Raw genomic sequence first — 57,671 nt, 5'->3', positions numbered from 1 at the left:
GTCAGCTGGATGTGGTCATGCACAGCGAAGAATTCTAGGCGGTGGAGAGCCTGTGGCGCGGCGTGAAATCCCTGGTCGACAAAACTGATTTTCGCCAGAACGTGAAGGTTGAGTTGCTGGATATGTCAAAAGAAGACCTGCGTCAGGACTTCGAAGACAGTCCGGAAATCATTCAGAGTGGACTGTATAAACATACATATATTGATGAGTATGACACCCCGGGCGGTGAGCCGATTGCCGCACTGATTTCCGCTTACGAATTTAATGCGTCAGCGCAGGATGTTGCTCTGCTGCGCAACATTTCAAAAGTGTCTGCCGCAGCGCACATGCCGTTTATCGGCTCTGCCGGCCCGAAATTTTTCCTCAAGGATTCGATGGAGGAAGTTGCGGCCATTAAGGACATTGGTAACTACTTCGACCGTGCGGAGTACATCAAGTGGAAATCCTTCCGTGAGACGGACGATGCCCGTTATATCGGTCTGGTGATGCCGCGCGTGCTGGGTCGCCTGCCGTATGGCCCGGATACTGTGCCGGTTCGTAGCTTCAACTACGTGGAAGAAGTGAAAGGCCCCGATCACGATAAATACCTGTGGACCAACGCATCCTTCGCCTTTGCATCCAACATGGTTCGTAGCTTCATCAACAACGGCTGGTGTGTACAAATTCGTGGCCCGCAGGCCGGTGGGGCCGTGCAGGATCTGCCTATTCATCTGTACGATCTGGGAACCGGTAATCAGGTTAAGATCCCGTCAGAAGTGATGATCCCGGAAACCCGTGAGTTTGAGTTTGCGAACCTGGGCTTTATTCCGCTTTCCTACTACAAGAACCGCGATTACGCGTGCTTCTTCTCGGCAAACTCCACCCAGAAGCCGGCCCTGTATGACACTGCAGACGCAACGGCGAACAGCCGCATCAACGCGCGTCTGCCGTACATTTTCCTGCTGTCGCGTATTGCGCACTACCTGAAGCTGATTCAGCGTGAAAATATCGGCACAACCAAAGACCGTCGTCTGCTGGAGCTTGAGCTCAATACCTGGGTGCGCAGTCTGGTGACCGAAATGACCGATCCCGGTGATGAGCTGCAGGCTTCTCACCCGCTGCGTGACGCCAAAGTGGTTGTCGAAGACATTGAAGACAATCCGGGCTTCTTCCGCGTTCGCCTGTACGCCGTGCCGCACTTCCAGGTGGAAGGCATGGACGTCAACCTGTCGCTGGTTTCTCAGATGCCGAAGGCGAAATCGTAAGGCGAGGGGAAATCAGGGATGAAAATTCATCGTCCGTTATGGAATGAAGGGGCGCTTCTGGCCCCTCAGCAGTTCCAGCAGCAGTCTGAGTGGGAGGCGCTCTCCCGCGCTGGTGTTGCCGCACGCGGCAGCGCCTTTCCCTGGGGCGTCGGTCATGTTGAACTGGATGAGGCCATGCTGGCATCAGGACGTGTACAGGCGCAGTCACTGCGCCTGTGGCTCCCGGATGACACGCTGATAGATACCCGTCACAGCGATCTGCCCCCTGCGCCTCGCGAGGTTGAGGTGTCTGCCTCCGCCGGCAATGCTCCGGTCACTGTTTACGTTGCGCTGCCGGTCATGCAGGCAGGGATCGTCAATGTCCAGACCGATACGCAGCCGGCAGAACGTCCGTTACGCTATGCAGAGGCTTGGGAGACCATCGCTGACCGCTTCGGCCAGGATGAAGAGTCGATGGCGGTGGCCCGTTTTAATCTGGCCTTCCGCTTTGAACATGAAGACAAAAGCGCCTGGGAAACCTGCGCGGTTGCCCGTCTCCTACGGGACGGGCAGGGGAGATGGCATCAGGATCCGGACTTTATCCCGCCTATGGCCCTGTTCTCGGCCAGCCGCGGGCTTTGTGAGCGTCTTGCGCTGCTGAATCGCCAGCTCCGCTCCCGTCGCCAGCGCCTGATGTCCATGCGCCGTGAAAGTAATGACCGGATGGCTGACTTTGCAGTTGCTGACGTGTCGCTGTTCTGGCTGCTGAATGCCCTTAACTCCCATGCCCGGGTTCTCTCCGAATTTGAGCGTTTCCCGGACCGGCATCCTGAACAGATCTGGGCGGAACTGGCGCGTCTGGCCGGCAGCATGCTGACCTTCTCGCTGGAGCACGATCTGGAAGCCATTCCGGGGTATGACCACTGTGCACCGGAAAACACCTTCCCGCCGTTATTCGATCTCATCAGTGAGCTGCTGGAAGCCAGCCTGCCGTCACGTGTGGTAGCGGTCAGGATGGATCGTCTGGATCCGGAAACCTGGAAAGCGGTACTGCATGATATTCGTCTGCGTGATGAAGCGGATTTCTACCTCTCCGTGCGGGCCAGTCAGCCGGCATGGCAGATTGCTGAACGGTTCGCAGAGATGTGTATTGCCGGTGCGCCAGCCAATGTCGGCGAAGTGTCCGGCGTGGCTGTCGAGGGAATTGGTCTCATTGCCCTGAGCCGCGTGCCTGCTGCGCTGCCAGTGCGTCTGGAGAACCAGTACTTCGTGCTGGATATGGAAAGCCCGGCTGCCCGCGAAATGCTCGATCAGGGTGTGTGCGTATTCTACGTGCCGTCTCTGCTTGGCGAGCTGGAGCTTGAACTCTTTGCGGTGCTGCGCTCATGAATAAGGTTATCGACATTGATGCCCTGATGGCACAGACCTGGCTGATCGTTGCGCAGCTCCGCCATGGCGGGCTGGTGACGGATGGTCCTGCGCTGTATGCGGCGTGTAAAGCACAGGTGGAGAGCGTACGCGAGGCGCTGGAGCACGCGGGGCTGGGTGCTGAAAGTATTGATCACATCACTTATGCCCAGTGCGCCCTGCTGGATGAAACCGTCATGAACCGTAAGCCGGTGGGGTTGCGAGCAGAAAATACGGAGGAGACTGTTTCTGCTGACAGCGCACCCGATGCGCTGAATATGACCCTTGACGCCGGGCAACGCGCCTGGCGTTCTGCGCCACTGCAGGCGGTTTACTTCGGATCCCTGCGAGCGGGCGGGGCTTTGTACGATCGTATCGCGGAGGTGCTGCGTCAGCCCGCGCCGGAGCCTGCGGTGCTAACCTGCTACCAGCGGGTGCTGGCGCTGGGGTTTCAGGGGCAATACAGCCTCTCCGGAGTGGGACAGTCACAGCGCGATGAAGTGATCGCCGCGTTGAATGAGCGTGTGCCACCGCTGGAAAGCGAGGCATCACTGGTGGTTCAGAAGACCGGACGCCGTCGTTACAACCTGCTGCGGTCCGTCGGGTTCTGGATTGTGCTGGCGGTGCTCCTGACCGGTGCTGTGTGGCTGGGTGGTCATTTGTGGTTGCAGGATCTGCTGCACCAGCAACTGCCGGAGCAGTCCTGATGCGTGGAAAAAACGTCGTCCGTGCTGCCCTGCTGATAGTGCTCTGCCTTGCCGCCGTGCTGTGGCTGGTATGGGGATTCCTGGCCTGGCCGGTTGCCGGGAAAGCCTTCCTGTCCCTGGTGGCCTTGCTGGTTGCGGGCATGCTTGTCCATCGCCGTTACCGTCAACAGCGACCGGTACAGCTGGCTGATGAGGCCGGAATTTTCCCGCCCGACAGTCATACCGGACCGGTGGTGCTGGTCTGCGGGGATGTGGACGATAACATGTTCGCAGCAGGGCAGACACGTGGCACGGCGCAGGGCTGGTATCTGCGGATAACGGAACTAATCGGACTCACTCCTTTTACAGAGCGTCTGCTGGCCCGTACGCCGACGATGGCAGGCCAGCTCACGGTGACGTACCGTTGTTTGCCGGACCAGCATGAAGATGAGGCATTGTTGCGCGCCTCCCTGAAAGCGCTGCGCGTGCAGATGAAGCAGCTGCGGGACCTGACCGGCTTTAGCGTGCCGGTGGTCCTGAGTGCCGAATTCAGTGGTCCGGAAACGCCCTGGATAGTGGTACGGGGAAATACGACCCAGGTATCTCCTGAAGAAGAATCTGCCGTCATCCTCAGCGAATGGCAGCAGTCCCCGAAGATGGCTCTTATTCAGCCATACCTGACCCAGGCGACATCGCTGCTTCACGCCGTGATGCTGGATGAACTGGGCAAAGCGGACAGGCTGTGTCCGGCCATACGACCATTTGCTGTCACCCTGCGTCTGGGGCCGGTATCCACCTCGACAGCCGCGCTGTGGCCACAGTTATTGTTCCGTCAGACCCGCATTGCCCCTGCCGGCCATGTCACTGCCTGTGAACCGCGCTGGCATTTTGCCGATGCGGTACTTCCTCTGTTGGCTCCTTATACCACCCCATTGCAGGGTGGCAAAACCGGGCGTCGGGTGGTGATAGTTCTGCTGTTATGTGCCCTGAGTGCCATTTCCCTGTCCGTGCGACATAACCAGTCGCTTATCCGCACGGTCAGCGCCGATCTCCAGCGCTGGCAGGCTATCCCGATGAACCTCTATGCCCCGAAAGCGCAGGCTCTGCATGCCCTGCAGCAGGATGCATTGTTGCTGGAGCGCTGGCAGCGTCAGGGAGAACCTTATCGCTACGGACTCGGGCTGTATCCGGGCACCCGCCTGTGGCTGGCCGTGCAGCAGGCCATTGATACGTATGTGCCTCCGCCGCCACCGCCAAAACCGAAGCCAGAGCCGGTACCGAAAATTATCCGTCTCGACAGTATGTCGCTGTTTGACTCCGGCAAATCGGCGCTGAAAGTCGGCTCCACCAGAATGCTGGTCAATTCTCTGGTCGGCATTAAGGCCAAACCGGGCTGGCTGATTGTGGTCGCGGGTCACACGGATAACACCGGTAATGCACAGCTGAACCAGACGCTGTCGCTTGAGCGTGCCGCTGCGGTACGTGACTGGATGCGGGACACCGGTGACGTGCCGGAAAGCTGTTTTGCGGTGCAGGGCTATGGCGCAAGCCGTCCGATCGCAACCAATGACACTCCGGATGGGCGCGCGCTCAACCGCCGTGTCGAAATCAGTCTGGTACCGCAGGCGAACGCCTGTCAGATACCGGACCACACCCAGGCGTCATCGCAGGATGATGGCGCATCACAACACAATGGAGAGTAATTCCATGGCAATTCCTGTTTATCTCTGGCTGAAAGACGACGGCGGTGCGGACATCAAAGGTTCTGTGGATGTTCAGGATCGTGACGGTAGCATCGAAGTGGTTGCGCAGGAGCATAACCTGTACATCCCGACCGACAACAACACCGGCAAGCTGACCGGTACCCGTATCCATACCCCGTTCCTGTTCACCAAGGAAATCGACTCGTCCAGCCCGTACCTGTACAAGGCGGTGACCACCGGTCAGACCCTGAAATCCGCTGAGTTCAAGTGGTACAAAATCAACGACGCGGGTCAGGAAGTGGAGTACTTCAACACCAGGCTTGAGAACGTGAAAGTGGTGAAGGTGAATCCGGTGATGCACGACATCAAGGATCCTTCTTTCGAGAAGCATAACCACCTTGAGCAGATCGAGCTGCGCTACGAAAAAATCACCTGGACCTACAAAGACGGCAACATCATTCATTCCGATTCCTGGAACGAACGCGCCACCGCGTAAGCCACGAGCGGGCAGAGCTTGTCTGTCCGCTTTTTCGTTTTGCTGAGCGTCTGCCTGTGCGGGCGTTGAGCAAAAACATCACATCCCGGAAACAGACCTTATGGGCCTCGGTAACGGCCAGGGGCGGTAGCGTGCCTGAATGGTCCTCAACAGTGAGCAAGCAAACATGGAAAACCCGGCAATCCTTCTTCGACGTCTCAACCCTTACTGCGCCCGCGCGATGGAAGGGGCGGCCTCTCTGTGTCAGACCCGCGCCCACGCGGAAATTCTGCCGGAGCACTGGCTGCTGAAACTGCTGGAGCAGGGGGAAGGCGACCTGACGGTGCTGGCCCGCCGCTACGAGTGGGACATGGATGCCATCTGGCAGGATTTGCTGGGCTGGCTGGATAACCAACCGCGCTCGGTACGCCAGCGTCCTCAACTTTCTGACACCATTCAGACGTTGATACAGCAAGCCTGGCTGATTGCCTCGCTTAACGGGGAAGAGCAAATCCGGAGCCAGCACCTGTTGATGGCCCTGGTGGAAAAGCAGAACCTGGTGCGCTGCGATGGCCTATGGCCGCTGCTGACGCTCGGTCAGAGCCAGCTGGAGCGCCTGCGTCCTCTGCTCGACACACAGTCTGACGAACGTCCGGACGTGCAGCAGGAAGCCGAGCTGGCGCAGAGCCACGGTGGTGAGGTGGAGTTTGTGGGCCGTCCGGTGGGTGCAGAGCTGAAAAAAGGCGAACTGAACCCGGCGCTGCAGAACGCGCTGGATAAATTCACCCTCGATGTTACCGCCAAAGCGAAAGAGGGCATAATCGACCCGGTCTTTGGTCGTGATACTGAAATCCGCCAGATGGTGGACATTCTCTCGCGCCGTCGCAAGAACAACCCGATTCTGGTGGGTGAACCAGGCGTCGGCAAAACGGCGCTGGTGGAAGGTCTGGCTTTACGTATCGCTGAAGGCAACGTTCCGGAAAGCCTGAAACCGGTTATTCTGCGCACCCTCGACCTCGGCCTGTTGCAGGCAGGTGCAGGAGTGAAAGGTGAGTTTGAACAGCGCCTGAAAAACGTCATCGATGCTGTACAGCAGTCGCCCACCCCAATTTTGCTGTTTATTGACGAAGCCCACACCATCATCGGTGCCGGTAATCAGGCGGGTGGCGCAGATGCGGCCAATCTGCTGAAACCGGCACTGGCGCGTGGCGAACTTCGCACTATCGCCGCCGCCACATGGTCTGAATATAAACAATATTTTGAGCGCGATGCTGCCCTGGAGCGTCGCTTCCAGATGGTGAAGGTGGACGAGCCGGACGATGAGACGGCGTGCCTGATGCTCAGAGGTCTGAAATCCCGCTATGCCGGACACCATAACGTGCACATCACCGACGACGCCGTCCGTGCGGCCGTTACGCTCTCCCGTCGCTACCTGACCGGCCGTCAGCTGCCGGACAAGGCTGTTGATTTGCTGGATACCGCCGCCGCGCGCGTGCGCATGAGCCTCGATACTGTACCTGAACAGATTGTGCGCCTGAAAGCGCAACTGATCGCGCTGGAACTGGAAGAGCAGGCGCTGCTGGAAGACATTGCGGCCGGCAGTAACCGACATGGTGACCGCCTGGGGGCTATTGAGCAGCAGCGGACTGAACTGGAAGCGCGCATTGCGGAGCAGGAAGCGTGTTTCAGCAATGAAAAGGCGCTGGCACAGCAACTGATGGCCAGCCGCCAGGACATCAGCCAGCAGGCCAAAATTTCCGACCTGCAACAGCAGCTCGGACAGGCACAACAGGGCGACGTGCTGGTTCAGGTGGATGTGGACACCCGCACGGTCGCGAATGTGATTGCCGACTGGACAGGCGCACCGCTCTCTTCCCTGATGAAAGACGAGCAGACCGAACTGCTGACCCAGGAAAAGGAAATCGGCAAGCGGGTGGTCGGGCAGGAAGTCGCGCTGACAGCCATCGCCCGGCGCCTGCGCGCGGCAAAAACCGGGCTGACGCCAGAAAACGGCCCACAGGGCGTTTTCCTGCTGGTCGGCCCGAGTGGTGTCGGCAAGACTGAAACCGCACTGGCGCTGGCGGACGTGCTGTACGGCGGCGAGAAGTCACTCATCACCATCAACCTTTCCGAGTACCAGGAGCCGCACACCGTTTCCCAGTTGAAAGGCTCACCGCCGGGCTACGTGGGTTACGGTCAGGGCGGCATTCTCACCGAAGCGGTGCGCAAGCGCCCGTATAGCGTGGTGCTGCTTGATGAGGTGGAAAAAGCACACCGTGACGTGATGAACCTGTTCTATCAGGTGTTTGACCGCGGCTTTATGCGCGACGGCGAAGGGCGTGAAATCGACTTCCGCAACACCGTTATCCTGATGACCTCGAACCTCGGCAGCGACCACCTGATGCAGCTGCTTGACGAACAGCCGGACGCCACCGAAGGCGACCTGCACGAACTGCTGCGCCCAATCTTGCGTGACCATTTCCAGCCGGCACTGCTGGCGCGTTTCCAGACGGTGATTTACCGTCCGCTGGCGGAAGCGGCAATGCGTACCATCGTGGAAATGAAGCTCGACCAGGTCAGCAAGCGCCTGAACCATCACTACGGCCTGACCACGCATATTGATGGCAGCCTGTATGACGCGCTGACCGCCGCCTGCCTGCTGCCGGACACTGGCGCACGTAACGTCGACAGTCTGCTCAACCAGCAAATCCTGCCGGTGCTGAGTCAACAACTGCTGACCCACATGGCCGCGAAACAGAAACCGGACTCCCTGACGCTCGGCTGGAATGACGAAGAGGGAATAGTGCTTGAATTTAATGCCGCGAAATCATAACGCAGAACGGAATTATTTATTATTAGCAACGGAATGTTGCTGTTACTGCCAATAAAAAGGAAGAAACATATGACGTTTAAAAAATTTGTCCCGGCGGCTATTGCTCTGACCTTTACAGCAAATGCTTATGCGGGATTGTTTAGTTCATCCGATGATTTTAAATGTGGCAGAGAAGACGCCGTTAAAGCTCTTTCGGATTCTTTTCGCAGTGATGCTTCAGGCCTGTTGCAAAGTGATTACCTGACAAAATCCAGATATAGTTATGATAAACCCGTTGCTGACTATCAGAATAAGCTTAATAGCCTGGTGGTTGGCGTCAGTAATGTCTCTACGTCTGGTAATGGAAGCTATGGTCTGAATTGTAGCGCAACTATCTCAGTGAAGGTGCCACAGGAAACACTGGATGTGGTGAGTAGCGAACCAGACTATTTGCATTCCATTACAGGGAACTATGGCAAACTGAATAATGGAAGCGTGGTCTGGAGTGATGTCAGTTACAGCACTAAGCTTGCAGACAACGGTAAGGATGTCATCTTCAGCCAGTTTAACCGTACTGATTTGTCTGATGCCCTTTTCAATATCAGTGTATTGTCCATTAATAAAAGCCAGATTATTCATGCTCAGTTTAAAGGTGCGCTGGATTCTGCTAAGGCCGAATATAAAATTTCAGACCGCAACCTGAATTCCGTTTGGCGAGAACTTCCGGACTCTTCGCGAAATGCGTTAAAAAAAGAACAGCTGGCATGGGTAAATGAAAAAGTTACTAAATGCGGCAAATTGTCGGACGCAGAATCGAACAATGTCGATATTAAACAGCGTATCGAAATTTATCAGTGCCAGATAAGAATGACTAATGATCGCATTGCTTTCCTCAGTGGCGAGAATTAATTGACGGTGGCAGGTGTTCCGTAAGGGAGATAAAGGATGAATAGTGATGTTACCAGTCTGGCACAGAAGAAATTTGATGAAGCGCTGGGGCTGTCCCGTTATCGTGTGGATATTAATGACTGTTCACACTTTCTGGACGTGCTGCGATTTCGCGCCAGTGAAACCCTGAGCCAACCGTGGTACTACGATGTCACCTTCACCTGTGCGGCGAGCATTGCCAGCAATGAGGTGATGCTGAAACCGGCATCCTTCACCTTTCAGACGCCATTGTTTGATGGCACGCCGGCTTCGCCGGTGCGCACGGTATACGGCGTGGTGGATACATTCCGTCGGATCTCTGGCTCAGGGGATGAAATCACCTACGCCCTGCGACTCGTGCCACGTATTACCCTGATGCAGCACACCGAGCGATGCGCGGTATATCTCAATCAGTCCGTACCGGAGGTGGTGGAGCAAATCCTGCGTTCCCATGGGCTGGAAGGGGCGGATTTTGAATTCCGTCTGTCGCAGGCCTACCCGGCCCGGGAGCTTATCACCCAGTGGCGTGAGACAGACCTGGCCTTTGTTCAGCGCCTGCTGGCTGAGGTGGGTATCTTCTGGCGCTTTGAGATGGACGGCCGCATTGAACAGGATGTGGTGATTTTCCAGGACAGTCAGATGCAGTATCAGTTTGGCGTGAAGCTGCCCATTATTCCACCGTCACGCACCAGTGATAACGGCCAGGAGAGCGTCTGGGATATTCGACCAACAGACCGCGTGGTCACCGGTAGTGTGGCTAGCCGCGACTATAACTACCGTGATGCACTGACCCCACAGGACAGTTCGGTGATGGTTCGTCAGGAGGATGGGGCCACCATCGGTGAGGTGTATCACTATGCTGAGCCGTTCCTGAGTCAGGGGGATGAGCATACTCCAGAGAGCGGTGCCTGGTATGCCCGCCTGCGCCATGAGCGCTACCTCAATGCTCAGCAAACAGTAGCGGGGCGAGCAAGCAGGCCGGTTCTGGCTCCGGGCGAAGTGCTGGAGCCACAGGGCAGTGGGCTGCCTGACTCGCTGAAGAACGGCATTGTTATCACCGGTATTCACACCTCAGGTGCTCGTGACAAAGGCTTTCAACTGCGCTTTACGGGCATTCCTTACAGCGAAACGGTCTGTTTTCGTCCAGCTCTGTTGGACCGCCCGGTGGTGGCTGGCTCCCTGCCTGCCCGGGTGGAAAGTGATGAAAAGCATGACAGCTACGCGTATCTCGACAACCAGGGGCGTTATCGCGTCCGGCTCGATTTTGACCGTAACAGCACCGAGCAGGGCTATGCCTACCTCTGGCTGCGCATGGCAAAACCGTACGCAGGGGATACCTACGGCTTCCACTCCCCGCTGCTTGATGGCACTGAAGTCTCGGTGATGTTCGACGGGGGTGACCCAGACCGCCCGTACATTGCCCACGCTCAGCACGATTCAGAACACCCGGACCATGTCACCCGTGATAATCACACGCGCAACATCTGGCGTACGGCCGGAGACAACAAACTCCGTCTGGAAGACAAGCATCAGGAAGAGCATTTCAAGCTGGCGACGCCGTTTGGCAAGACGCATCTCAACGGCGGTCATGTTGTAGATAGTGAGCGTGAACCCCGCGGAACCGGTTTTGAACTGCGCACCGATGAATACGGGGCGCTGCGTGCCGGACGGGGGATGTTGCTGACTGCTGATGCACAACCGGCGGCACAGGGCAAAATGCTGGATATGGCGCCGGCTATTGAACGCCTGAATCAGTCAGCGGCCGAAATGAAGCGGCTCAATCTGCTTGCGCAGCAGGCTCAGGCACTCACCTGTGACCTTGAAAGCCAGAACAGACTGCTGGAAAACCGCCTGAGAGACCTTCAGTCCGCGGCCCTGCTGGGCACCGCACCGCAGGGCGTGGCGTTCACGTCGGGTGAGCATCTTCAGATGACCAGCAAGCAGAACACCATCCTGAGTGCAGGTCAGCATCTGGATATGGGAGCAATGAAGAACATCACGCTGGCTGCCAGTGAGTCTGTCGGGCTGTTTGCTCATCAGTCCGGGGCGAAGATGATTGCTAATCAGGGTGATGTTGAGATCCGCGCTGAAGCGAGTTCGATGGAGATGACATCTGAGCTGCTGTTTACCATCAGCAGTAACAAGGATGAACTGCTCATCAGTGCGCCTAAACTGCGACTTAACGGCGGCGGCTCCAGTATAACGCTGGACAACGGCGGCATTCTGGAAGAAACCCCGGGGGATTACCTGGTCAAATCCGCGCATTACCGCTCACCGATGGCGGGTGGCAGCATGGACATTACGCCGCCCAGGTTTAGCCAGACAAACGCCAGCGTGACGCCGCCCAAAACACGTAATATCCCTTCACGTTAAGGATAACCGGAATGAAAATCTGTTTTCCTGCCCGGAAAGCGAATGGCGAACAGTACGCCACTGTGGATGAGCTGATGCAGCTACTCTGTCAGGAGCCACACGGCGCCTGGCTGGCCGGAACGAATAACATGTGGCACGGCGGGATCCACATCACCGGTAAGAGTGCCCCCGGTTCCGTGCTGACAAACGAGACGGCAGACACGGCGGTGCCGCTTCAGTTTATGGCGGGCGGCGAAGTGGTGGCCTGGCGCATTAATCAGGACTATCTGACCGGTAAATACATCAGTAACCCGCTTCAGTATTCCAGTACGTTTGTGCTGGTCAAATCGACCTGTACCCCCGATCCCGAAAAGAAGGACAACAGCCTCGATTTTTACTCGCTGTATACCGGGCTTGCTCCGCTGTCAGCATTTCCCAAACACAGGCTGTATCAGGTCACAAAGAAGGGCGACGGGCTGCGTAAGCGTGAATATACCGGCAAAGAAAAAGACGGAGATAAGGCGCCGGTCGCGAAGAAGAATAAATTAAAAACGGGCGACAGTGTCATTGTGTTGCGTGAGACCACCTTCGACCTGGAGGGTCAGGCGCAGACGTTCGGGCTTGCCCGGGCGCTGAACAGCAAATCCGAAATGACCGGCGGGGCGTTCTGGGTATCGCTCGATTCGCAGTTTGTGACCCCCGTGGGTGAGCAGAGGGCACACCTGCCAGCCTGGATGCAACTGGCTGTAGCGCAGGGCACGTCTGATACTGTCGTTAAACCGGCAACCAGACTTGAGGTGGCGGCAGGTGATGCGGTGGGCTATCTGGCGGAAGACATTGCTCCCTGCGACTTACACGGTGTGGAGAAAAGTGCGTTCGCACACATTGAAGTGCTCAGCACCGACAGCCGGATGATCGATTTTCTGAGCAATAAGGCACAGGTGCAGAGCGGCCCGAAATATATTCATATCCACCCGGAAAGTTCCGTCTATGCCCGTGCCGGGGATAACTTCACCAAAACTGAAGGTAAGGTAAAGAAAGATATTCACAAAATCATGCTGCAGGACAAATGCCATCCGTTCAAAGACAGCAGCGGCAAGCGCTGGTTTGATATCGGAGACGGGGCCTGGGTAAGCGAAGACGATGTCGATGCGGATATCGGCCAGTACGACCTGGATAAACTGGGTTTTAAAGCATTTGAAGAGCCGTCCACGTCCGATATGACGAAATCTTTGCGTGAGGGGTGGATCAAGGACGGGTTCACCAGGATGGCGGAATGGGTACGCCCTGAACGCGGTATCCGGGAAAAACAGGTCTCTGACTACTACAAAGCCCTGCTGCTGAAAATGGACAGCGATAACAGTGGTGACCTGTCAGGCGAAGAACTGCGTCACGCGGTGAATTACGCGGAGCTGGATGTCAGGGATATCGCAGCGCGAATGGTGGTCAGGCACGACAGTGAGTGGTTTGGCGGCAGCAGCCATCACCGGTGGACAACATTTTTAAAGCAGCTGGATCCGCTGTGCATCAGCTATGTCAGAAAGTGGTTTGACGACATGGAATGGATGAGCAGGGTGGAGGGATTCAGCAGTGGGGAGCCTGTCTGGCATATGCATCCGGTGGTGTTTTTGGAAGCATTATCTGATTCAGCAGAGTTAATTAATGTAGACGCATTTATGTCTCTATACGAGAAGGAACATATTTCGTTTGCCCCAGGAACCGCAGCGTTGTCATCTGCATCAAAGAGTAACTTACGTAAAGTCTTGAAAAGTTTAAATAGTTACTATGCTACTTCTGTGGAGTACAAACATAACTTATATAAGTTAGCATATATGCTGGCAACGATTAGGCATGAGACATATCACTATACAACTGCTGAGTTTTTTAGTGAGAAGCCTGAAATCGGTGGTGTGAGCTATTTTAATAAATATGACCCCGTACTAGCTGATACACCAAAAAGAAGAGAGAGAGCGATCAAGAATGGCAATACAGCACAAGGTGATGGTTTTAAATACCGAGGCCGTGGTTGCGTGCATTTAACATGGAAAAGTAATTATAAGAAAGCTCAAGATAAATTTGGTGTGAATTTTGTTGACTCACCTGACTTGGCAGGCGACTTCAAATATGCACTTCATATTATGGTTTGGGGGATGGAGGAAGGCATGTTTAGTGGTAAAAAATTAAATGACTATATTAATACTGGTGAGGTTGATTATGTCGGATCGCGGTATATCATTAATGGTCAGGATCAGGCTCCCCTGATTGCATCATATGCAAAGCGATTTGAAGCAATTCTGGAACAAACCTCATCAGCTTCTAAAGGGTTTTGATATGAAAAAAAACAGTGCATTTATTATTGGCTTCTTTTTTTTTAGCACAAGTGTATCATTTGCAGCCAATGATACAGCTTCTAAATTATCTTACGATAAAGGTTTGCAGCAAATAAAGTCAGATGATGGTCGGTCATTTCTTAATTTTGAAGAGCGGGATGAAGGGAATACAGCGTATTATTTTGACTACTTTGGAGGAAACTCTGCTGTTGTGCATGATAGTGATTCTTTAGATTCTTACTCTGTGTTCTCAGTAATCGAATCGGATAATATTAACTTTAGGATTAACTGTATTTATGCGGATTTTAAAAGCGGCAAGAATGGAATTGTGTCCAAAGAGGGGCTTTGTGGATTAGATAAGAAAATTGATAATGAATCATCTGTTTCAGGGGGTGAGGGAGACGATTTCATCAATGGAATCATTAATCACAATGACAAAATTCAGACATCGTACTTTATGAGCGGCAAGGTTAAATACTTGCCAATAATCATATTTCAGAGTGAAAAACGATATGCATATAAATTATATGAAAGCAAAGGCGACTTAGAAAATGGGAACTATAAAATAATTTCTTGTGAAAATAATAGCGGCACTTGTGAGTTATATGGAAGTGATACCTGGGTGGTAATTCAGGATGTGCCAAACCCATCGATAGAGTTTAATGTCATAATGAGTTTAAATGGTCAGTCTGCTTTTGAAAAGGCAAATAGTAAAAAAGTTAACTTGGTCGTGGGTGGAAATTCACCGTTTGAAGTTAAATCCTCAAAATCTTATTTTCAGGCATCGGCTGGGAAGAAGATGAAATCATATTTGGTTAAAGGTGATAAAATAACTCTCTTGAATCTCGATGAGGATAGGTGTTTGATTGAATATACTAATGCTAAAAATAAAATTATTGATGGCTACATTTCTTGCCAGGACTTGAATATTTTTAACTAATCCGTCTTCAGATGCTAACGCTTTAATTTTCTGATTTGTAGAGAATAGGTGTGAATATGCAAGGAATTATTCGTCTCGGTGACAAAACCACACATGGTGGTGCAGTGTTGTCTTGCTCAACAACCATGCTTTTTGGTGATATTGGTGTGGCCCGTAAAGGTGATCGTGTTTCCTGCCCTGAGCATGGTGATACCACTATTGTCGAAGGTAACCCAAATTATCGCGATCGGGGTGTTCCTGTGGCATTCCATGGCCACAAGTGTGGTTGTGGCTGCACGCTTATCAGCTCACTGCCCAATGCTCTGGTGGGGTAAACGTGCCGGTTGAACTTGAGCGTATTCCCGCGCAGGAAAAACTGCCGCCCCGTCCGCGTTTTAAACGCTGGCTCCTCCTGGGCATTGTGATGTTGTTGGCAGGGGTTGCGACCACATTCCTGTTCTGGAAGGGCGAGCGCTCAGGTGCCGCTTTCTGGGGGCTGGCAACAGGATTGCCTGTCGTGTTGTGGGGCCTGCTGGTTGTCGGACGCTATCTGGGATATGCCCTTCTTTGCGGGCGCTGCGACCAGAAAAATGCCACGACTGCCGCACGCTACCGTGCAGACGTTGCGCGTGGTCAGCGCTTTGCCTGGCTTATCGGTGAAGTCCTGATTAACGGGCTGGGGTCTGCCAGCCCGATGACACACGAGGCCGTGTTAGCCAAAAAGCCCCTGATGATGCTCCGTGAGCCCGCTAATGGTGGCAATCCGGTTCGTCACCGGGCGCTGTCGGTCGCCGGGGAAATGGCTGACCGGGAAGCGCACTATTTTCAGGAGGTAATCGCCCACGTCCGGAATCTGGTGTCGTTGCTCCCGCCTACGCTGACCTGCTATCTGGCGGTGGATACCGGTGAACAGTTTTCGACACTGCCATCGCTCCTGCAAAAAAGCGTTATGCACCCGCTGGTACGCATTCACGACCTGACGGGGCTGGAAATCCTGGACTACTGGCTGGACTGCCATTATGACCGCGCTGCTGCGTTACTGGTGGTCAGCGCTCAGCTTTACGAACACCCGCCAGAGGACAGTGGCGAGGCCATTTCCATGTTACTGCTGACCAACTGCCGCCTGAAGGACATCCCGAATGTATCGGTCAAAGTTCACCGGCCGCAAATGTGTTGCGATGGCAATCTCGACCGGGCATTTGAACGCATCATGATGTGGTCAGGGCTGGAAAAAACAACACTGAAGCAGGCATGGACTAGCGGTGGCCAGATGGCCTCCGGCGATATATTCAGCAAGGCCCGGGAGGCACATGCTCCGGCGCTTAAGGCCGATAAAATTACCCATATTGATACGGTTGTCGGGTTTGCGGGCGTTGCCGCTCCCTGGCAGGCGTTACAGCTGGCGGCCCGTCAGTGTTTGAGCGACAGCCAGGCCCAGCTAATTGTCACCGAACTTTCAGAAGACAACCGACAACTCTGTATTGTCACCCCGGAATAACTCTCAAGGGATTGCTCTCCTCCGTTATGAAAATCGCATCCACTTTTCTGCTTGCGCTGCTTCTGGGCGCACTGTCTGTCTGCCTCATTGGCGGCGCACTCTGGTTCTGGCCGGAGTGGGTTAAGGACACCTTCAACATCGGGCCATTCAGTACGACCGGCATAGTGATAATCAGCCTGCTGCTGATGCTGGCTGCATTGATTATCGGCTGGGTGCTTGAAACCGTATTCGCTAAGAACGGTGAGAAACAAGGAAAGCTGGATGTGGTCGCCTCCGGACAGCAGGCTGCTGCATCCCAGCCGGAAGCAAAACATACCGACGCGGATACCTCCCGGTTTGTGGCTGAGGCGCTGGTCGATCACCTGCACCTGCGTTACCGCCGCCGCTGGAAAGCCAAAGTACGCCTGCTGCTGGTACAGGGTACCGACAGCGATATCGAAAAGGTGGTGCCGGGACTGAAGCGGGACCACTGGCAGGAGAGTGACGGGATTGTGCTGATCCACGGCAGCCTGTCGGAAAGTGTGCCGGATGATGAGTTCCTGTCCGTTCTGAAAGAGGTGCGACCACAACGTCCATTGGACGGCGTGGTGCAGGTGATGAATGCAGCTGCACTGCCTGATACGGCGAAGCAGGACACGCTGGTGCGTGTACGTCAGAAAACCGATGCCCTACTGGGTTGGCAGTTGCCGGTCTGGCTGTGGCTTGTCCGGGAAGGCTTCTGGGACCAGGACGGAGTGGGTGTACCTCCAGCCGGCGCGCTGTTTGGTCCTGCTGCGACAACGGAAGAGGTCCGTTCGACATTGACCTCACTCTCGTCAGACCTGCAAACACCTGGCGTGGCTGCGCTGCTGGAGAACACTCAGCACCACTGGCTGCTGAGCCTGTCAAAAGCCCTGCGCGGCTCGTTGCGACGCTCTCTGGTCTCGCTGCTGACCACGCTGATGTCAGGGCCAGCCCCATACCGTCTGCGTGGGGTGATGTTCAGTCCGGCATTGCCAGGGACCGAAACGGTGCCGCATGCGCGCCTTTCACCACCGGTCTGGCAGATGCTCGAAAAGGACAGCCTGCAGGTACATGCCCGTAAAATCGGCTTCCACTGGCAAAAGGTGCTGCGCCTGGTGCTGCTCGGTCTGGTACTGCTCTGGGGCGCGGGCACGCTACTGTCCCTGTCTGTCAACCGCACCCAAATCTGGCTGGCTCAGGATACGGCCCGGATTGCTGCTGACACTAAACAGCCTCTGTCGGATCGTCTGCGTAACCAGTTAGCTCTGCAGCAGACCATTGCCCGCCTGCAGAACCGCGGAGTGCACGGCGCGCCGTGGTACACCCGCTTTGGCCTGAACCGGGACAGCGACACGCTGAAGCTGCTCTGGCCATTGTATGCCCGTAACAATCAGGCACTGATGCGTGACGCGCTGGCTGACGAACTTCATCGCCAGCTTAACGCTTTTGTGCAACTGCCACCGGCAAGCGATGCGCGCATGTCTGCCACCCAGAAGACCTACGGTCTGCTTAAAGGCTACCTGATGCTGGCCCGTCCAGACAAAGCGGATGCGGAATGGCTGGCAGGCAATATGCTGAAGGCCTGGCCGCACCGCAGCGGCGTGCCGGACAGCGTGTGGCAGACCCAGGCACCGAAGCTGCTTGGCTTCTGGGCGCAGAACTTACCGGCACACCCGGAGTGGAAAATCTCTCCTGACCGCGAACTGGTGGGTACGGTGCGTCAGATCCTGCTCAAACAGATTGGTCAGCGTAATGCCGAATCCGGCCTGTATCAGGAGATGCTCGGACGTATTGCCCGTAACTGGCCGGATTTAACCCTGGCGGACATGACCGGCGATACGGATGCATCGTCGCTGTTTTCCTCTAAAGAAGTGGTCCCGGGGATGTTCACTCGTCAGGCGTGGGAAGAGCAGGTTGAGGACGCGATTGATGAAGTAGTTAAGATCCGCCGTGATGAAATCGACTGGGTGCTCACTGATAAAACTCATCAGTCGGGCAGTGATGTGTCACCGGAAGCGCTTAAAGAGCGCCTGACAGAACGCTATTTCACCGATTTTGGTAACGCCTGGCTCAATATGGCCAACAGTATTCAGTGGCACGAAGCCGCCTCACTCTCCGAAGCCATTGCCCAGCTGAATCTGCTGGCGGATGTACGTCAGTCCCCTCTGGTAGCGCTGATGAATACGCTCGCCTGGCAGGGACAGACCGGTGCTAAAGGGGAGGCGCTGGCGGATTCTCTGGTGGACTCGGCGAAAAAACTGGTGGGGCGTCAGAAGAGTGCAAAACAGTTTATTGAACAAGCGCAGGGGCCGAAAGGGCCGCTGGACGGCGTCTTTGGGCCGCTCACGGGGCTGATGGCCGGCAAGGACGGTACCGGCTCAAACGGTAACCTCAGCTTCCAGTCCTGGCTTGCCCGTGTAACCCAGGTGCGTCTCAAGCTGCAGCAGGTGACCAGCGCCCCTGATCCGCAGGCGATGGCGCAGATGCTGGCCCAGACTGTTTTCCAGGGAAAAGCCATCGATCTGACCGACACCCGTGACTACGGCTCTCTGGTAGCGGCAAGTCTCGGGCAGGAGTGGAACGGTTTCGGGCAGGCATTGTTTGTGCAGCCGCTCGATCTGGCCTGTCGTCAGGTGCTGGCTCCTGCGGCAGGCAGCCTCAATGCGCGCTGGCAGAGCACCATTGTTTCGCAGTGGAACACCGCCTTTGCCGGACGCTATCCATTTAAGGCCACCGGCAGCGATGCTTCACTGCCACTGCTGGCCCAGTTCCTGCGCAGCGACTCCGGGCGTATCGCGGCATTTATCAAATCCAACCTAGGGGGCATGCTGCATCAGGAAGGCAACCACTGGGTGGTGGATCCGGCTGCCAGTCAGGGAATGAGCATCAGTCCGGCATTTCTTGCCGCCATCAATAAGCTTGCCGATATCTCGGATATCGTCTTTGCCCAGGGCGATGCCGACGTGCATTTCGAGCTGATGGCCCGCCCGTCACGCGATGTGGCCCGCACCCAGCTGACGCTGGATGGTCAGAAACTGGATTACTTCAACCAGATGGAAAGCTGGCAGAGTTTCACCTGGCCGGGAAATACTTACTATCCGGGTGTCGATATGAGCTGGCGTTCAGTGAACACCGAAATGCGCCTGTATGAAAGCAAACAGGGGAACTGGGGCTTCATCCGCCTGCTGGATAAGGCGCTGATCACCCCGCTAGACAGCAGCCGCACCCAGCTGGTGTGGATCACCCCAGACGGTAACCCGCTGAAATTCATTCTGCGCAGTGAGCTTGGCGACGGGCCGCTGGCGTTACTCAAACTACAGGGCTTCAGTCTGCCGCAGACCATTTTTTCTGTGGGCGCGGCTGACAGCGCGCTCACGCTTGCCGGAGACGAATAAATGGCGACTGCAGAAACGCTCCTGACCTTGTGTCTTCCGGATGCGGGCCAGCGTACCACACTGCTCGCTAAGAGCCGGGAAAGCCTCTCTCTGTGGTCGCCGTGGCTGACACCACTCCCGACGGGTAATGGGGCCGGGGATGACCCGACCTATGAGGATGATTTCCAACTGATGCGCGAGGAGATCAACAAGCTTTCCGGCATCGATACCGGGGTGCTTTGTCGCCTGGCGGAAAGTATTCTGACCCACCAGGCACGCGACATCCGGGTGGTGACCTGGTATGTCTTTGCCCGTCTGCAGTGTGATGGCGATACCGGGCTGACGGATGGCATCATACTGCTGGCAGCCATGCTGGAGCAGGCAGGGCAGCACTGCCACCCACAACGCAGCACCGCAAGACTGGCCGCACTCGACTGGCTGAACAGTGAGAAAGTGCTCGATACATTCTCGCGCTGGCCGGACGTGACGCGTGAAGAGACCGCCAGAACAGCAGCCGCGCTGTGTTTGCTGGAAACGGCCCTTGAACAGCTGCCGGAGGCGGAACGCCCTGACTTTGCCGGTTTGCTGCGCAGGCTGGAAACCCGCCTGGCTGGTAGCGGCGGACTGGATACACCGGTGGCTTCATCAGGACCGGACGGCTCAGGTGAAAGCCCCCACAGCACACCGACGTCAGGCACTGCTGTACCGGAAACCGTGGCTGTCAAATCGGAAGTGGAACTGGTCCGTCAGCTCCGGGTGCTGTCCGGCTGGGTGGTTGAGCAGCCGCAGGGCTGGCTTGCCGCCCACAGGATGATGAAGGCCGCCCGCTGGGACCTGGTGACGCAACTTCCGGCTCTCGATGCAGGCGGGCGGACACGCCTGCTGCCGCCAAAGGCTGACTACCGCGCACAGCTTAAACGTCTGTACCTGCAGCAGAGCTGGACTGAACTGGTTGAGCAGGTGGATGTGATGTTCACCGAGGGCGGTAACCGCTTCTGGCTCGATTTGCAGTGGTATCTGTGGCAGGGGCTCAGCCGGGCTGGTGGGCCGTGGGAGCACTGGGCGGAGTACATACTCAGCGACCTTAGGCTGTTACTGAAACGCCTGCCAGGCCTGGAGATGCTTGCCTGGAACGATGGCACGCCGCTGGCCGATGAGGTGACACTTAACTGGATAGCCGAAAAGGTCCACGATGAGATGCCTGGCTTCAGTGACGAGCCAGCAGCGGCCACCGCCGCTCAGTCTTATGACATTCTGGCGCTCGAAACCGAGGCGATGGAAAAAGGGGACAGTGAGGGCCCGGAAGCGGCACTGGCCTGGCTTCAGAGTCGTCCGGACATGGCTTCACCCCGCTGTCGCTGGTTACTCCGCCTGCTGATGGCGAAGGTGGCAGAACAGTACGGACGTAATGAACTTGCCTTTCACCTGCTGGGTGAACTCAACGACAGTGCTCCGCAGCTGACCCTCAGCGAGTGGGAACCGGGGCTGCTGTTCGACGTGCAGGCTCGCCGTCTGCGACTGCTGCGCATGAAAGCCGGTCGCAGCGAAAGCGACAAGGCCCGTTTTGCCCCGGAAATGGACAGCCTGCTGGCCGGGCTGATTGCCCTCGATCCGGCACGCGCGATGGTGCTGTGCGGATAAGCATCCCCTGACATTACGGATCATAACCTCCGATGATGCCGTCTGTTTTCTTTTTGATATTTTCACACTCAGGATCTCCGTACATGGATGATTTAACCCTTCGCTATTACGAAGCCGAGATGCGTTACCTGCGCGAAGCCGGTAAAGAATTTGCCCGCGCCCATCCTGACCGCGCGGCGATGCTCAACCTGGATAAAACCGGGGCGCGTGACCCGTATGTTGAGCGCCTGTTCGAGGGTTTTGCCTTTCTGATGGGCCGCCTGCGTGAAAAGCTCGATGATGACCTGCCGGAACTGACCGAAGGGCTGGTGAGCCTGCTGTGGCCACATTACATGCGTACCATACCGTCGCTCTCCGTGGTGGCATTCACACCGGACTGGCGACAGCTACGTAAAATGGAAGTGCTGGAAAACGGCTTCTCCGTACTGTCTCGCCCGGTCGGGCCGGATAACACGATCTGTCAGTACCGCACCACTCGTGAAGTGCCACTGCAGCCGCTGCACCTGGCCGAGGCCCGCCTGCAGACCGAACCCGATGGTTGCGCCGCCATTCGCCTGCGCTTTGAGTGCCCGGATAAGGTGGACTGGTCGAAAGCCGGGATGGATAAGGTGGCCATTTACCTCGATGCCGAAAGCCCGGTGGCCTCGGCCCTGCATCTGGCACTGACCCGCCGGGTACAGGCGATGTATATTCGCCACAGTGAGACCCGTACCGAGCGGGTACGCTTTGACGGCTGGTGTAAACCCATGGGCTTTGATGATACCGACCGGCTGTGGCCTAAAGGTGATTCAGCGTTCAGTGGCTACCAGTTGCTGCTGGAGTATTTCAGCTTCCGCGACAAGTTTATGTTCGTGGAGCTCAGAGGCCTGGAGCTGGCAGGGCTGAGTCAAAAAACCACCTGGTTTGAGACCGATATCGTGCTCGACGGCGGCTGGACGTCAGACATGCCGTTTGAGACCGATAATTTCTGCCTGCACTGTGCGCCGGTCATTAACCTGTTCTCACTGGAAGCGGATCCGTTAACGCCCGATCCGCTGCAGAATGAATACCTTCTGCGCCCGATGCGTGTGCAGGACGGGTATACCGAAATCTACAGCGTAGACTCCATCCACGGCGCAGTGAAAAACGGTAAGCATCCGTACGTGCCGTTCACCAGCTTTCGCCACCGCGGTGGCATGATGCGCCACGATGCACCGGAGCGTTACTTCCACACCCGCGTGAAGCGGGGTCCATCGGGTCTGTATGACACCTGGCTTATCCTCGGTGGCAAGTCATTTGAGATTGAGCAACTGTCTCAGGCACCGGAGTCGCTCTCCATCCGCATCACCGGCACCAACGGCCAGCTGCCGCGCCGCTCACTCCAGAGCACGCTGCTGGACAGGGTGGTGAAGGCGGGCAAAGTGCCGGTCAGGGTCATGAACCTGAAGGTGCCGACCCTGCCGCTTTACCCGCCTGCGAACGACCGCTTCCACTGGCGGGTGATGAGCCATCTGGGTTCAAGTTTCTTAAGCATGATGGATAGCGCGGAAGTGTTGCGCGGCACGCTGGCGCTGTATGACTGGACCGACGATGAGATGAACCGTCGCCGTCTGGAGGCAATTGTGGCGGTAAAGCACACCCTTATCCGCCGCTTTGAGAAGGGCTTTATGCTTCGTGGGGTGGATATTGAAATCACCCTTAACGCGGACAATTTTGCGGGAGAAGGGGATGTCACCCTGTTCGGGGAAATGCTGCACCGCTTCTTTGCCCTTTATGCCGATGTCCACCTTTTTAATCAGCTCACGCTGGTCCTGCAACCGACAGGGAAACGACTGCGATGGAAAGAGAATCACAGCCAGCACATTCCGGGCTGACAGAGCAGCTTGCCGGTGACATCTGGCGGGTTAATTTCTACCGCTTCTGCCAGTTGCTGGAGCAGGAAAACCCAGATGCGCCAAAGCTCGGCAGCACCGGGAAACTGTCCGACGACCCGGTGCGTTTTCGTCCGTGGCCGGGGATGGGGTTCCCGGTCAGTGAACTGAAGGCGGTAGAAACCGATGAGGACCACCCGGAACTGTCGCCGACGGTGCGGACCACTTTCCTCGGAATGTACGGGGTGGACTCCCCGCTACCGACGGCGTACCTCGATGATATTGCGCAGCACCGGGAGGGATATGAAGCCACCACCGCGTTTCTCGATATATTCAGCCACCGTATCCACACCCAGTACTACCGTATCTGGCGCAAATACGCATACCCGGCGACCTTCGAAGCCGGTGGCATGGATGAGATCTCCCAGTGCCTGCTGGGCCTGGTTGGTCTGGGCATCCCGGGTACTGCGGAGCAGATTGCCACCCCGGTTTCCCGTTTCCTGGCGCTACTGGGTACCATGCGGCTGCCAACGCGTAATGCCGAAGGTATCCGCCAGCTGGTGAGTCTGCTGGCCCCGGACACCCGGAGCACGGTTATCAGCCCGGACCCGGTGAAAGTTCCCGTGGAGAGCCGCAGTGGACTCGGCAAAGCCAACCGCGTGTCGCTGTCACAGCGGGCCACGCTCGGCAAAACCGGGAAAGAAGCCTGCAGCCGTATCCTCTTGATGCTGGCGACTGACAATCCGCAGGAGGCGCAGGGCTGGTTGCCCGGCAGTCAGTTGCACACTGACATGATGGTGCTGCTGCGGGTGTACATGGGTTATCGCTCCGATGTACGCCTTCGCCTCACGGTACCGGTAAGCTGTCTGCCTGAACCACGCCTGGGTAAAGCAAGCCGGGTTCAGCTGGGCCGCACTGGCGTACTGGGTCTCAGACGCGACCGTCCCTCGACCCATACGCACCTTACCGTGAGTCTGGGCACCTATGAAGGCCTGACCTGTGAGACCCTGCTGCCGGCCGAATCCGGCGGCTATAAATTCGACTGATATTCCTGAAAGTAATACCCAACACAAGACACATTCAATACGCCCCTGTTTCTGAACGCTGAAAAGGACTCCACGAATGACTTTCGCTTACCTGTCGCGCAGCGCCGCACTGATGCTGCTCTGTTCCCTGTTGACCGCATGTGGCCTGACTCAGGCCGTATCGGACGGCACTGTCAGCGCAACCAGAGCCATTTTCTACAAAAAAATAAAGGTGCTGCACCTGGACTTTGAGCCCCGAGCGGCCATTAACGCCGATGAAAGCCAGACGCCGCTTGCCACCATGGTGCAGGTCTGGCAGCTGAAGGACCGCCAGAAGGTGGATGCGGCTGACTATCAGAAACTGTTGCGCGATGCGGATAACACTCTTAAAGAGGACATTGTCGCCAGCAAGTCTCTGCTGGTGATGCCCAAAGGCAGCATGACGCTCAATATGCCGATGAACGAAGAGGCGAAATTTGTGGCAGTGGTGGGGCTGTTTAATCGGCCGGATATCAAAAACAACACCTGGAAGCTGGTACTGAGCCGCGACGACCTCGACCCGGACAAGCCGCGCGCTATCCAGCTCAACAGCACCGGGCTGACTCTGGTTCCGGTGAAGGAGTAAACCTATGGACTCCACCCTCGATAACTGGCTGGCGCTGTTTGACGGACAGACCCGCTACCGCTTTGAGATAAACGACAGCATCCTGAAGCCGGATGTGCTGAACTTCCACGGGCGGGAAGCGCTGAATGCGCCGTTCAAATGGCGCATTGAGTTCACCACATCTCAGAAAGGTATTACCCGCGAGGATGCGATGCTGAAGTATGCCACCCTCAGCATGCTATCAGGCCGGGTTGTGCAGGGCATTATCACCGGTTTTGAGGTCCTCCAGGAGACCGTGGACCAGACGCATTTCGCTGTGACGCTTTCCTCGCGCCTGGCACTGCTTGCCCATACCCGCCGCAGCGCAGTCTGGCAGAATGTTTCGGTAACGGAACTGGTGGAGCGGGTCCTGCGCAGTCACGGGCTGGAAGGGGCGGATTTTGAATTCCGGCTGGAGCGCACTTACCCGGTACGGGAACTGATTACCCAGTGGCGGGAGACTGACCTGCAGTTTATTCAGCGAATCCTGGCCGAAGACGGCATCTGGTTCCGCACCGGGGTCAACACCACCACCGGGCTGGACACGGTGACCTTTGGTGACAGCCAGCTCCAGTATCAGTTTGATGTACGCCTGCCTTACCGTGAGCCTTCGGCGCTGTATGACGGCGCGGTGGAAGCGGTCTGGGATGCACGAGTGTGGCACCACACGGTGACCGGCAGCGTGGCTACCCGGGATTACAACTACCGCACCGCCAGCATGCCGATGGATGCGACCGTCAGAGTCAGAAATGAATCGGCCACCATCGGTGAACATTACCGCTACCTGGCACCTTATCGTGAAGCGGGGGATGAAACCACCTCTGAGCCGGAAACTGAAAGCGGAGCCTTTTACGCCCGCATTAATCATGAACACGCCCTCAATAACGCCATCCGCCTGCACCTGTTCAGTAACGCCAGTCACCTGACGCCGGGGATGGTGCTGGAGACCGGCGACAGTGGTGTGCCGGAGCTGAAAGAGGGGATGGTCATTACGCTGACCACTTTCTCCGCCGCCCGTGACACCCGCCTGCACGTGTCCGTCTGGGGTATGCCCTACAGCGAGCAGTTCTGTTTCAGACCTGAGCCTGTACCACGTCCGCTTATCGCCGGCACGCTGACGGCTCGTGTCGAGAGCGACGAGAAGAACGCACTGTATGCGCACCTTGATGAGACGGGGCGTTACCGGGTGAAACTGGACTTCAGCCGTGAAGACGCAGAGCCCGGGTATAACTCCCTGTGGGTACGCCAGGCCAGACCGTACGCTGGTGAAACGTACGGCTGGCACACGCCGCTGACTGACGGCACCGAAGTGGGGATTGCCTTTGACGGCGGTGACCCGGACCGCCCGTATATCGCCCATGCGTTCCATGATTCTGAACATCCGGAAGTGGTCACCCGGGACAACCGCAGCCAGAACATCCTGCGCACTGCAGGCCAGAACGAACTGCGGATGGAAGACCTGCGCCAAAGCGAGCATATTGCGCTGAAAACGCCGTTTGGAGCCACGGCCCTCAACCAGGGCCACATCGTTGATGCAGAGAACGAGCCCCGGGGGACCGGCTTTGAGCTGCGCACCGATGAGTACGGGGTGATTCGCGTGGCAAAAGGGCTGCTGGTCACCGCCGATGGCAAAGTTCACGGCGAAGGCGATGTGCTGGATATGGACGCGGCGCTCCGGGAGATTGAGGCCGTCCGGACGCAAATCGAGGGGCTGGCCACAGCGACCCGACAGGCGAAAGCCCTGGAGGCTGATATTGCCAGCCAGCAGGCGATGTTCAGCACCCGGCTGAAAACCCTTAATGAAATACTTCACTTCTCAGCACCCGGGGGGATGGCTTTTACCAGCGCAGAGCACCTGCAGCTGGCGGCCACTGACAATATTGCCCTGAATGCCGGTGGTGATATCAGCATCGGAACCCGGGGGCATATCACCGGACTGGCGGGCGACAGCGTGGGAATGTTTGCTCAACACGGCAGGCTGAGCCTGATTTCGGCTCAGGGGCCGGTACAGTTTCAGGCTCAGAATGGTGTGATGCACCTGAGTGCGGAGCAGAAACTGACCCTCATCTCAGCCAGCGAGATGCTGCTGGCCGGGAAGAAGCGAATACGGCTGGTTGGCGGCGGGAGCTCCATCCTCATTGAACAGGGGCAAATCAAATACGAGACGGCGGGAACGTACACCCGCAAAGCGAGCCGACTGGACACCGAAGATGGCACCTCACAAACATCGGACGTGCCGTGGCTGGCTGACCCCCTGAAAGACCGCAATGATGCACTGATGCAGTACCTCTACCACGATGATGCACCGGTGGTGGGCGCACCGTTTACCGCGACGCTGGCGGACGGCTCAGTGCGTACTGGCAACCTCGACGGTGCTGGCTGTCTGCACCTCGATGACGTGCCGGATGGCCCGTTGACGGTGGATCTGGGGCCGGATGCACGGAATTATTTACGGAAAAATAAAATCGGTAATCAGCACTTTATTGGTTCGTCAGTGACCGAATCCGATATTGACGTACTGATAATGAAACACAGCGGAGGTGTGGAATGAGTATGCCGGGCGTTGCGAGGTTTAAGGGAACCAGCCTGGAAACCGGCCAGTGGATCTGGGGAACGCTTCAGGGCGCGTTTAATGAAAAGCAGACCATCGGCCAGATTCTTGTGGATGCGGTAATTGGCATGATCCCGCTGGTCGGGGATGTGACGGCGGTGCGCGACCTGCTCGCGGTTTCCATCGGACTGGCGAAAGAGCCGAAGAAACGGGAAAGCGCGACGGAATGGCTGTTTCTGGTGATTTTACTGTTTGCCCTGATCCCGGTGATTGGCGGCGTGATAAAAGGAGTCGGACGTCTGGCTTTGCGCGTGACCATCAACGCGGCAGAAAATGTGGAAACGCTCGGAGACGTAATTAAGTTTCTGAACCGGGTCGGTGAAGGCGATGCGGTGAAGTGGCTGAACAAACTGAATGTGGTTGAGTATCAGGCGCAGCTGATAGAGAAAATGAATGGTTTTTGCCACACGCTCATCACCGCCATCAATCAAATCCTGAAAGCCCGGGTCGGGCGGATGCTGCCGGAGAAATGGCAGGCGGACTTACTCCGGGTACGGGATGGTTTTGCGGCGCTGCAGCCGCTGGCATCCCGCATGATCCCACAGGCGCTGAAAGAGCTGGACACGAAACTGCGGGTGCTGCAGGCGCTGGTGTACAGGGGGGACATTCACACGATAGCGACAGGAAAAGGACGTGCTGAAGTACGGCGTGAGGCGGAAGCCTATCTGATAGAGCGTCCGCTGCGTGAGGCACCGAAACAGGGCACCCGTTTTCCGAGTTTTCATGCGGAGGCGCTTCATGAAGACAGATTACGTCTGAAATATTCGAAGTCTGGATATCCGGATTTATTGGGGCATAAAGGTGAGAGTCCGGCATTTGGGGATAAGCAGGTATTTACGAATATTGCATCTTTCAGTGGTGGAATTATCGCCAAAAGCGCCCGTGATATGGGGGGCAGCACCATCTTCCGTGCCTTTGGTAATCCGACAGAACTGGCACCAAAAGGCTCCTGGGCGGCCGGGGGATTCTGGGGCTATCAGAAAGTGCCTGGTAACGCGGAAGAATGGCGCCAGTTATCGGCGGTACTGGATGAGTGGAACGGCAACGGTTTTCTGGTGGTGCTGCACCTGCCGGAAGACCTGGCAATACGTATGCCGGGCACCAATGCCTGGCACGGGAAAATTGCCGAACAGTTCGGGAGCGATATTCCTGGTCAGTATCTTAAGGGGGGCGGCGAGCAGGTGATCATCAACCTGGATGAGATGCTGAAAACAGAGCTTAATCGCATCGGAGAGCAGGTCAAGGCCACCGGGCAGGCTGCCAGGGTGGAGGTTAACGGGGTAAAAGCAGAGTTTTACCCTTCCGGCTGGAAAGATGTGGAAGGCGTGCACGGTTACAGCAAACCGGAGGGGATTGACCCGCCCTATACCACCTTTACGCGCGAACTGCATGACGATGAACTGCGCAGCAAGGCAGTGGAGAAAACGATAATTAACGCCGCCCGTATGGAGCGCCAGACAACGACAGGAAGTGAACCATGATGAGCATCGAAAAAACAAAATACCCGATGAGCGATGAGCAGGTGCGTCGCAGGCTGTTCTGGCTGTTACAGCGGCTGAGCAGCTACAGCCTGTGGCAGCGTAAACGGAATGCCTGGGCGTGCTTTACTGAAAAATATGAGCAGGCGTTAAAGACCTGGCCGGAGGAGATCACGAAGGGGTTTCATCCCAGGAGCATTATCCGGGCGTATGATGCGCTGCGCCTCTATGATGAAGGGCTGCCTGAACTGGCAGTAGGCAACCGGCAGGTGTGGCAGCGTTTAACGGGAGAGTTTCATCGGCTTTTTCGGCCCGTGAGTTTAATCAGAACTTATTTTTACTATCCCTGCCATAATGAACGTGGTGGCCAGGAAGAGCCTTATCCCCCGGAAATAGAAGAAATTAATAAGTGGCGGGTTGCAGCGGAATTCTGGGGCGATAATTTACTTTATCCGCCGTATGATAATGTCTGTAACTTTTTTGATGCACAGTATCTGCTGGATCCAAAAAACTATATCTATAATTTAACCCGCCTGGCTTACCCGGTATTTCCCCGTCACCTTCCGCCCGTTCCTGAGCGCAGCGATATTATCATTAAAACCGATGACCCGGTGCCCTGTGACGGCATCTGGGAGCCGGTGGAAATCCGCTACCACCGCAAGCTGCTGGTGATCAGAGACGGTATCAGCGGGTTTAAAAACCTCGGAGCCTATAACTATTTTATCCGCGGAATGCGGGCACCGCGGCAGATGTATTACGACGTGTTGATGGAAAGCGATAAGGAAATACTGATACCGGATGACCCGATTCGCTACCGGGACGTCGAGTGGCGTCTGGTCTGGGAGGATACCCGCTACTGCGACGGTATTATCCCGGATGAGTCAGAGTATTTTCTGGATGATGTACCGGGTGAGCGTATTACCTGCCGGACTGGTGAACAATGCCCTCATTACGGGCAATGGTCGACGCTTGCCGGAGGGCATCAGCAGTTTATTGAAGTTCAGGCGGGTGCACTGATGCCTGAGGCCGTGAAATATCAGAGCGATATGTTTGCAGCTGAAATAAAGCTCCCGGCGACATGGAGCCTGCTGGCTCGGGATGATGGAGGAAGTGTTTATAGTAAGCCGGAGGAGGGTTAAGTTTTCGTCATCAAATCTACGGCTGGCACACGCCGCTGATAAATGGCACTGAAGTGGGGATTGCCTTTGACGGCGGTGACCCGGACCGCCCGTACATTGCCCATGCGTTCCATGACTCAGAGCATGCGGATGTGGTGACACGGGATAACCGCAGCCAGAACACCCTGCGCACCGCGGGTCAGAACGAACTGCGGATGGAAGACCAGCGCAGGAGTGAACATATCGCACTCAGCACGCCGTTCGGGGCCACGGCACTGAACCAGGGCCACATCGTTGATGCAGAGAACGAGCCCCGGGGGACCGGCTTTGAGCTGCGCACCGATGAGTTCGGAGTGATTCGCGTGGCAAAAGGGCTGCTGGTCACCGCCGATGGCAAAGTGAACGGCGAAGGCGATGTGCTGAGCATGGATGAGGCTCTGAGGGAAATTGAGGCAGTCCGCGTACAAATCGAGGGACTGGCCACAGCGACCCGGCAGGCGAAAGCCCTGGAGGCTGATATTGCCAGCCAGCAGGGGATGTTCGCCACCCGGCTGAAAGCCCTCAATGAAATACTTCACTTCTAAGCACCCGGGGGGATCGCTTTTACCAGCGCAGAGCACCTGCAGCTGGCGGCCACTGACAATATTGTCCTGAATGCCGGTGGTGATATCAGCATCGGAACCCGGGGGCATATCACCGGACTGGCGGGCGACAGCGTGGGAATGTTTGCCCGGCGCGGCAGGCTGAGCCTGATTTCGGCTCAGGGGCCGGTACAGTTTCAGGCGCAGAATGCAGGACAAGGTTAAGAAACAAGTCTGCCGCTCAATGGACAAATCTGTATCAGCAAGCGGTGCCTTTTAACGCTGTCAGCATCGGAGCACAGAACTGTCATCTGGACAGCTATATTGAGTGGCTTGGGCGACAATACTATCAATACCGCTGTGAATGCATGAAGTATGAAAAACAACGTGGCGATATTCTAGCCTCCGCCGGTGCTTCTGCCGGGTTATTGGGGATTTCACCCCAGTCAAAAGAAACTTCAAGACACGACCAGAATGAACTTGATGTGTTGCACAAAAATTGGGGTTGGCTGGACGATGCCCATGATGCTGCAATAAGAAGAACAGTATGGAAAATAATCCAAATGATAAGCGTATCCAAATCGTGCCTCATATCTACAGGCCTGCATTGAGGCGAGCGAGACGTTTTCTTGATTATGCCCATGCTGCTTATCTTGGTCAGCCTCAGCCTTTGCCCGAAGATAATGCGCCCTCAGATATGTATGTCTGGTTTATTCATAACAGACAAGCAACGGGAAATGATGTTGGCATCTCTCAGGATTTCCTGGTGATTCGTTCACTGGAAAAACCTGATGTGTAACCTGTAACCGTCAGTGACCCTTGGGTCATTCATCTTTATTTATTCTTTAACGCTTATTACTTGATATACCGTCTTGCCAGGGTACAGATGGTGTGTGGTATGAAGAAAATAATGCTTCGCATGCGTAGTGGCCTCGACAGATTATAACTACTATTCAATTATGGAAAGATAAAGGAACATGATTAGAGTTGGAAGCATTGAGCAATTAGAAGCATGTGTTAACTTTCTGATTGAAAGAGAACTTTGTGTTATGCCTATTGAAAGTTATGGAATAACTTTTTTCCTGGATTCCTCCCTTAAAAAAATCAAGTACAGCTAAAAAGTAAATTTGATAATCGTAATTGGGATGGTTGTTCATATCGTGATGAAGAAAGAAGTTTATTAATTTTATTAAGTAGTGCAGGGGCGATGACTAATTGTATTGCCACCGTGTTATCGTTGCATTCGAATTACCTTGAACAGTTTGACTCTTTATAATTAATAAAATAACTAAAGCAATGTCAATATTGACTAGATAGAGCTTAATCGTAATATGAAGGAAGTGACCCATGAATCAAAATCCCCCGTCTCTGTGCGAGATGCTTTATGGCAATTTTGTCGGTGATCTCGACCTTCAGCAGGTCAGTGAAGAAAATCAGGTCATTTTGTCGGTTCTGGACAACATGCAACGGATCCTTAACTGCCGTGCAGGCACGCTAGCGCATTTGCCGGACTATGGCCTGCCGGATATGACCACCATTCTACAGGGGCTTCCCGGCACCGCACATAAGCTGATGTCGACGCTGTCTGCGGTCCTGCTGAAATATGAGCCGCGCCTGAAGTCTATTGAGATACTACTGCTTGACCAGGAAATTCCCGGCGAGTTGCGCTATGCCATTGACGCTGAACTTAAAGGGATTGACCTCGTGCGTTATGGCACTGAGTTTATGCCGGAGGGACGAGTGATGCTCAGACACCTGAAACAACAGCAGTATCTCGATACCAAACCCCGTCTGTAAGGTCAGAGAGCATCATGTCAGTTAAATCACAGTTTCTCGAAAAACTGCAGGCCCGACAGTCTGCTCCGGCTTCATCTGTTAGCAAGAGTCAGGTCGATATTGCAGAGTTTCGCCTCCGAATGGCACAGCTTCAGGAGCAGATGGACGCGTGGCTGATGGGTACCGGGCTGAATGTGGAGACGTTTACCGTCTCTGTTACAGACCTGCTGGCGGAGGGCGGGGCTTTTGATATTGCTTCCCTCGTTTTGCATATAGACGACCGGTCTGTAAAATTTGTGCCGGTATTCCTGTATGGTCAGGGTGTAACCGGGTGTTTGGAAGCGACCTTCCATAATGGCGGAGTCGTGACGCCTCTGGGGCGATTATTTATGCGGTCAGGCACGGTGAACAACTGGACCTTTGTTCCGCCAGGTGTTTTATCTCTCTCCGGGCAGGGTTTTGATGAAAGCACATTTTTTGGTTTGATTCTGGCGCTCCTTCCATAGTGCAACCGGAATGAGCAATAGTTATATTTTTAGCCTGTCTGTCATTGCATCATTACCTGGCGAAAAAGTTAATGGCTGACGGAGAACAGAGCCAAAAAATAACGAAATAAATAACGGATATGGAAATGAGAAAATTAATCTTTATTCTGGTCTCAGGGATACTGTTTACGGCACAGGCCGATGCTGCACGTGGAAGGCAGCCCTGCTCAGGTTCAAAAGGCGGTATAGCGCACTGCACATCGGATGGCCGCTTTGTCTGTAATGACGGGAGTCTGAGTCAGTCGAAGCGATTCTGTTCCGGGTATGGTTCCTCAGAAACCAGCAATCCGGTAAGACCATCTGCTTCCACCCGCAAGGCTAGGTCGAAAAAAGTGACAACTGCGAAAAAGCAGGAGCCGCAAAGTGTTGCAGAAAACGACGAACCGGTCAGTACCCAACCCCGACAGCCCACATGCGCTCCCCTCTATATGGCCAGTAAGCCCGGATACACCCATTTACCGATTTGCTTAGGGAATCAGTATTGATTTGATATAGAAAAGATTCTATTCCCAATATTTAGATTAAATCGTCAGGATGAAAATAAGAAATGAAAGAAATAAAACATGGCACGAAGAAAAAAGATGACAATGCTGTGGGTATTATTCTGGTTATTATTGACGTCATTGTATGGGGTATTTATGTCACGGTAAGAGCATTAATCAATATTAATGGGCGATTTAAGCAGCGTAAGGCTTTTTCCGGGTCGAGCTCAGCCGGATAATCGATGAGGTTGAGCGTCATCATGGGCAGGTTGAATATATTGCTGACCCGGTGGCGCTACAGTATCTGCAGAGTTTCGAATATGTAGAAAGCCAAGCCGCATAAGCAATAATCTTTAATAGCCCCTGGTACGTCAAATGGACAACTGGTCATGAATGACATCACCCCGCGTAAAATCAAAACCGGCGGCGACCCGCGCACGCTACCGGACTATGCCACCCTGCGTGATGAGCTGAGTAAGCTGACGCATCGGGCTCGCCCGGATGTGAACTGGCATTATGTCGAAAAACTCTGCCTCTCACTGTTTGAGCAGAACGGTGTGGAATTGCAAACGGCAGCCTGGTATACGCTTGCGCGTACACAACTGACCGGCTTACTCGGGCTCAATGAAGGGCTGGCGATACTCGAGGCCCTGATAAGCCATCAGTGGGGGGCGCTGTGGCCGCAGCCAGTCCATGCGCGCATGGAAATCCTCAGCAGCCTGAGTCAGCGCCTGCAGCAACGGATGCGCTCGCTGCCGCTGAATTACAGCGACCTCAGCCAGCTGTATCGGGCGGAGCAACTGCTTACCGCACTCGGAGAGGTACTGCAGCGTCTGGAACTTAAGCATCTGAGTCAGCTTGATACGTTGCGTACCCTGATGCACAACAGTGCTGTCCGGCTGGAAAACAGCGATAGTACCGGGTCGAACATTCAGCCAGGTATTGTGTTGCCAGCCACCGTGATGAATGATGCGACAGCATCCACCAGAGACTTTGCTGGTGATCCGGATGAAGATACGCCAGAGAGTGCAGTGAAGAGGACTTACGTTGCGCCACCGGAACAGCTGCCTAATGTGGAAGTGCTGGCAGCTATGCCCACTCCGATAAAAAAATGGAAATCCTTCGCTGCCGGCATGTGTACCATGCTGGTAATAAGCATAGTTTCAGTGTGGAGCTGGCATTTTCTTCACCGGCCAGACCTTCTACAGAATCAGCTTGTTGCTTCACTGGCTCCGTTCCCTGCACCTCTTACGTCTGAACAGTTGGAGATGTTGCGTCAGCAGACTCCGTTACCGCAGGATCTTATCGCACAGACACAGCGGCAGCTTGCCCGGCTGGATATGTTGCCGCCTGACTGGAATATTGACTTCAGTCGACAGCTTGTAAAACAGGCGCAGGTGCTTTCGCCAGAGCAGGCTAAACCTCTGGCACAAAACTGGCAGCAGCAACTCAATGCGATTGCATTACCGACAGAACATCTTGCTGACTGGTATCAGGGAATGACAACGCTACAAACACTCAGCGACAGACTTAATGGGCTTGATGAGCAGAAAGGTAAATACATAACGGTCAGTGAGCTGAAGTCAGTCGTTTTTTCAGCCATGCAGTCTTTCAGCCAATCGATACCGGCTGAAGAGCAGCTAAGAGCATTGTCACAAAATCCCGCGGGCGAACCTCTGCCTGCTGCTGCCAAAGCTCAGCTGGAGATGCATCTGAAGCAACTGACTGCCCGTTATGCAGAAATAAAACAGAATGCATCTAAATAAAAAATATCTGAAGCATTCGATGCAGCCAATTACCTATACCCGGCCGGTCATGATTACAACGCATTCGCAGGTGTTCATTCATTTGTCTGAAGAGCATAGCCATAGCCGTTAAACAATCAATGGTAATTGAGCAGAGAAAAGGCAAAGGGGTGTAGCCGTCATTAATGACCTGATGTTGATTTTTAAGGGGTTTAAATGATGGGGCGTTTTCTAAAGAGAAGAAGTCTGGTGTCCCCTGCAGGAATCGAACCTGCAACTAGCCCTTAGGAGGGGCTCGTTATATCCATTTAACTAAGAGGACAGCGGCGTGCAGTATAGCGAAACAGGCCTGAAGATTCACCAGGTTGCCGTGCGTTTGCTCATTCCGCCAGCAACACGGCTTTTATGTCTCCCTTCCACTGCTATTGAGGTCGTGACGACGAAGGTGCTAAAGCCAAAAAAAGCGCATCGCCGCCAGTAAGCTTACTCATATTCCATGTAGATAATGATGGTGCCGACCACGGTGCCAGGCGAGGCCTTCGCTGCATCAAAAATTTTATAGCGTGCACCAATATCGATCGACGTCAGCGATGAAACGAGATCCTTGCCTTTGGTCATCGCTGCCAGTGAGGTTGATGCAGAGTCATAACCGGTCGTGAATTTCAAGGGATCAGAAAGGGTATTAAACAGCTGAAAACCGATGCCTGAAGAGGTTGACGATGCATTCCTGACGATGTAGTTGGCGCTATCAACGATATCGTTACTGTAGGCTCTCAGATTGAAAGTTTTCGTGGCCTGACTGTTTATGCTTCCGCTGCAGGAGAGGGGGATAGAGAAGCGCGTATCGGAGTAATCACCGGATTTAAGGGTAAACAGCGTTGTAGAAGGCAGGGTGAACTGCTGGTTCTGGATGCTGCAGGTCGTGCTGACCGGAACAAACGCGACATTAATCGATGAAAATCCTTTGAGATCGGTATAAGAGGCGGTTTCAGCAGCGGCGTTAGTCGCTACTAGTCCGCGCAACGCACTTGCGGTCGGATAAGTGGTGTTGCCGTTCGATGAAATCAAATACATTAACGGAATTTCCGCATTTCCAGTGCTGGTGGCGGCATCGTACGCTGTTCCTTCTACCACTTCAGCATTAATGGTTATATCAGTATCAAACTCAGATGCCGGATAATCCTGGCTAATAAAGCCTACAGTAAAGCTTTTACTTGTAACAGGAATTGTCGCTGTAAATTTTATATAACTTTCCTGGTCGCCAGTGTTAAACTTTACAATATATCCCCCTTCTATTCCATTGCGATAATAGAGAGTTTCACCACTGGTCTGACAACCTATTTTAAAAGCGGAGAAGTTTGAGCTCTTGGTTACTGAATAGTTACTTGATAGTGAGAGCATGTTCGCCAGGTCTATATCACTGGACGACGAAGTAGCGACGTGAGATTTACCTGTTGCCAGGTTATATGGGTTGCAGAATGCAAGGGCCTCTTTAGCTGGAACAATCATTAGTCCGCCGAGCACTATCAGTGTTGTAAACAGATTTTTTATAAACTTTTGCATAGATTATCTCCGGTAAGAACCGCGTTTTTAATCACGCAGGACTGCTGTTTATCGAACCGCGCCAGAATATAGTCAGGTAAGGCATCAGCTTTGACGTAAATCAGGCCGCCCTGAGCTACAAAACCTAACTCTGCTCCTTTTCGGTCAAACAGCGAGGCACCAAACGCCAGCGGTGTTCCGTCAGGGTGACGGGCCAGTAATGAAAATGTTTTTCGCGTATCGGTCATGTATTTCACATAAGAAATACTGCCTTTCCAGGGGGCGATTTTTTTAATATTTCCCTGAATATCACTGGCGGATTCAGAATTAAGATGAAATGTATTTTTACGCCACGGGGTCGCGAAGGGCACCAGCGCCTTACCCTGACTGTTAGTATAAATTGTCGCATTACCATTAACCTTCGCACCTGCAACGCCAGGGGCATCAATAATCACGAAGTGATTACCGGTCTGTGGCGACGTTAGCAAGCCGTGCTGAGAGAGCAAAATAGTTCCCGAAGCCGTCGCGCCATATTGGGTATATTTTTCGCCCTGTGTCAGATTCCCGGTAAAGGTCGACCACGGAGATGCATAAGAGAAATAACCGCCAGAAGAGACGCCGTCACGGCTTCGATTATTCACTAGCAGGTTATACCTGAACGCGTCTGAAACCTTCTCATTCCAGCCCAGAGAGGTGCTTGACTGGCTTCCTTCAACACTGGATGAGGCACTGACAGTGCCATCGTGCCCAAATAGGCTCCAGGGAATGCTGAGTGTTAAACTGGCGTAGTCTTCCTGGCGATAAACCGCCTTACTGCGATTCTCTTCGTACGTTTCTGCATTAGTGTAAATTCTTTTGCCTGCATTCAGTGACCAGGAAATCTGATTATAAGTGTTGCTCCATCCCACACTGAACTGGCGAGAGACTTTGTCAGTATTCCAGTAACCCACAGCATAAAGGCTGGCGTTTAAACTGCCATAACCTGCGGGCAGGCGTTGATCAATAGCCAGATTAAGACTGTTCTTTTCCTGCGCTCGGTAGCCTATACGGTCGCTGATATATTCAGCAGCGGTGTCCGCCTGACTCAGAGTAATAAAGTTTTTGTCGCTGTAAGAGGCCGCAACAGTGACTGATGTTCGGGTTGGAAAATGTTTATTCAGCGCCACCCTGACTTTCTCACCTTGCTGCTTTTCTTCTGTCAAATTTGCCTGGGTATATTGATAGCTGGTAGTCAGCGTACCGAGCCACGGAACAAGTAGACCGGTACCGATCAGTCCTGACTGGTATTTTTCGGCAGCAATGACACCGGTAACCATTGTTAAATAATTGTTAATGCCCCGGCTATATTCTACCTGAACAAAATCATTCTGCCTGAACAGGGCATCACTCTTAAATTTACCGGCATATATCTCCCAGTCGGTTGAGCCGCTTCTTAGCAGGCTGCCTGCAGACGAGTATGGGATGATGGTCGTGGTTTTACTGCCATCTGCGTTTTCAATAACGAGTGAGAGGTCAGAGCGTGAGCCGGTTGGCATAAGGTCAGCAAATTCAAAAGGACCTGGGGGAACGCTCTGCTGAAAAACAACCCGGTTATCCTGTAGCACCTTAACAATCGCATTGGTTTGTGCCACACCGCTGATGACAGGCATATAGGTTCGGTAGCTGTCAGGCAGCATGCCGAGATCTTTAGTCAGACTCACGCCACGGAACTTTACACTGTCGAACCAGGATGAACTGGTATTATCTTCACCCACTTTAACCGTCGAACTTATCGAAGGTAGAGATTTCTCAAGATAGCGAGAACGGTTCATCCAGCGGGAATTGGTCTGATTGCGATAGTAATAGCTATTGTCGCGCAGATGCCAGTCAGCCACGTTAAAGCCACTATTCAGGGTCAGATAAAGATTGGACTGATTATTACTGTCACGGTATTTACCGCCAGAAAAGATGGCACTGTAGTTCGTGAATAACCCTGTGATTCCCTTATCCCACAATTCTGGCGGCATCCAGTTGCGGTCATGCGCAATAATACGTGCCTGCGGGACGGTAATATCCAGCTGGAAAATATCCTGACGAAACTTAAGCGCGTCGTCAGTGACAATATCCTGCAGGTCAACCCAATCATGGTTCAGCGGCGTCAGTTTCTTATCATGTGCGTCAGGGTCGGTTTTGATATCTAAAGCACTGATATCTTCTCTGGGAATAAGAAAGACGCCATTCCCTTCCACTCTTAGCTGATGATTACCTTTCCACTCTTTATTAACATAAATATCCACGCTGTAAACGCCAGGAGAGATAGGATTTCTCTCACCGGACCAGGTTTCATTTGAGGCGCTACCGAGCATAAAGCCCTGATTAAATTCTTCCTCAGCATAGCTGCGAATACACACAGCGATGCTGATGAAAAGTAACGTTGTTTTTAAAAGAGTCAGTCTGGTCTTCATTAGCGGCTGATATCTACTGTTCTTAAGGTTCCGAAATCATCAATGTAGGTCAGATAAAATTTCCCCTGAGTGGACAAACCCGCAGACTTACCTGTTGAAGCGCAACTAAAGGGTTTTGCCAGCACGGTTTCCTGCAGCAGGTTATCTTTTTTGCTGCCATTCCTGACTTTGCTTAATCCGGCCACGGTGACGTAATAAGGAGAGCTATTATTAATGCAAATGCCGTTATTATCGCGGGTCAGCTTAAGGTAATCCTGTAGTTTATTTTGATCGACGCTCAGATTAGCAGGGCGATAAAAAACTTTGACTCGGTTTCTGACAGCGAACTGGAGGTAGCTACCGCTTTTATCTTTCGGGTTAGGTGGGATATCAATGAAATTAAGCCAGAAGAGGCTTTCACGATCTTTTGGCAGCGAGGCAGCCAGATTGTTTTTTACTACAGTCAGAATCTGGCCATCATTGGCGCCGATACGCACTACCGAGGGTACGACGGCCAGCGCCAGCCGGAGGTTTTCAGGCTTCTCATCAGGATTTCCGTTGTCTATCCATGACTGAACGAGATGAGCTTCTGCTGATTTATTAACGAGCTGTACGTTGACGCTTTTCTTGTCACCACTATAGATAACACGCGTATTATTCATTACCACGCTGGCGTTTGCGCTTAATGAAAAAATGCATAGCAGTGTGCCTAAAGAAACGAGTTTCATTTTCAGTCCTCATTTTTAGACATCCTTGTCTGAGAGAAATATCCTGTTTTACAGTTAATCGTAATTGAAGGTATAAGTCGCAGTAGTCACCACTGAACCCGCTTTTACTGCCGCTCCACCGTAGTTGTAGTAGTTGGCATAGTAGTTAATAGCGCCAGCAGCTGGTGCGGTATCAAAGTTTGTACCATCTGAAGAGGTGGTTTTCAGGCCACTGTCCAGCGCCGTGTTCAGGGTAACCAGCTGACTACCATCCTTAGTAATACCAATGCCTACACCGCTGGAGGTACCGGTTGTATTTTTCAGGTAGGTGTTATCATCAGAAACATTTCCGCCTGAAAAGGTGATTTTCAGCGTCTGCGCTGTAGTGCTGGTGCTGTTAAAACCCGAACAGCCATCGACATTCAGCGTAAACTGTTTTGCATTCGTCGGAATGACACCTACCGTAGTTCCCATGTCGCTGCTGGTGACCGGATTTAAATCAACGGCGAAGTCACTTCCGCTGTTAGTTGTTACGTTACAGGTTGCATCAGTCACCGCACCGTAAAAGGTGATGGTGCCGCCGCCGACGTCAGCGGTAGTCGAGGTGGCGAAAGCGACCTGGCAGGTCATTAACAGGGCAATTCCTGCAGTAATTTTATTAAACGCTAATTTTTTCATTTTTATAATCCTATTATTGAGTCTGATTAATGTGGCATGTATTGCCACACTAAAAATTCTCTTAACGTGATGACGCAGGATTAATTACCCGGTCCTGGTTGTGTGTAATTAACAGGAAATAGCCCGGCGCGAAAATAAATGCTTTTTTTCAGGACTTAACTTTTTTCGCTTTAATCAATTAAAGTGAAGTGAATAAATCAGTTACCAGTCCGGCTTATACAGCATCGCGTCAGGAATAAAGCTTTCCTGTTAGCGGTAAATGTAACAAAAAATTCGCTCGGGAAGTATATGCGGGAGATTATATATATTTATTCAAATGCTGATGAGGGTTAATATAAGGAGAGGGGTTTGTTGGGTGTTTTTAGATTCTATTAACCTGTATTCCAGAATGGGAATATTCTGAAGATATTCAAACGTAAATTGACAAGAGGTAAAATTAATTTACGGTTGTTGAGCGCTAAATGCAAACGATAACAGCTGCTATTGCATATTCATCTTTCAGCAGCGAACGATTTCCATCTTTTTTGCCGTCTGTTTGTCACAGAGCCATGCTGCCAGAAAAACCTGCATAGCATGGCTCTGATCGACTGACTGTTACTCCGCCTTTTCCTGTTCTTCACGCTGACGGCGTTTCTCCTGCTTCCGTTTTTCCGCTTTCGCTTTGGCAACGGCCGCTTCACTCATGTCATTACGGATCTGCGCGTGGCTGATCAGCGCAAAAATCAGCGTGCCGCCGGTAATGTTGCCAAGCAGCGTCGGCAGGGCAAATGGCCAGAAGAATTCATGCCAGCTGATGCTGCCATTGAACACCAGATAGAGCACCTCCACCGATCCCACTACGATATGCGCCAGATCGCCCAGCGCAACCAGCCAGGTCATCATGACAATTACCAGCAGCTTAGCGCCCCCCGCAGAGGGAAACATCCAGACCATAGTGGCGATAATCCAGCCTGAAATTACCGCATTGGCAAACATCTCACCGGGGGTGTTTTCCATCACCTTCATACTGATATCGGTAAACGCCTGGCGGGTAGCCTCATCAAATATCGGCATCTCATTGAATGCCAGCGCACCCAGTGCCGTGCCGATTAAATTTCCGAATAAAACAATGCCCCATAACCGCAACAGCAGACCCGCATTACTCCAGGTCGGTTTGTGCATCACGGGTAACACGGCGGTAACGGTATTTTCAGTAAACAGTTGCTGGCGCGCCATAATGACAATAACAAAACCAAAGGTATAACCGAGGTTTTCAAGCAGAAATGCGCCCGGTACGCCATCCAGATGTACCTGGAATATCCCTTTAGCCATCAGCGAGGCGCCCATAGACAGGCCCGCCGCGATAGCTGACCAGAGCAGCGCCATACCGTCGCGCTCCAGCTCCTTTTCGCCGTCCTGGCGAATCTCTTCATGAATCGCAGCAGCGCGGGAGGGTAAGGCCTCCTCATCGACTTCGATGTCAGTGCCCTTGTCCTTCTCTTCACTCTCTACGTCGTTAGGACCCTGTTCATTACCTGATGAAGGCTTCATATTTTCTCCTGGTGATAGTGCTGTAGCGTAATAAGCGTAGTCGTTTTTTATTTGCTGAGAATGTAACGACCAGTGCGAATAAGCGTAACAACGTTTTTCGGAACTGCATTTTTATTCAGACTTCCGACGATACCGCACGAATAAGCTACTGGCAGCGAAACTGAGCGGTGGCTCACACTTCGGCCCACAGCAACATTGTGGTAATATCCCGGCCACTTTTAGCTGGTGCGATTCTCCCCTCGATGTTGGAAATCATTACGCTCACTTGTGCATACGATGAATGCGCGCTGTTCCGACGGCTCTCTTTTTGCGTCTCTGCTGGTGACATTGTGCAGATTGAAGGCCCGAATGGTGCCGGTAAGACTTCGTTATTGCGCCTGATGGCTGGCCTCAGCCGTCCTGAAGAGGGTGAAATACGCTGGCAACAGCAGCCAATCCTGCGGCAGCGTGAAACCTGGCACCAGGCGATGCTCTATCTTGGCCACCATCCCGGTGTTAAAGGCGTGCTCACGCCGCTGGAAAATCTGCGTTTTTACCATCCCGATTGCAGTGATGCGCAGATCTTTGCTGCGCTAGAGTGTGTCGATCTTACGGGCGATGAAGAGGTGCCGGTCAGCCGGTTGTCGGCGGGCCAGCAGCGTCGGGTGGCGCTGGCGCGGCTGTGGCTCAGTCAGGCCCGCATCTGGATTCTCGACGAGCCGCTGACCGCCATCGACAAAGCGGGTATTGAAAAATTAATGGCGCAATTTGCCCGGCATGCCGATAACGGCGGTGCAGTGATCCTGACAACCCATCAGGATTTGCCTGCGGATGCAGCACGGGTGCGTAAAATTCGCCTAGGCGACGAGGAGGCAGAGTGATGCTGTTTCGCCTCATCCAGCGTGAATTGCGCATTGCCTTTCGCAGCGGTGCGGATGTGGTTAATCCGCTCTGGTTTTTCCTGATCGTCATCACCCTGTTTCCATTGGGCATCGGACCGGACCCGCAACAGCTGGCGCATATCGCGCCGGGCGTTGCCTGGGTTGCCGCACTGCTGGCGTCGCTGCTGGCGCTGGAACGGCTGTTTCGCGATGACTTCAGTGATGGCTCGCTGGAGCAACTGGTACTGCTGCCGACGCCACTGCCGGTAACGGTCATAGGCAAAGTGGTGGCGCATTGGCTGGTCACCGGCGTGCCGCTGATCATTCTGTCGCCACTGGCCGCGCTGCTGCTGTCGCTGGATTTTAATGGCTGGCGGGCGATGGCCCTGACGCTGCTGCTCGGCACGCCAACCCTGAGTTTTCTCGGCGCGATTGGCGTGGGTCTGACGGTGGGGTTGCGACGCGGCGGTGTGCTGCTGAGCCTGCTGGTGCTGCCGCTGGCGATTCCGGTATTGATCTTTGCCAGTGCGGCGATGGAGGCGGCCAGTCAGGGATTGCCGATTGGTGGCTATCTGGCAATTCTCAGCGCGATGCTGCTGGGCAGCGCCACGCTCGCGCCGTTTGCCACGGCGGCGGCGCTACGCATTACTTTGCAGTAACTGGCTTGTACCCACCGCGCGTATAAGACGCGGCAACACTTTTTATCGTTAATGTGAGCATCTGATATGTGGAAAGCGTTACATCAGCTGGCCAGGCCCGAACGGCTTTATCAATTTTCGGGGCGACTGGTGCCCTGGTTTGCCGTTGCAGGGCTGGCATCGTTACTGCTGGGCTGGATCTGGGGATTCGGATTTGCCCCTGCTGATTACCAGCAGGGCGACAGTTTTCGCATCATGTATATCCATGTACCCGCCGCGATGTGGTCGATGGGCATCTATGCCTCCATGGCTATCGCCGCCTTTACTGGTCTGGTGTGGCAGATGAAGATGGCCGATCTGGTCTCAGCCGCCATGGCTCCCGTAGGCGCGGTCTTTACCTTTATTGCGCTGGTCACCGGTTCCGCGTGGGGCAAGCCGATGTGGGGCACCTGGTGGATCTGGGATGCGCGTCTGACATCGGAACTGGTGCTGCTGTTCCTATATATGGGCGTGATCGCGCTTTATCATGCTTTTGATGACCGCCGCACCGCAGGCCGGGCCGCCGGTATTCTGATTCTGGTTGGCGTGGTCAATCTGCCGATCATCCACTTCTCGGTGCAGTGGTGGAATACCCTGCATCAGGGCTCGTCAGGCATTCTTCAGCAGGCGATTGCACCGGTCATGCGCACGCCGTTGCGCTGGTCGATTCTTGGCTATCTTCTGCTGTTTATCACGCTGACCCTGATGCGGCTGCGCAATCTGATTCTGTTAACCGAACGTCATCGCCCCTGGGCGACAGATGTGGCGAAGCGGGGAGAGCAGGCATGACCCCGGCATTTACCTCGTGGCACGCCTTCTTTGCGATGGGCGGTTACGCCTTTTACGTCTGGCTGGCGGTTACCTGCACGCTGCTTCCGCTTATCGGTCTGACGCTGCATACCCTGTTGCTACGCCGACGCCTGCTGGCTGAGATCCGCCAGCGTGATGCACGGGAACGTCGCATCCGGGCGGCGAAAACGAAAAAAGCCGCGGCTGAAGCGGCAGGAGAGACACTGTGAATATCCGTCGACGCAACCGCCTCTATGCGGCAGTGGCGATCCTGCTCGGCCTTAGCCTGGCCACCGCGCTGGTCATGTATGCGCTGCGTTCAAACATCGATCTGTTCTATACCCCGGGTGAAATCCTCTACGGCAAAGGCGAGGCGCACGAGAAGCCTGAAGCGGGCCAGCGACTGCGCGTCGGTGGCATGGTAATGCCCGGCAGCGTCCGGCGCGATCCCAATACGCTGGCGGTATCGTTCAAACTTTATGATGCACGCGGCGTGGTCAGCGTCAGTTTTGAAGGCATCCTGCCGGATCTGTTCCGGGAAGGGCAGGGCGTTGTCGCGCAGGGCGTGCTGACGACGGGCAACCAGGTTATCGCCAAAGAAGTGCTGGCGAAACATGATGAGAAATACACGCCGCCGGAAATTGAAGACGCGATGAAGAGTAATCACACCGGCCCGCAATCGCTCTATCAGGCGGGAAATAAATCATCATGATGCCCGAAATCGGTACCTTTCTGCTCTGCCTGGCGCTGGGGCTTTCCCTGTTGCTGAGCAGTTATCCGCTGTGGGGCGCAGTACGTCAGGATGCCCGTCTGATGGCGATGGCGCGTCCGCTGGCCTGCGGCCTGTTTGTCTGCATCGCAGCGGCGTTTGCGCTGCTGGTCTGGGCCTTTATCAGCAACGACTTTACCGTTGCCTATGTCGTCACGAACTCCAACAGTCTGCTGCCGGTTTATTATCGCATCGCCGCAACGTGGGGCGCGCATGAAGGCTCGCTGCTGCTATGGGTGTTGCTGCTCAGCACCTGGACACTGGCGGTGGCAATATTCAGTCGCGGGATGCCGCAGGATGCGCTTGCCCGCGTGCTTGCTGTCATGGGAATGATCAATCTCGGATTCCTGCTGTTTATCCTGCTGACCTCCAATCCGTTTGGCCGCACATTGCCGGACTTCCCGATAGACGGGCACGACCTGAATCCGATGCTGCAGGATATCGGCCTGATCTTCCATCCGCCGCTGCTCTATATGGGTTACGTCGGCTTTTCAGTAGCGTTTGCCTTTGCCATCGCCTCACTGATGGCCGGACGGCTCGATACCGCCTGGGCGCGCTGGTCGCGTCCCTGGACGACGGCGGCCTGGGTCTTTCTGACCATCGGGATTGTCCTTGGATCTGCCTGGGCCTATTACGAGCTGGGCTGGGGCGGCTGGTGGTTCTGGGACCCGGTTGAAAATGCCTCATTTATGCCGTGGCTGGCGGGCACCGCCCTGATGCACTCGCTGGCGGTCACCGAAAAGCGCGGCACCTTTAAGGCCTGGACCGTGCTGCTGGCGATTACCGCGTTTTCGCTGAGCCTGCTCGGGACATTCCTGGTGCGATCCGGCGTGCTGGTGTCGGTGCACTCTTTCGCCTCCGATCCGGCGCGCGGCATGTTTATCCTCGCATTTCTGGTGATTGTCATCGGCAGTTCACTGCTGCTCTACGCCATTAAAGGTGGGCAGGTTCGTGGCCGGGTTCAGAATGATACCTGGTCGCGGGAATCGTTCCTGCTGGGTAATAACGTGCTGCTGATTGCCGCGATGCTGGTGGTGCTGCTCGGCACGCTATTGCCGCTGGTGCATAAGCAACTGGGGCTGGGCAGCATTTCGGTCGGTGAACCCTTCTTCAACACAATGTTCAGCTGGCTGATGGCACCGTTTGCGCTGCTGATGGGGATCGGGCCGCTGGTGCGCTGGCGTCGCGATGAACCGCAGAAGCTGGCAAAACGGCTGGCGCTGGCGCTGATTGTGACACTGGCCTGTTCCATGATCGTTCCGTGGTGGCTGCAGGATCGTATTGAAGCGATGACGGTGGTTGGTCTGCTGATGTCACTCTGGATTATCGTGCTGACGCTGCTGGAACTGCATGAGCGCGCCACCCATCGTCATCCGTTCTTTGTGGGTTTACGTCACCTGTCACGCAGCCACTGGGGCATGGTGCTGGGCCATCTTGGCGTGGGTGTGACGGTGATTGGCATTGCCTTCAGTACACAATACAGCGTGGAACGCGACGTGCGGATGAAAGCAGGTGATAGCGTCGATATTCATCACTATCACTTTGTCTTCCGCGGCGTGCAGAATCTGCAGGGACCTAACTACAGCGGCGGCATGGGCATCATTGACGTCACCCGCAACGGCAAACATGAAGCGACGCTGCAGGCGGAAAAACGCTTTTACACCGCCGCCCGTACCATGATGACCGAAGCGGCGATTGATGGCGGTTTCAGCCGCGATCTCTACGCGGCGCTGGGCGAAGAGCTGGAGGATGGCGGCTGGGCTGTGCGCATCTACTACAAACCTTTTGTCCGCTGGATCTGGTTCGGTGGTGCGCTGATGGCGCTGGGCGGGCTGTTCTGCCTGTTTGATCCCCGTTACCGTTCGCGTAAAAAAGCGGAAACGGAGGTGCGGACATGAACAAGAAAATCCTGTTTATTCCCCTGATGCTGTTTCTATTGCTGGCTGCGGCACTGCTGTGGCAGCTGACGCGCAATGCCGATGGCGACGATCCGACCCGTCTTGAATCGGCCCTGATTGGCAAACCAGTGCCGCTGTTCCGGCTGGAAGCACTGGATCAGCCGGGCAAAACGTATGATCAGCGCGTGCTGACGGATGGCAAACCGATATTGCTCAACGTCTGGGCGACCTGGTGTCCGACCTGCCGCGCTGAGCATCACTATCTGAATACGCTGGCGGAGCAGGGCATTCGTGTCGTCGGATTGAACTATAAAGACGATCGTCAGAAGGCGGTTAACTGGCTGAATACGCTGGGCAATCCCTATGCGCTAAGTCTCTACGACGGCAACGGCATGCTGGGGCTGGATCTCGGCGTCTATGGTGCGCCGGAGACTTTTCTGATCGATGGTAAAGGGATTATCCGTTATCGCCATGCGGGCGATCTCAATGCGCGCGTCTGGGAGCAGGAAGTGAAACCCTTGTGGATGAAATACAGTGCGGAGGCGGGATCATGAAAATGCTGTTACTGCTCTGCGGCCTGCTGTTCAGCATCAACCTGTGGGCAGGCATCGACACGCTGCAATTTGACTCGGAGGCCCAGGAAGAGCAATACCGCGACCTGACTGCGTCACTGCGCTGTCCGAAATGTCAGAACAACAGCATTGCCGATTCGAATGCGATGATTGCCGCCGATATGCGGCTGAAAGTCTATCAGCTGATGAAGCAGGGCCAGAGTCGCCAGCAGATTATCGACTACATGGTGGCGCGCTACGGCAACTTCGTCAGCTATTCGCCACCGGTCACGCCTTCAACCCTTATTCTGTGGGCGGCTCCGGCGCTGTTTGCGCTGCTGGGTGGCGTGGTGATCATCCTGCGTAGCCGTCAGCGCAAGACCCGCAGTGAGCTGGATGAAGATGAGCAACAGCGTCTTAATGCGTTACTGAAGTCAGACAGGAAGCCGTAATGAGTGCATTCTGGATTACCCTTTTTCTGTTACTGCTGGCATCCTGCACGCTGTTTCTGGCCGCAGGCTGGCGGCAGCGTCAGGCCAATGCAGGCGATCGCGATCGCCTTAATCAGCGTTTCTACCATCAGCGGATAGAGGAGCTGGCGCAGGATGAAGCGCAGGGCGTCGTCGCTGAGCGTCCGCTGATGGAACGGGAGCTACAGCAGACGCTGCTGGCAGATATCCCGCTGGCACAGACGCTGCAGTCACACAGCAGCCGCCGCTGGATTCTGCTGCCAGGCCTGATTGTGCTGGTTGCGGTTTCGCTGGGCACTTATCTGAAAACCGGCGGCCTGGCACAATTCACCGGCTGGATGCAGGTGCAGCAGGCGTATCCTGAGCTGCGTGCCCGCCTGATGGATCCCGGCGCTAAACCGCTGAGTATAGAGGAGCTGGCGCGTTTACAGCTCGGATTGCGTACCGCGTTGCAAACCGAACCGGATAATCTGGCCGACTGGACGATGCTGGGGCGGCTCGGCATGGTGCTGAATAATGCGGAGATGGCCAGCCAGGCCTTTGAGCGTGCACTTCAGCTTTCGCCCAACGATCTGGCGCTGAAGCAGGATTATGCAGAGGTGCTGACAAGATCCTCCGATCCGCAGGATAACCGTCAGGCATCACTGCTGCTGCAATCATTGCTTAAAGTGGATCCGCAAAACCTGCGGACGCTGAGCCTGCTGGCGTATAACGCTTACGGTCAGCAGCACTACGATCAGGCTATCGATGCATGGCAGACCCTGCTGGGTCTGTTGCCTGCCGGTGATTCGCGACACGCGATGATCGCCCGCAGCATTGAAAAGGCTCGAAGTGATGCGGGGCAGCAGAGTCGTCAGCTGGCGCTGACAGTGACACTGACCCCAGAGGCAGAAAAAATGTTACCTCAGGACGGAGTGTTGTATATTTCGGTTTCTGACGGGGATTCACCGGTACCGGTGGCGGTTAAACGTATGCCGCTCAGCCACTTCCCGCTGTCGCTGACGCTGGATGACAGCAATGCCATGATGCCGGATCGCCTGCTTTCGGCGCAGCATCAGGTTGAGGTTCGGGTGCGAATTTCCCGCGATGGCAGCGCCAATCCGCAGCCGGGTGACTGGCTGGGTCTGAGCGCGGTGACTCCATGGGATGGCCATCAGCCGATCGCGGTGGAGATCAATAAGCAGCTACCCTGAACGTCAAAATTGATAATGTTAAAAATGATGCGTGCCATTGCCTGCTGCCTCTGGCACAAAGTCAACTATGCTCATCGGATAAGCCGATACGACAGGGCTGTGACCTGAACGATGGGCTGACCTTTTTCATCCGCACAGGGAGATTGGAATGAATTATCGCCTGACCAGCCTGGCTGTCGCCAGCGTCCTTCTGGTGGGTTGTGCCAGTTCAAAGCCGGCGAATAGCGATCCTGCGCAGCGCAGCGATCCATTCGAAGGCTTTAACCGCACGATGTTTAACTTTAACTACAACGTGCTGGATCCGTACGTGCTTCGTCCGGTCGCTGTCGCATGGCGTGATTATGTGCCGGTCCCGGCACGTACCGGCCTGAGCAATTTCCTCGGCAACCTGGAAGAGCCAGCCAGTATGGTCAACGCCATTCTGGTCGGTAACGGACGTGATGCGGGCATTCACTTTACCCGTTTCTTCCTGAACAGCGTGCTGGGACTGGGCGGTTTCATCGACGTTGCCGGTAAAGCCAACCCGGAACTGGCGCGTGAAGAGCCGCATCGTTTCGGTACCACGCTGGGTCACTATGGCGTCGGCTACGGGCCTTACGTTGAACTGCCTGCTTACGGCAGCTTCACGGTTCGTCAGGATGGCGGCGACTATGTTGATACGCTCTATCCGATCCTCGGCTGGCTGACCTGGCCAATGTCGATTGGTAAATGGACGCTGGAAGGGATCGAGACCCGCGCTCAGTTGCTGGATTCTGATGCCATCCTGAAACAGCAGAGCGATCCGTACGCCTTTATCCGTAACGCCTACTTCCAGCGTCACGACTTCCTGGCGCGCGGCGGCAAGCTCAAGCCGGAAGACAATCCTAACGCAGCCGCGATTCAGGATGACCTGAAGGATATCGATTCGCAGTAAGCGCAGGATTCGTGGGCCAGTAAGCGATCTGCAGTGACAAAAAGGGCGACTCATCAGAGTCGCCCTTTTTGATCGTAACCGCCAATCAGAACTTGTAGTTAAAGTTCGCGCCGTAGAGCCAGGCCTTACCTTCAGAGGTAAAGGTATAAGGACCTTCTTTCACCGTCACTTTCTGGCCATGCATATAAGAAATGCCCAAATCGACCGAGGCATCATCGTTAAAGGCATACGATGTACCGGCACTCAGCCATAAACGATCCTGGTCCGGAATAGAGATAGAACGCTTGTCAGCCGGTACCGGGCTATCATCAAACGCAATACCGGTACGGAAAGTCCAGTTTTTGTCGTAGGAATAGGTTGTGCCCAGTGCAATGCGGTAAGCATCACGGAAGCCTTCATCTTTATAGAACAGCGTCTGGCCATTAGAACCGGTGGCTTTCAGCTCCTGGAACTGGCTCCAGCTGGTGTACGCCATGCTGTAGTGAACCGCCCATTGCGGTGCCACTTTATGCCAGCCCGACACTTCCCACATCTCTGGCAGATTCAGGGTTAACGCGCCAGGAACAGTGGTGCCATTGGTGCCAAAAGGTACACCTGATACTTCCGGGTTATTCACTGCATTCAGTCGGGAAGAGAGGCTGCTTTTGTAATCGCCATCAAAGTCGACTTTCACTTCAGAACGATAGGTAAAGCCGAAACGGTTATTTTCATCCACTTCGTACAGGATACCGGCGTTCCAGCCATATCCCCACTCATCGCCTTTCAGATGGGCAACCTGCGTATCAGCCGGAACGCCCAGTCTTGCGCCTGACTCACCGGCATAGCGTTCAATTTTGGCTTTCGCGTATACCGCATCAAAACCGACGCCAAAACTAAAATGTTCATTTAAGCGGTACGCGGTGCTGAGATTGAAATTGCCGGTTACCAGATCGGTTTTACCGCCGTAACCCCCCGCGGTGTAACCATTATTAAACTCTGTTGCTAAGCCATAGTTAGAAGTTGCAGACGCGCCAATCCACCACTGATCGTTGATGGGCTGAACATAATGAATATTGGGGACCCACTGATTCGGGGCAATATTATTAGCATCCAGGCTGCGTCCGCTGGGACTGCGACCACTGATATTGACGTCTGGCGCAATATAAACTGCACCGATAGAAAATTCCGGACGATCCATCAACGCCATCGTCGCCGGGTTACGGCTGGCTGATGCCGCCGTATCACCCATTGCCCCTTCGCCTGAATATGCGCGACCTAAACCAATCGTAGAAAACTCATTTAACTGAAATCCAGCTGCGTAAACGTGTGAAGAGACAAGCGCCACTGCAGCCGCCACGGCTGACTTTGCAAACAGGTTTTTATGGTTCATGACCACAACCTCATGTGAATTATTATTTAACGCTATAACGTCGCGTAACAAAGGACGGCGGATTGTAGGGACTGATGTAAAACGCACATATCAGACCAGTGCGGAGAGTATAGGTCCGACCTGTGTGCATGTTGCAATATTGTTTTTAAAATATTTCATGATTGATCGCTTAAAATTCGATCTGCATAACAAAACTGCCCTGATTCTGCACAGCATACCGATTCCAGTTTGTTCTGGATCAATTTTTATTGTGATATTCGTCACTTAGCGCCGTGTACATGGCGCATCTTTATGCGAGCAGGTAAAATTTCAGCCATAAAATCGCTAAACCCACCAGATCGCTGGTCAGGAGAATGAAATGACTGATGCCATTAAAAAATGCAGTGCGACCGAAACAGCAGCCTGTTGTTGTGTTGATGTGGGCACGGTAATGGATAATACCGATTGCACAGCTAGCTGGTCGGAGTGGTTTGCTCAGCGTGCCGATGCGGAAGCCAAATTAGCGCTCCTCACTAAACGTGCACGTGAAGTTGAATCGGAACCCTGTGTGATTGAGTCGCGCTTCAGTGAAGGGGATCAAGGTGTGCAGCTGGATATCGATTTTACTTTCAGCTGCCAGGCTGAAACGATGATTTTTCAGCTCGGTTTGCGTTAAGTCTCTTAACGCCGCGTTAATGCGGCGTTTTTCATTTTCGTGTTTCCCTTCGCACTTTTTCCTTTCCGGTATTGGCGGCTCACCCGCTTGTGGTTAACACTGATCAGGTCAGACCTCTTCAGGCAATGATGCCACAGTCCCAGCCACAGGTGAGAATAATGAGCAAAGCGCAGCCGCTGCTGACACGTGATGGTGAACGCATCGCAATAACCCACGGGTTACGCACCCCTTTTTTGCGCCAGGCGACCGGCTTTCATGGCATTCCCGCCATTGAGCTGGGGCGGATGGTGGTCAGCGAATTAATGGCGCGCAGTGAACTGCCGGCTGAGGTGATCGAGCAACTGGTCTTTGGTCAGGTGGTGCAGATGCCGGAAGCGCCGAACATTGCGCGTGAGATTGTACTGAGCAGCGGGCTTGATGTGCACACCGATGCCTACAGCGTCAGCCGTGCCTGCGCCACCAGTTTCCAGGCAGTGGCGAATGTGGCAGAAAGTCTGCTGGCTGGCACGATTTCTGCGGGCATTGCCGGAGGCGCAGACTCCTCTTCAGTGCTGCCAATCGGCGTCAGTAAAACACTGGCCCGCGCGCTGGTGGATTTCAATAAAGCCCGCAGCCTTGGGCAAAAACTGCACATCCTTAAACGTCTGCGTCCGCGCGATCTGCTGCCGGTGCCGCCCGCAGTGGCCGAGTATTCAACCGGCCTGCGCATGGGTGACACCGCCGAGCAGATGGCAAAGAGTCATGGCATCACCCGTGAGGCACAGGATGCGCTGGCGCTGCGATCTCATCAGCATGCCGCCCGCGCCTGGCAATCCGGGGTACTCAATCAGGAAGTGATGGCAGCCTTTGTGCCGCCGTGGAAAACCGCTATCGACCAGGACAATAACGTCCGCATGAACGCCAGAGCAGAGGATTACGCCCGCTTGCGCCCGGCGTTTGATCGTCAGCACGGCAGCGTCACGGCGGCCAACAGCACGCCACTCACCGACGGTGCGGCCGCCGTGATTCTGATGCGCGAAGGCCGCGCCCGTGAACTCGGTGTCACGCCGCTGGGCTATCTGCGCAGCTATGCGTTTACCGCGATTGGTGTACAGCAGAATATGCTGCTGGGTCCGGCGTACTCCTCCCCACTGGCACTGGATCGCGCCGGGATCACGCTGGCCGATCTGACGCTAATCGATATGCACGAAGCGTTTGCGGCCCAGACACTGAGCAATCTGCAACTGTTTCGCGACGAGCGCTTTGCCCGTGAGGTACTGAATCGTCCTCATGCGCTGGGCGAAGTGAATGAAGAGCGCTTTAACGTGCTGGGTGGTTCAATCGCCTATGGTCATCCTTTTGCCGCCACGGGCGCGCGCATGATCACCCAGACGCTGAATGAATTACGCCGTCGCGGTGGCGGGTTAGGACTGGTCACGGCGTGTGCGGCGGGCGGTCTGGGTGCGGCAATGGTTCTGGAGGCCGAATAATGGAGCAGAATGCGTTTCACCTGAAGATGCGACTGGATCACGTTGGCATCATTACAATCGATGTCCCTGGCGAGAAGATGAACACCCTGAAAGCAGAATTTGCCGGACAGATCACCGCCATCATTGCGGAGGCGCGACGCGATCCGCAGCTGGCAGGCCTGGTGCTGATTTCTGGCAAAGCGGACAACTTTATCGCGGGCGCAGACATCAGCATGATTGATCGCTGTCAGAGCGCACAGGAAGCCGAAGCGCTGGCAAAACAGGGGCAGGAAGTGATGGCTGCGCTTGATGCGCTGCCATTCCCGGTAGTGGCCGCAATCCATGGTGCCTGCCTGGGCGGCGGGCTGGAACTGGCGCTGGCCTGCGATGCGCGCATCTGCTCGCTGGATGATAAAACCCGTCTTGGATTACCGGAAGTGCAACTTGGCTTACTGCCCGGCTCCGGTGGCACCCAGCGACTGCCTCGGTTAATTGGCGTACAGCAGGCGCTGCCGCTGATTCTGACCGGCAAAACGCTGCGGGCGAAACAGGCACGTAAGCTGGGAGTGGTTGATGACGCGGTGCCTCAGGCGATTCTGCTGGAGACGGCTATCGCACGGGTGAAAAAGGGCAAGGTCAGCGGACGCACACTGCCGCTGCGCGACCGGCTGCTGCACGGTCCGGTTGGCCGTCAGGCGCTGTTTGCACTCGCAACCCGCCAGACAGCAGCTAAAACCCAGGGTAACTATCCGGCGGCAAACCGAATTATTGAAGTAGTACGCATCGGGCTGGAGCAGGGCAGCCGTGCCGGACATGACGCTGAAGCGCGCGCTTTTGGTGAACTGGCAATGACGCCGGAATCTGCGGCGCTGCGCGGAATCTTTTTCGCGACCACGGCCATGAAGAAGGAGCGGGGCGGTGAGGCGGAACCTGCTGCGGTGAAGCGTGTCGCGATTCTCGGCGGCGGTCTGATGGGCGGTGGCATCGCCAGCGTCACCGCAATCAATGCCGGGTTGCCGGTGCGCATCAAAGATATCAGCCTGGAAGGGGTTAACCATGCGCTGAAAACCAGCTGGGAACTGCTGAGCAAAAAGGTCAAACGACGCCAGCTCACTTCGGCACAGCGTCAGCAGCAGATGGCCCGGATCACGGGCGGCATCGATTATCAGGGTTTGTCACAGCGCGATGTGGTGATCGAAGCCGTGTTCGAAGATTTAGCACTCAAGCAGCAGATGGTCAGCGAAGTGGAAGCCCACTGTCAGCCGCATACGCTGTTTGCTTCTAACACTTCTTCGCTGCCGATTGAAGAGATTGCCGCCAAAGCACAGCATCCGCAGAACGTCATCGGGCTGCACTACTTCAGCCCGGTAGATAAAATGCCGCTGGTGGAAGTGATTCCCCATCTGAACACCTCAACCGCAACGGTGGTGACGATTGTGGCGCTGGCGCGCAGCCAGGGTAAAACGCCGATAGTGGTGGCGGACAAGCCTGGCTTCTATGTTAACCGCATCCTGACGCCCTATATAAATGAAGCGATGCGTTGCCTGCTGGAGGGCGAGCCTATTGATCATATTGATCGGGCGCTGGTGAAGGCTGGTTTTCCGGTCGGTCCGATTCAGCTGCTGGATGAGGTAGGCATCGACGTCGGCAGCAAAATCAGTCCCATCCTGCATCAGGCTTATGGTGAACGCTTTGCCGCGCCCGCTGCTTTTGATGCAGTGCTGAAAGATGGCCGCAAGGGACGTAAAAACAGCAAAGGCTTTTATCGCTATGACCAGCCGCGCTGGCAGCGTAAAAAGCCGGACACCTCATTGTATACGTTGCTGAAGGTCACGCCGCAGGCCAGACAGAGTGAAGCGCAGATTGCGGAACGCTGCATGATGATGATGCTGAATGAGGCGGCCCGCTGCCTCGATGAGCAGGTCATTCGCTGTGCCCGCGATGGCGATATCGGTGCGGTGTTTGGTATCGGCTTTCCGCCTTTCCTGGGGGGGCCGTTCCACTATATGGACAAACTGGGTGCGGCGGAGGTGGTCAACCGATTAACCCGCCTCACGCAGCAGCATGGCGAGCGATTTACTCCCTGCGAAGCGCTGATTGAAGCGACCAGGAAGTAGACGAAATTTTACACTTCTGCTGTAAATGGAATAACCAATCCGATTCAGCGGGTTAGAAAAGCGCCGCCAGAGTGTGCGGCGCAGCATGATTCTGAGAAGCGCTTATTTAATAAACAACCGGTTGACTATACTGAAGCCATTAGGGTAAAACACAGCGTTCATTCGCAGAGTGAAGAGTCAGGCGCCAGGCGTCGGGCGATGTCGACAAACAACAGCGGTGCTTTATGCAAGTTTTTATCATGCGTCACGGCGATGCGGCTCTGGAAGCAGCCAGTGATTCAGTCAGGCCTTTAACCTTATGTGGCTGCAATGAATCACGCCAGATGGCCAGCTGGCTCAACAGCCAGACGCCGGACATAGAGCGTGTCCTGGTGAGTCCCTATTTACGCGCGCAGCAAACCCTCGCGACCGTGCGTGAAGCTTTTCCACTGCCGGAAAACCAGGATGTTCTGCCGGAGTTAACACCGGGCGGCGATCCGGAAATGGTCGGGTGCTATCTGCAGACCCTGGCAAATGAAGGCGTGAAATCGGCGCTGGTGATCTCTCACTTACCGCTGGTGGGGTATTTAGTCTCTGAACTGTGCCCGCAGGAAGCCCCCCCTATGTTTGCCACTTCCGCTATTGCCTGCGTGGAATTTGATCCCGCGCAGCATGCCGGTAAACTCCTGTGGCAGGTCAGCCCCAAAAAGCTGGCGAAAGCGATCTGACGTCTGTGGGCCGATCCTCCGGCCCCTTTCAGGGCAACTCAGGCGGTTGCCACTCCTCAATCTCAATCAAAACCAGCAGCGCGGCATCACCGCCAAACAGCTTCGGTGCCTGGTGAAAAGCCATCACCCACGGGTGCTGGGCCAGCCACAGCGGCGTCTGCTGCTTCAGAATATGCTTTCCATGACCGGTCATGACGCTGGCGCAGAACAGATGTTCACGGCGACAGGCAGCGATCAAGGCGCCCAGTTCCTGCTTGGCCTGCTGCTGCGTTAAGCCATGCAGATCGAGGAAAATTTCCGGCGTATAGTCGCCACGACGCAGTTTTTTCAGCTCAAAGTGGCTGACATCGGCGCGCACATAACGGGTGGCCCCTTCGGTGGAGAGCAGCGGCTGAAACTCATCCGAAAAGTAATGGCTGTTGTCTGCCTGCTCTGAAAGCAGACGTTTTACCGGCAGTTCGCGGGTTTTAACCGGTAATTTATGCACGAAAGTATCTTGTTTCAACTGACGCGTGCCAGTCATTAACTGTCGGAACAGTGCCTGGTCATCCGGGCTTAAGGGTGTTTTTTTACTCATGACGGGTCAGTTATCTAAGAAAAGTCTGCTACACAGCATAGGCGATACCTTACCGATTAATGTCATTAAATGTCAGCTTTTTCACCTTACTGCGCTGAATTCTCCCCGGCTTCATGGCACACTACTGGCCGATTTAGCAAAAGGCCTGCGGAGGGCTACGTGGACAAAATTTTCGTCGATGAGGCAGTGAAAGAACTGCACACCATTCAGGACATGCTGCGCTGGGCGGTAAGCCGCTTTTCCGCTGCCGGAATCTGGTACGGACATGGCACAGACAATCCCTGGGACGAAGCCGTTCAACTGGTCCTGCCGTCACTCTGGCTGCCGCTGGATATTCCGGAAGATATGCGCAGTGCGCGTCTCACCGCCAGCGAACGTCTGCTGATCGTTGAGCGTGTCATCCGTCGTGTTAACGAGCGTATTCCGGTTGCTTATCTGACCAATAAAGCCTGGTTCTGCGGCCACGAATTTTTTGTCGATGAGCGCGTGCTGGTGCCGCGTTCACCGATTGGCGAGCTGATCGAGAACCGCTTTGCTGGTCTGGTCAGCACACCACCGCATCATATTCTGGATATGTGTACCGGCAGCGGCTGT

The 57,671-nt window shown here is 54.7% G+C and carries 47 protein-coding genes, 1 tRNA gene and 3 pseudogenes (2 of these 51 running past the window's edge); 43 read left to right on the top strand and 8 right to left on the bottom strand.

Annotation, left to right across the window (positions count from 1 at the left end; translation table 11 throughout):
* From tssC to AC6I8C_RS13370, 28 genes and pseudogenes are all read left to right on the top strand, one after another.
* Positions 1-1,244 (top strand): annotated as a pseudogene (tssC, locus tag AC6I8C_RS13505) (type VI secretion system contractile sheath large subunit) (it extends 304 nt beyond the left edge of the window).
* Between the two features lie 18 nt (positions 1,245-1,262).
* Positions 1,263-2,612: a type VI secretion system baseplate subunit TssK gene (gene tssK / locus AC6I8C_RS13500; protein ID WP_497822786.1), complete on the top strand. Its 1,350-nt coding sequence runs from the start codon at positions 1,263-1,265 to the stop codon at positions 2,610-2,612.
* A complete protein-coding gene (gene tssL / locus AC6I8C_RS13495; protein ID WP_497822785.1) occupies positions 2,609-3,337 on the top strand; it encodes a type VI secretion system protein TssL, short form in 729 nt (242 codons plus the stop codon). The genes tssK and tssL overlap by 4 nt, the downstream gene beginning before the upstream one ends.
* Positions 3,337-5,019 (top strand): OmpA family protein, encoded by a 1,683-nt coding sequence (locus tag AC6I8C_RS13490; RefSeq protein ID WP_497822784.1) that lies wholly within the window; start codon positions 3,337-3,339, stop codon positions 5,017-5,019. Before tssL ends, AC6I8C_RS13490 begins: the two co-directional genes overlap by 1 nt.
* Positions 5,020-5,023: 4 nt before the next feature.
* Entirely contained in the window at positions 5,024-5,515 is a 492-nt protein-coding gene (gene hcp / locus AC6I8C_RS13485) for a type VI secretion system effector Hcp (RefSeq protein ID WP_497822783.1), read from the top strand.
* Positions 5,516-5,681: 166 nt separating this feature from the next.
* Positions 5,682-8,327 carry a type VI secretion system ATPase TssH gene (tssH, locus tag AC6I8C_RS13480; RefSeq protein WP_497822782.1) on the top strand — a complete coding sequence of 882 codons (2,646 nt, stop codon included), beginning with the start codon at positions 5,682-5,684 and terminating at the stop codon, positions 8,325-8,327.
* A gap of 69 nt (positions 8,328-8,396) precedes the next feature.
* A complete protein-coding gene (locus AC6I8C_RS13475) occupies positions 8,397-9,215 on the top strand; it encodes a lysozyme inhibitor LprI family protein (RefSeq protein WP_497822781.1) in 819 nt (272 codons plus the stop codon).
* Positions 9,216-9,251: 36 nt separating this feature from the next.
* On the top strand, positions 9,252-11,606 hold the full coding sequence (locus AC6I8C_RS13470) for a type VI secretion system Vgr family protein (protein ID WP_497822780.1): 2,355 nt from the start codon (positions 9,252-9,254) through the stop codon (positions 11,604-11,606).
* 11 nt (positions 11,607-11,617) lie between these two features.
* On the top strand, positions 11,618-13,915 hold the full coding sequence (locus AC6I8C_RS13465) for a hypothetical protein (protein WP_497822779.1): 2,298 nt from the start codon (positions 11,618-11,620) through the stop codon (positions 13,913-13,915).
* A 1-nt stretch (position 13,916) separates the two neighbouring features.
* Positions 13,917-14,855, top strand: coding sequence for a hypothetical protein (locus tag AC6I8C_RS13460; protein WP_497822778.1), 939 nt, complete (start codon positions 13,917-13,919; stop codon positions 14,853-14,855).
* A gap of 56 nt (positions 14,856-14,911) precedes the next feature.
* Positions 14,912-15,169 (top strand): PAAR domain-containing protein, encoded by a 258-nt coding sequence (locus tag AC6I8C_RS13455; RefSeq protein WP_072000524.1) that lies wholly within the window; start codon positions 14,912-14,914, stop codon positions 15,167-15,169.
* A gap of 2 nt (positions 15,170-15,171) precedes the next feature.
* A complete protein-coding gene (locus AC6I8C_RS13450; protein WP_497822777.1) occupies positions 15,172-16,332 on the top strand; it encodes a KPHS_23130 family T6SS system protein in 1,161 nt (386 codons plus the stop codon).
* A 26-nt stretch (positions 16,333-16,358) separates the two neighbouring features.
* Positions 16,359-19,730 (top strand): ImcF-related family protein, encoded by a 3,372-nt coding sequence (locus tag AC6I8C_RS13445; RefSeq protein ID WP_497822776.1) that lies wholly within the window; start codon positions 16,359-16,361, stop codon positions 19,728-19,730.
* Positions 19,731-21,350, top strand: coding sequence for a type VI secretion system protein TssA (gene tssA / locus AC6I8C_RS13440; protein WP_497822775.1), 1,620 nt, complete (start codon positions 19,731-19,733; stop codon positions 21,348-21,350).
* Positions 21,351-21,433: 83 nt separating this feature from the next.
* Positions 21,434-23,203, top strand: coding sequence for a type VI secretion system baseplate subunit TssF (gene tssF, locus AC6I8C_RS13435; protein WP_497822774.1), 1,770 nt, complete (start codon positions 21,434-21,436; stop codon positions 23,201-23,203).
* Positions 23,167-24,246, top strand: coding sequence for a type VI secretion system baseplate subunit TssG (gene tssG / locus AC6I8C_RS13430; RefSeq protein WP_497822773.1), 1,080 nt, complete (start codon positions 23,167-23,169; stop codon positions 24,244-24,246). Before tssF ends, tssG begins: the two co-directional genes overlap by 37 nt.
* 76 nt (positions 24,247-24,322) lie before the next feature.
* Positions 24,323-24,850, top strand: a complete 528-nt coding sequence (gene tssJ, locus AC6I8C_RS13425) for a type VI secretion system lipoprotein TssJ (protein WP_497822772.1) — start codon at positions 24,323-24,325, stop codon at positions 24,848-24,850.
* A 4-nt stretch (positions 24,851-24,854) separates the two neighbouring features.
* Positions 24,855-27,419, top strand: a complete 2,565-nt coding sequence (locus tag AC6I8C_RS13420; RefSeq protein WP_497822771.1) for a type VI secretion system Vgr family protein — start codon at positions 24,855-24,857, stop codon at positions 27,417-27,419.
* Positions 27,416-28,960 (top strand): hypothetical protein, encoded by a 1,545-nt coding sequence (locus AC6I8C_RS13415; RefSeq protein WP_497822770.1) that lies wholly within the window; start codon positions 27,416-27,418, stop codon positions 28,958-28,960. Before AC6I8C_RS13420 ends, AC6I8C_RS13415 begins: the two co-directional genes overlap by 4 nt.
* The gene (locus tag AC6I8C_RS13410) at positions 28,957-30,096 is read left to right on the top strand and encodes an Imm72 family immunity protein (protein WP_497822769.1); all 1,140 of its coding nucleotides are present in this window, start codon (positions 28,957-28,959) and stop codon (positions 30,094-30,096) included. Before AC6I8C_RS13415 ends, AC6I8C_RS13410 begins: the two co-directional genes overlap by 4 nt.
* An 11-nt stretch (positions 30,097-30,107) precedes the next feature.
* Positions 30,108-30,866: pseudogene (locus AC6I8C_RS13405) on the top strand (type VI secretion system Vgr family protein); the annotation flags it as partial.
* Positions 30,867-31,203: 337 nt separating this feature from the next.
* The gene (locus AC6I8C_RS13400; RefSeq protein ID WP_497822768.1) at positions 31,204-31,455 is read left to right on the top strand and encodes a hypothetical protein; all 252 of its coding nucleotides are present in this window, start codon (positions 31,204-31,206) and stop codon (positions 31,453-31,455) included.
* 548 nt (positions 31,456-32,003) lie between these two features.
* Positions 32,004-32,453, top strand: coding sequence for a type VI secretion system baseplate subunit TssE (tssE, locus tag AC6I8C_RS13395; protein ID WP_497822767.1), 450 nt, complete (start codon positions 32,004-32,006; stop codon positions 32,451-32,453).
* A gap of 14 nt (positions 32,454-32,467) precedes the next feature.
* Positions 32,468-32,938 (top strand): hypothetical protein, encoded by a 471-nt coding sequence (locus tag AC6I8C_RS13390; RefSeq protein ID WP_497822766.1) that lies wholly within the window; start codon positions 32,468-32,470, stop codon positions 32,936-32,938.
* 125 nt (positions 32,939-33,063) lie between these two features.
* Complete coding sequence (locus AC6I8C_RS13385; protein ID WP_497822765.1) at positions 33,064-33,462, top strand: YdcA family protein; 399 nt, start codon at positions 33,064-33,066, stop codon at positions 33,460-33,462.
* 62 nt (positions 33,463-33,524) lie between these two features.
* A complete protein-coding gene (locus AC6I8C_RS13380; protein ID WP_497822764.1) occupies positions 33,525-33,698 on the top strand; it encodes a hypothetical protein in 174 nt (57 codons plus the stop codon).
* A pseudogene (locus AC6I8C_RS13375) lies at positions 33,671-33,802 on the top strand (GIY-YIG nuclease family protein); the annotation flags it as partial. The gene AC6I8C_RS13380 and the pseudogene AC6I8C_RS13375, both read left to right, overlap by 28 nt.
* 46 nt (positions 33,803-33,848) lie before the next feature.
* A complete protein-coding gene (locus tag AC6I8C_RS13370) occupies positions 33,849-35,225 on the top strand; it encodes a VasL domain-containing protein (protein WP_497822763.1) in 1,377 nt (458 codons plus the stop codon).
* A gap of 226 nt (positions 35,226-35,451) precedes the next feature.
* Here AC6I8C_RS13370 and AC6I8C_RS13365 read toward each other — a convergent pair.
* The 6 genes from AC6I8C_RS13365 to AC6I8C_RS13340 all read right to left on the bottom strand — a co-directional run bounded on the left by AC6I8C_RS13365 (position 35,452) and on the right by AC6I8C_RS13340 (position 42,084).
* Positions 35,452-35,526, bottom strand: a tRNA-Arg gene (locus AC6I8C_RS13365).
* 161 nt (positions 35,527-35,687) lie between these two features.
* Positions 35,688-36,767: a fimbrial protein gene (locus AC6I8C_RS13360; protein ID WP_497822762.1), complete on the bottom strand. Its 1,080-nt coding sequence runs from the start codon at positions 36,765-36,767 to the stop codon at positions 35,688-35,690.
* Positions 36,752-39,190 (bottom strand): fimbria/pilus outer membrane usher protein, encoded by a 2,439-nt coding sequence (locus AC6I8C_RS13355; protein WP_497822761.1) that lies wholly within the window; start codon positions 39,188-39,190, stop codon positions 36,752-36,754. Before AC6I8C_RS13355 ends, AC6I8C_RS13360 begins: the two co-directional genes overlap by 16 nt.
* Positions 39,190-39,897, bottom strand: a complete 708-nt coding sequence (locus AC6I8C_RS13350; protein WP_497822760.1) for a fimbrial biogenesis chaperone — start codon at positions 39,895-39,897, stop codon at positions 39,190-39,192. The genes AC6I8C_RS13355 and AC6I8C_RS13350 overlap by 1 nt, the downstream gene beginning before the upstream one ends.
* A 54-nt stretch (positions 39,898-39,951) precedes the next feature.
* Entirely contained in the window at positions 39,952-40,554 is a 603-nt protein-coding gene (locus AC6I8C_RS13345) for a fimbrial protein (protein WP_266308086.1), read from the bottom strand.
* Positions 40,555-41,148: 594 nt separating this feature from the next.
* Complete coding sequence (locus AC6I8C_RS13340; protein ID WP_497822759.1) at positions 41,149-42,084, bottom strand: formate/nitrite transporter family protein; 936 nt, start codon at positions 42,082-42,084, stop codon at positions 41,149-41,151.
* A 242-nt stretch (positions 42,085-42,326) separates the two neighbouring features.
* Here AC6I8C_RS13340 and ccmA point away from each other — a divergent pair, with 242 nt between their 5' ends.
* The 10 genes from ccmA (at position 42,327) to mlaA (ending at position 50,204) form a co-directional block, all read left to right on the top strand.
* Positions 42,327-42,944: a cytochrome c biogenesis heme-transporting ATPase CcmA gene (gene ccmA, locus AC6I8C_RS13335; protein WP_497822758.1), complete on the top strand. Its 618-nt coding sequence runs from the start codon at positions 42,327-42,329 to the stop codon at positions 42,942-42,944.
* A complete protein-coding gene (gene ccmB / locus AC6I8C_RS13330) occupies positions 42,944-43,603 on the top strand; it encodes a heme exporter protein CcmB (RefSeq protein ID WP_497822757.1) in 660 nt (219 codons plus the stop codon). Before ccmA ends, ccmB begins: the two co-directional genes overlap by 1 nt.
* A gap of 66 nt (positions 43,604-43,669) precedes the next feature.
* A complete protein-coding gene (locus AC6I8C_RS13325; protein ID WP_497822756.1) occupies positions 43,670-44,410 on the top strand; it encodes a heme ABC transporter permease in 741 nt (246 codons plus the stop codon).
* Positions 44,407-44,640: a heme exporter protein CcmD gene (gene ccmD / locus AC6I8C_RS13320; RefSeq protein ID WP_497822755.1), complete on the top strand. Its 234-nt coding sequence runs from the start codon at positions 44,407-44,409 to the stop codon at positions 44,638-44,640. Before AC6I8C_RS13325 ends, ccmD begins: the two co-directional genes overlap by 4 nt.
* The gene (gene ccmE, locus AC6I8C_RS13315; RefSeq protein WP_497822754.1) at positions 44,637-45,122 is read left to right on the top strand and encodes a cytochrome c maturation protein CcmE; all 486 of its coding nucleotides are present in this window, start codon (positions 44,637-44,639) and stop codon (positions 45,120-45,122) included. The genes ccmD and ccmE overlap by 4 nt, the downstream gene beginning before the upstream one ends.
* Positions 45,119-47,077, top strand: a complete 1,959-nt coding sequence (locus AC6I8C_RS13310) for a heme lyase CcmF/NrfE family subunit (RefSeq protein ID WP_497822753.1) — start codon at positions 45,119-45,121, stop codon at positions 47,075-47,077. The genes ccmE and AC6I8C_RS13310 overlap by 4 nt, the downstream gene beginning before the upstream one ends.
* Positions 47,074-47,631, top strand: coding sequence for a DsbE family thiol:disulfide interchange protein (locus AC6I8C_RS13305; RefSeq protein WP_013358620.1), 558 nt, complete (start codon positions 47,074-47,076; stop codon positions 47,629-47,631). The genes AC6I8C_RS13310 and AC6I8C_RS13305 overlap by 4 nt, the downstream gene beginning before the upstream one ends.
* Positions 47,628-48,080, top strand: a complete 453-nt coding sequence (locus AC6I8C_RS13300; protein WP_497822752.1) for a cytochrome c-type biogenesis protein — start codon at positions 47,628-47,630, stop codon at positions 48,078-48,080. The genes AC6I8C_RS13305 and AC6I8C_RS13300 overlap by 4 nt, the downstream gene beginning before the upstream one ends.
* Positions 48,080-49,291 (top strand): c-type cytochrome biogenesis protein CcmI, encoded by a 1,212-nt coding sequence (gene ccmI / locus AC6I8C_RS13295; protein WP_497822751.1) that lies wholly within the window; start codon positions 48,080-48,082, stop codon positions 49,289-49,291. Before AC6I8C_RS13300 ends, ccmI begins: the two co-directional genes overlap by 1 nt.
* Positions 49,292-49,439: 148 nt before the next feature.
* Positions 49,440-50,204, top strand: a complete 765-nt coding sequence (gene mlaA, locus AC6I8C_RS13290; protein ID WP_150019223.1) for a phospholipid-binding lipoprotein MlaA — start codon at positions 49,440-49,442, stop codon at positions 50,202-50,204.
* 85 nt (positions 50,205-50,289) lie between these two features.
* On the opposite strand, the gene fadL is transcribed toward mlaA, so the two are convergent.
* Positions 50,290-51,573, bottom strand: a complete 1,284-nt coding sequence (gene fadL, locus AC6I8C_RS13285; protein ID WP_497822750.1) for a long-chain fatty acid transporter FadL — start codon at positions 51,571-51,573, stop codon at positions 50,290-50,292.
* A 358-nt stretch (positions 51,574-51,931) separates the two neighbouring features.
* Here fadL and AC6I8C_RS13280 point away from each other — a divergent pair, with 358 nt between their 5' ends.
* The 4 genes from AC6I8C_RS13280 to sixA all read left to right on the top strand — a co-directional run bounded on the left by AC6I8C_RS13280 (position 51,932) and on the right by sixA (position 56,500).
* Positions 51,932-52,228, top strand: coding sequence for a YfcZ/YiiS family protein (locus AC6I8C_RS13280; protein ID WP_497822749.1), 297 nt, complete (start codon positions 51,932-51,934; stop codon positions 52,226-52,228).
* Between the two features lie 158 nt (positions 52,229-52,386).
* Positions 52,387-53,697, top strand: coding sequence for an acetyl-CoA C-acyltransferase FadI (gene fadI, locus AC6I8C_RS13275; protein WP_497822748.1), 1,311 nt, complete (start codon positions 52,387-52,389; stop codon positions 53,695-53,697).
* Positions 53,697-55,793 (top strand): fatty acid oxidation complex subunit alpha FadJ, encoded by a 2,097-nt coding sequence (fadJ, locus tag AC6I8C_RS13270; protein WP_497822747.1) that lies wholly within the window; start codon positions 53,697-53,699, stop codon positions 55,791-55,793. Before fadI ends, fadJ begins: the two co-directional genes overlap by 1 nt.
* Positions 55,794-56,017: 224 nt before the next feature.
* Positions 56,018-56,500: a phosphohistidine phosphatase SixA gene (gene sixA / locus AC6I8C_RS13265; RefSeq protein ID WP_150010602.1), complete on the top strand. Its 483-nt coding sequence runs from the start codon at positions 56,018-56,020 to the stop codon at positions 56,498-56,500.
* 28 nt (positions 56,501-56,528) lie between these two features.
* Here sixA and smrB read toward each other — a convergent pair whose 3' ends face one another.
* The gene (gene smrB / locus AC6I8C_RS13260) at positions 56,529-57,077 is read right to left on the bottom strand and encodes an endonuclease SmrB (protein ID WP_013358610.1); all 549 of its coding nucleotides are present in this window, start codon (positions 57,075-57,077) and stop codon (positions 56,529-56,531) included.
* Between the two features lie 159 nt (positions 57,078-57,236).
* Between smrB and prmB the strand changes: the two genes are divergently transcribed.
* Positions 57,237-57,671 carry the 5' portion of a 50S ribosomal protein L3 N(5)-glutamine methyltransferase gene (gene prmB / locus AC6I8C_RS13255; protein WP_497822746.1) on the top strand. It continues 498 nt past the right edge of the window, so only the first 435 of its 933 coding nucleotides appear in the window; it begins with the start codon at positions 57,237-57,239; its stop codon lies off the right edge, out of view.

The sequence above is a fragment of the Pantoea sp. X-Soil-YNGN-844 genome (assembly GCF_059730595.1).
This window is presented reverse-complemented; position numbering and strand designations above follow the sequence as displayed.

Coding starts and splice junctions, on each gene's coding strand:
- sixA (WP_150010602.1), top strand. CDS start 56,018: ATGCAAGTTTTTATCATGCGTCACGGCGATGCGGCTCTGGAAGCAGCC.
- AC6I8C_RS13475 (WP_497822781.1), top strand. CDS start 8,397: ATGACGTTTAAAAAATTTGTCCCGGCGGCTATTGCTCTGACCTTTACA.
- AC6I8C_RS13350 (WP_497822760.1), bottom strand. CDS start 39,897: ATGAAACTCGTTTCTTTAGGCACACTGCTATGCATTTTTTCATTAAGC.
- AC6I8C_RS13460 (WP_497822778.1), top strand. CDS start 13,917: ATGAAAAAAAACAGTGCATTTATTATTGGCTTCTTTTTTTTTAGCACA.
- AC6I8C_RS13305 (WP_013358620.1), top strand. CDS start 47,074: ATGAACAAGAAAATCCTGTTTATTCCCCTGATGCTGTTTCTATTGCTG.
- tssA (WP_497822775.1), top strand. CDS start 19,731: ATGGCGACTGCAGAAACGCTCCTGACCTTGTGTCTTCCGGATGCGGGC.
- AC6I8C_RS13325 (WP_497822756.1), top strand. CDS start 43,670: ATGTGGAAAGCGTTACATCAGCTGGCCAGGCCCGAACGGCTTTATCAA.
- AC6I8C_RS13415 (WP_497822770.1), top strand. CDS start 27,416: ATGAGTATGCCGGGCGTTGCGAGGTTTAAGGGAACCAGCCTGGAAACC.
- tssF (WP_497822774.1), top strand. CDS start 21,434: ATGGATGATTTAACCCTTCGCTATTACGAAGCCGAGATGCGTTACCTG.
- AC6I8C_RS13380 (WP_497822764.1), top strand. CDS start 33,525: ATGAAAGAAATAAAACATGGCACGAAGAAAAAAGATGACAATGCTGTG.
- AC6I8C_RS13410 (WP_497822769.1), top strand. CDS start 28,957: ATGATGAGCATCGAAAAAACAAAATACCCGATGAGCGATGAGCAGGTG.
- tssL (WP_497822785.1), top strand. CDS start 2,609: ATGAATAAGGTTATCGACATTGATGCCCTGATGGCACAGACCTGGCTG.
- AC6I8C_RS13490 (WP_497822784.1), top strand. CDS start 3,337: ATGCGTGGAAAAAACGTCGTCCGTGCTGCCCTGCTGATAGTGCTCTGC.
- AC6I8C_RS13470 (WP_497822780.1), top strand. CDS start 9,252: ATGAATAGTGATGTTACCAGTCTGGCACAGAAGAAATTTGATGAAGCG.
- AC6I8C_RS13340 (WP_497822759.1), bottom strand. CDS start 42,084: ATGAAGCCTTCATCAGGTAATGAACAGGGTCCTAACGACGTAGAGAGT.
- fadI (WP_497822748.1), top strand. CDS start 52,387: ATGAGCAAAGCGCAGCCGCTGCTGACACGTGATGGTGAACGCATCGCA.
- fadL (WP_497822750.1), bottom strand. CDS start 51,573: ATGAACCATAAAAACCTGTTTGCAAAGTCAGCCGTGGCGGCTGCAGTG.
- AC6I8C_RS13455 (WP_072000524.1), top strand. CDS start 14,912: ATGCAAGGAATTATTCGTCTCGGTGACAAAACCACACATGGTGGTGCA.
- AC6I8C_RS13385 (WP_497822765.1), top strand. CDS start 33,064: ATGAGAAAATTAATCTTTATTCTGGTCTCAGGGATACTGTTTACGGCA.
- AC6I8C_RS13360 (WP_497822762.1), bottom strand. CDS start 36,767: ATGCAAAAGTTTATAAAAAATCTGTTTACAACACTGATAGTGCTCGGC.
- AC6I8C_RS13390 (WP_497822766.1), top strand. CDS start 32,468: ATGTCAGTTAAATCACAGTTTCTCGAAAAACTGCAGGCCCGACAGTCT.
- hcp (WP_497822783.1), top strand. CDS start 5,024: ATGGCAATTCCTGTTTATCTCTGGCTGAAAGACGACGGCGGTGCGGAC.
- smrB (WP_013358610.1), bottom strand. CDS start 57,077: ATGAGTAAAAAAACACCCTTAAGCCCGGATGACCAGGCACTGTTCCGA.
- AC6I8C_RS13465 (WP_497822779.1), top strand. CDS start 11,618: ATGAAAATCTGTTTTCCTGCCCGGAAAGCGAATGGCGAACAGTACGCC.
- AC6I8C_RS13310 (WP_497822753.1), top strand. CDS start 45,119: ATGATGCCCGAAATCGGTACCTTTCTGCTCTGCCTGGCGCTGGGGCTT.
- tssK (WP_497822786.1), top strand. CDS start 1,263: ATGAAAATTCATCGTCCGTTATGGAATGAAGGGGCGCTTCTGGCCCCT.
- tssH (WP_497822782.1), top strand. CDS start 5,682: ATGGAAAACCCGGCAATCCTTCTTCGACGTCTCAACCCTTACTGCGCC.
- AC6I8C_RS13370 (WP_497822763.1), top strand. CDS start 33,849: ATGAATGACATCACCCCGCGTAAAATCAAAACCGGCGGCGACCCGCGC.
- AC6I8C_RS13345 (WP_266308086.1), bottom strand. CDS start 40,554: ATGAAAAAATTAGCGTTTAATAAAATTACTGCAGGAATTGCCCTGTTA.
- ccmB (WP_497822757.1), top strand. CDS start 42,944: ATGCTGTTTCGCCTCATCCAGCGTGAATTGCGCATTGCCTTTCGCAGC.
- ccmI (WP_497822751.1), top strand. CDS start 48,080: ATGAGTGCATTCTGGATTACCCTTTTTCTGTTACTGCTGGCATCCTGC.
- ccmD (WP_497822755.1), top strand. CDS start 44,407: ATGACCCCGGCATTTACCTCGTGGCACGCCTTCTTTGCGATGGGCGGT.
- AC6I8C_RS13420 (WP_497822771.1), top strand. CDS start 24,855: ATGGACTCCACCCTCGATAACTGGCTGGCGCTGTTTGACGGACAGACC.
- AC6I8C_RS13280 (WP_497822749.1), top strand. CDS start 51,932: ATGACTGATGCCATTAAAAAATGCAGTGCGACCGAAACAGCAGCCTGT.
- mlaA (WP_150019223.1), top strand. CDS start 49,440: ATGAATTATCGCCTGACCAGCCTGGCTGTCGCCAGCGTCCTTCTGGTG.
- AC6I8C_RS13445 (WP_497822776.1), top strand. CDS start 16,359: ATGAAAATCGCATCCACTTTTCTGCTTGCGCTGCTTCTGGGCGCACTG.
- tssE (WP_497822767.1), top strand. CDS start 32,004: ATGAATCAAAATCCCCCGTCTCTGTGCGAGATGCTTTATGGCAATTTT.
- tssG (WP_497822773.1), top strand. CDS start 23,167: ATGGAAAGAGAATCACAGCCAGCACATTCCGGGCTGACAGAGCAGCTT.
- tssJ (WP_497822772.1), top strand. CDS start 24,323: ATGACTTTCGCTTACCTGTCGCGCAGCGCCGCACTGATGCTGCTCTGT.
- ccmA (WP_497822758.1), top strand. CDS start 42,327: ATGTTGGAAATCATTACGCTCACTTGTGCATACGATGAATGCGCGCTG.
- AC6I8C_RS13355 (WP_497822761.1), bottom strand. CDS start 39,190: ATGAAGACCAGACTGACTCTTTTAAAAACAACGTTACTTTTCATCAGC.
- fadJ (WP_497822747.1), top strand. CDS start 53,697: ATGGAGCAGAATGCGTTTCACCTGAAGATGCGACTGGATCACGTTGGC.
- AC6I8C_RS13400 (WP_497822768.1), top strand. CDS start 31,204: ATGGAAAATAATCCAAATGATAAGCGTATCCAAATCGTGCCTCATATC.
- AC6I8C_RS13300 (WP_497822752.1), top strand. CDS start 47,628: ATGAAAATGCTGTTACTGCTCTGCGGCCTGCTGTTCAGCATCAACCTG.